The sequence below is a fragment of the Tabrizicola sp. genome (genome assembly GCF_034366665.1).
In the GTDB taxonomy this organism is placed as follows: Bacteria; Pseudomonadota; Alphaproteobacteria; order Rhodobacterales; family Rhodobacteraceae; genus Tabrizicola.
Genome location: NZ_JAXMMF010000038.1, coordinates 1 through 50,779 on the forward strand (window position 1 = coordinate 1; position 50,779 = coordinate 50,779).

The window sequence follows — 50,779 nt, forward strand, 5'->3', positions numbered from 1 at the left end:
GACCCCAGCGCGATGCCGATGGTCAGGAAGACCCAGGCCGCCAGCGTCCAGGGCCGCACCCAGCGGCCCCAGGCGGCATCAACGCGACCCTCGATCAGCGCGGCCACGGCAAAGCTGAAGGCCATGCTCAGGCCGACATAACCAAGATAAAGGAACGGCGGATGAAAGGCCAATCCGGGGTCCTGCAGCAGCGGGTTCAGGTCCTGCCCGTCCAAAGGCGGCATCGCGAGCCGCCAGAACGGGTTCGAGGTCAGAAGCAGGAACAACAGGAACGCCACCCCGATCATTCCCTGCACCGCCAGCACCCGCGCCTTCAGCCGCGACGGCAGGTTGCCGCCGAACCCCGCCACCGCCGCCCCGTAGACCGCCAGGATCAGCACCCACAGCAGCAAGGACCCCTCATGGTTTCCCCAGACCCCCGAAACCTTGTACAGCATCGGCTTCAGCGTGTGCGAGTTGGACACCACCACCGCCAAGGAAAAGTCCGAGACGACGAAGGCCCAGGTCAACGCCGCGAATGACCCCGCAACCAGCCCCATCTGCAGGAGCGCCGCCGGACCCGCCAGCGCCATCAGCCGCGCGTCGCCCCGGTGCGCGCCCCACAAGGGCAGCGTGGACTGCACCAGCGCCACCATCAGCGCCAGGATCAGCGCGAAATGCCCAAGTTCGACGATCATCAGCCTCTCCCGTGGTTGTCTCCAATGATAGGCGCTGCGGCCTCCGGGGGAAAGCCCTGCGCCCTTCCGCCGCGCCAAGGCTTCACTGTACCCGCGCTTCCCCGCCGATCCTGCCGATTTGTCCGTTGCCACCGGCCATCCGGCCCCGCTACACCGGACCAAAGCAAGAGGACCCCCATGCCCAGAACCATCCTGATCGGCGCCCCCATCGACAGCGGCCAGAAGGTCCCCGGCTGCCTGATGGGCCCTGCCGCCTACCGCGTCGCCGGCATCGCCCGCGAAGTCAGCGCCGAGGGTCACGGGGTCGAGGATTGGGGCGATCTCGCGCTGCCTGACCTCAAACCCGTCACCTGCGCAAATCCTGTCGTGCACGATCTGGCCGCGACCGTCGGCTGGGCCGAGATCCTGATGGACCGCGTCGATGACGCCCTTAGCCAGGGCGGCTTTCCGATCATCATGGGGGGCGATCATTCCCTTGCCTTGGGCTCGGCCGCCGGGGCTGCGGCCTTTGCCGCCCGGCAAGACCGCCCCCTGTTCCTGTTGTGGCTTGATGCGCATTCCGACTTTCACACGCCGCTGACCACCACGTCGGGCAACCTGCATGGCACCCCTCTGGCCTACATCGCGGGGCGCGACGGCTTTGACGCCTTCCCGCCCTTCCCCGCGCCCGTGCCCGCCCACCGCATCTGCATGTTCGGCATCCGCTCGGTCGACCCCGCCGAGCAGGCCGCGATGCTGGAGCGGGACATCTTCATCAACGACATGCGGGTGATCGACGAACGCGGCCTGGTCGCCCCCTTGCGCGAGTTCCTTGACCGGGTCCGGTCCGAAGGCGGCATGCTACATGTCAGCCTGGACGTCGATTTCCTCGACCCTTCGATCGCGCCCGCCGTCGGCACCACGGTTCCGGGGGGGGCTACCTTCCGCGAGGCGCATCTGGTGATGGAGCTTTTGCATGAAAGCGGGCTTGTGACCTCGCTGGATCTGGTGGAGCTGAACCCTTTCCTCGACGACCGCGGCATGACGGCCCGTCTCATGGTCGATCTGGTGGGCTCGCTGATGGGCAAGAAGGTTTTCGACCGTCCGACCCGGTCCAAGTAGCAAACGCTTGCGATCTGGAGACCCGCGTATCGCAACATCGGGTGTCGTATATACAAATCGTAGCTACACCGTATCTACTTCATAGACAAATGCCACAAAGATCCTGTGATTGTTTCCAGGCATTTCCCACACAACTGGAAACAACGAACTAGCGCCACTGCGACTGTTTCCGTTCAGTGAATTCGAAACTCACCCACAACGTTCCGCCATTCCCCTGGCGCGATCATCTTGCGGTGGGTAAAGCGCACCGAATGCAGCGGACCCTCGATCTTTTCGTGCCAGAACTCGATGAACTGGAAAAGCTTGGGATAATCGGGGGCCAGATCATACTCTTGCCAGATGAAGCTGTTGAGAACATTACGATAATCCGGCATCCGGTAGTAAAGTTCGGCCGTGGTCAGACCATAGCCCCGCAGCATCAGTTCCGTCTCGCGTCCGACCATTGCAACCGTCCTTTCTGGTGGTCCATGACAGAATCATGACAGGCCTTCGCTAAAAATCAATGAAAACAGTATATTGGCACTCCACCCCAGCGGCTGCCAATCGCGTGCACCCCGCCATTGCACCCCATAGCTAGGATGGTGTATCCTTCCGCCTGCTAAATCTTGATCCCGCAAGGAAGGCGCGCGCCCTCATGGCCGATACCCCGGAAGACACTGATAAAAAAGAAGAAACACCGGAGCGTCCCGTTTGGCACGGCCCCCAGGTCGACATCGCCGCCGAGATGAAGACCGCCTACCTTGACTACGCGATGAGCGTGATCGTGTCGCGCGCGATCCCTGACTTGCGCGACGGGCTGAAACCCGTGCACCGCCGCATCCTGTTTGCGATGCAGGAATCGGGCAACACGCACGACAAGGCCTACCGCAAATCGGCCCGCCCGGTGGGCGACACGATGGGGAAATACCACCCCCACGGCGACAGCGCGATCTATGACGCGCTGGTGCGGATGGCGCAGCCGTTCAGCATGTCGCTGCCGCTTCTGGACGGTCAGGGCAACTTTGGGTCGATGGATGGCGATAACGCGGCGGCCATGCGCTATACCGAAGTGCGGATGGACAAGCCCGCCGCGTTCCTTCTGGCCGACATCGACAAGGAAACCGTCGATTTCCAGGACAACTACGACGGCAAGGACAAGGAACCCACCGTCCTTCCCGCCCGCTTCCCCAACATGCTGGTCAACGGCGCGGGCGGCATCGCCGTGGGCATGGCGACCAATATCCCGCCGCATAACCTTGGCGAAGTGATCGACGGGACGCTCGCCCTGATCGAGAACCCCGACATCAGCATGGAACAGCTGATGGAGATCATCCCGGCCCCCGACTTCCCCACCGGCGGCCAGATCCTTGGCCGCTCGGGCGCGCGGAAGGCCTATCTGGAAGGGCGCGGCAGCGTCATCATCCGCGCCAAGACCCATATCGAGGAACTGCGCAAGGACCGCTGGGCCATCGTCATCGACGAGATTCCCTATCAGGTCAACAAGGCCACGATGATCGAGAAGATCGCCGAACTGGTCCGCGAAAAGCGGGTCGAGGGGATCTCGAACATCGCCGACGAATCCGACCGGATCGGCGTGCGCGTGGTGATCGAGCTGAAGCGCGATGCGACGCCGGACGTGGTCTTGAACCAGCTGTTCCGCTTTTCGGCCATGCAGGTCAGCTTCGGCTGCAACATGCTGGCGTTGAACGGGGGCCGCCCCGAGCAACTGACGCTGCGCGATTTCCTAAGCTATTTCATCACCTTCCGCGAGGAAGTTGTTGCGCGCCGCACCGCTTATGAACTGCGCAAGGCCCGCGAACGGAGCCATGTCCTCTGTGGTCTGGCCGTGGCCGTGTCGAACGTCGACGAGGTGGTCGCGACGATCCGCGCCTCGGCGACCCCGGCGGACGCACGCGAACAGCTGATGACACGGCGTTGGCCCGCCCACGAAATTGCGCCCTATATCCGCCTGATCGACGATCCCTCGCACCCGATCAACGACGATGGGACCTACAACCTTTCGGAAGTGCAGGCCCGCGCGATCCTGGACCTGCAGCTGCAGCGCCTGACCCAGCTTGGCGTGAAAACCATCACCGACGAGTTGGAACAGCTGGCCGCCAAGATCAAGGACTACCTGGATATTCTTGGCTCGCGCGATCGGATCATGGCGATCATCTCCGACGAACTGCGTGAGGTGAAGTCCCTGTTTGCCGTCCCCCGCCGCACCGAGATCACCGACTGGTCCGGTGACATGGAGGACGAGGACCTGATCGAGCGCGAGGATATGGTCGTCACCATCACCTCGGGCGGCTACATCAAGCGCACCAACCTCGCCGAATTCCGCGCCCAGAACCGCGGCGGCAAGGGCCTGTCGTCGATGCAGACCAAGGACGACGATGTCGTGACGACACTTTTCGTCGCGAATACGCATACTTGGCTCTTGTTCTTCACAACCGACGGCATGGTCTACAAGCTGAAGACCTGGCGCCTGCCGCTTGCCGGGCGCACCGCCAAGGGCAAGGCTCTGGTCAACATCCTGCCGATCGACCCCGGCATCTCCATCGCCGCGCTGATGCCCGTCGATGTGCCCGAGGAAGACTGGGGCAACCTGCAGATCGTCTTTGCGACCAGCGACGGCGACGTCCGCCAGAACGACCTTAGCGACTTCACCAACGTCATGCGCAACGGCAAGATCGCGATGAAGCTCCCCGAGGGCATCACTCTGGTCAATGCCGCCATCGCCGACGATCAGGACGACATCATGCTGGTCACCGAAGCAGGCCGCGCCATCCGCTTCTCGACGACCGAAATCCGCGTCTTCAAATCCCGCGGATCGACCGGCGTCCGCGGCATCCGGCTGGCCGACGGCGACCACGTGGTCAGCATGTCGATCATCCGCCACTTCGAGGCCACCCCGGAGGAACGCGAGGCTTACCTGAAACAGCGCCGCCTGATGGCCGGGATCACCGAAGAGGAGACCGACGACGAGGAAGACCACGTTCCCGCCGGTCAGCTGTCCCCGGACCGCTATGCCGAGATGTCCGCCGCTGAAGATCTGATCCTGACGATCACCAAGGGCGGCTCGGGCAAGCTTTCCTCCTCCCACGACTACCCGGTCCGGGGTCGCGGCGGCATGGGCGTCAAGGCAATCTCGCCGGGGCCAAGGGGCGGCCGGATCATCGCCTCGTTCCCGGTCGAAAGCTCGGACCAGATCATGCTTGCCACCTCGACCGGCCAGTCGATCCGGGTGCCGGTTGACCAGGTCAGCTTCCGGTCGCGGTCGGCAGGCGGGGTCAAGGTCTTCTCGGTGGCCGCAGATGAGGAAGTCGTCTCGGTCGCCCGCGTCGCCGACCAGGGTGATGAGGCTTGAAGCCAGGCTCGCAGCCCTTGCGGCTGCGGGCGAAACCCTTCCCTACGGTGCCCTTGCGCGCGACCTTGGCCTGCGCATGGGCGAACTTACGGCAGCACTTGAGGCGTTGATGGAGGAAGACGCCGCACAGGGCCGCCCCTTCCGCGCCGCAGTCCTAAGCCAACGCCTGTCGCCCGACCACCTGCCCGCCTCCGGGTTTTTCCAGAAAGCCGCGGAACTGGGGGCCGACGTCTCTAATCCGGCGGCCTTCACCGCGGACCAGCGCCGCCGTCTTGTGCAGCGCAGCTGACTGCGCATCAGCGCACACGACCCCTGCCCCGGCACGGAATTTGCACAGTTACTCGCCCATGCAAGAACGCCCGGACCCGGCACAAGACCGGACAAAGCGTTCAAGGGATAATCATGGAACAGCTCAAGACCTACGCGCCGCTTATCACGCGCCTCTTCCTCGCCGCCATGTTCATTCCGGCGGGCCTGGGCAAGATGGGCGACGTTGCCGGCTTTGCCGGCTATCTGACCTCGGGCGGCCTGCCCGCGTTTCTTGCCTGGCCCTCGATCATCTTCGAGGTGCTGCTTGGGCTGTCGATGCTGATCGGCTTTCAGGCCCGCTGGATGGCTCTCCTTGGCGCGGGCTTCTGCGTCGTGGCCGGGCTCCTGTATCACTTCGCGCCCGCCGATCAGATGCAGATGATCATGTTCTTCAAGAACCTTGGGGTGGCCGGTGCCTTCCTGATGATCTTCGCCCACGGTCCGGGCAAGCTTTCCGTGGACAAGGTCTGACCAACGACCCGGGGGCGTCAGCAGCCCCCGGCTTTCCTTTTCCGACAATCCGGCCTAAATCCGGGCCATGACCGAACCTCTTCACATCATCGGCGGCGGCATGGCTGGCTCTGAAGCCGCCTGGGCTGCTGCAAATCTTGGCGTTCCTGTCGTGCTGCACGAGATGCGGCCCAAGGTCGCCACCTTCGCGCATCGCACCGGCGACTTCGCCGAGATGGTGTGTTCCAACTCTTTCCGCTCGGACGACCATGAGCAGAACGCCGTCGGGCTGATCCATTGGGAAATGCGCGCCGCAGGCAGTCTGGTGATGGACATGGCCCATAAGCACCGCTTGCCTGCAGGCGGAGCCTTGGCCGTGGACCGCGACCCTTTCGCCGCTGCCGTCACCGCCAAGCTGAAGGATCATCCGCTGATTTCCACATCCTATGAGGAGGTTACTGATCTTCCTTCATCCGGAAACTGGATTATTGCAACCGGCCCCCTGACCAGCCCTTCGCTGGCGCAAAGCATCCGTGCGGCCACCGGGGCCGAGGCGCTTGCCTTCTTCGACGCCATTGCTCCGATTGTATATACAGAGACCATCGACATGTCCGTCGCCTGGCTGCAAAGCCGCTACGACAAAGGCGAGACCGAGGATGAGCAAAAGGCCTACATCAACTGCCCGATGACTCGGGATCAGTACGAGGCGTTCATCGACGCCCTGCTGGCGGCCGAAAAGACCGAGTTTCACGAAGGCGAAACCGCGGGCTATTTCGACGGCTGCCTGCCCATCGAGGTGATGGCAGAGCGCGGGCGTGAGACACTGCGCCACGGCCCGATGAAGCCTGTCGGCCTGACCAACGCACACAAGCCGGATGAAAAGGCCTATGCCGTCGTGCAGCTGCGCCGCGACAACAAGCTGGGGACCCTGCATAACATCGTCGGCTTCCAGACCAAGATGAAATACGGCGCGCAAACCGCTGTTTTCAAAATGATTCCAGGGCTGGAGAACGCCAGTTTCGCCCGTCTTGGCGGCATCCACCGCAACACATTCATCAACTCTCCCACGCTTCTGGATGCGCAGATGCGGCTGAAATCTCATCCGTATATACGCTTCGCGGGCCAGATCACCGGGGTCGAAGGGTACGTCGAATCCGCCGCGATGGGTCTCTTGGCCGGAAGAATGGCCGCGCACGAGATACTCGGGCGCGATCTTTCCTCGCCGCCCCCCGAAACCGCGATGGGCGCACTTGTCACCCACATCACCGGCGGGGCCGAGGCGAAGACCTTCCAGCCCATGAACGTGAACTTCGGCCTTTTCCCGCCCATCGACGCCAAGGGGGGCCGTCGTGGCCGCAAGGACCGCTACAAGGCCTATACCGACCGGGCGAAGCAGGCGTTCACGGAATGGCTTTCGTAACCCGCTTCGCGCCCAGCCCGACCGGTCCCCTGCATCTGGGCCATGCCTATTCCGCGATCCTTGCGCATGACATGGCCCGGGCAAAGAGTGGCCAGTTCCTGCTGCGGATGGAGGATACCGACCTGGAACGGTGTCGGCCCGAGTATGACGCGCTGATCCAGGAGGACCTTGCCTGGCTTGGCCTGTCGTGGGACGGCCCGATCCACCGCCAGGCCGCGCATATCACCAGCTACAACACCCGTCTGGAAGCGCTTGAAGGGAAAGGGCTTCTCTACCCCTGCTCCTGCACCCGCTCGGACATCCGTGCCGCCTTGGCCGCCCCGCAGGAAGGGGTCGGCTTCAACGTCTATCCAGGAACCTGCCGCCAGCGCGGACTGGGAAGCCGAAGACCCGGTGATGCGCTTCGTCTGGATCTGGCCGCTGCTTTTGACTTTCTGGCTGCGACCGATCTCTGCTTCGTTGAAACAGGCCCGGCACATTCGGGTCAGCACCGCATCGACCGCGACCAGGCGGTGACCCAGATCGGCGACGTGGTCCTGTCGCGCAAGGGCGAAGATATCGTGGCCTATTTCCTCGCCTCGGCCTTCGACGACGCCGACCAGGGCGTGACCCGTGTTATCCGGGGCGAGGACCTGTTCGACTTTACGCCGGTCCAGGTGATCCTGCAGCACCTTTTCGGGCTGCCGACGCCGATCTACCATCACCACCGCCTGATCCGGGATGACCAGGGCAAGCGGCTCGCGAAACGGGACGATGCGCGGGCGATTGCGAAGTACCGGGCCGAAGGCGCAACCCCCGCTGACATCCGCCGGATGGTCGGATTGCCCAATCCCTAAGCGCAACCCGCTTGTCGCGACGCAGGTCTCAGCTTTGTCCGCCGTGCACAGGCTGCAGGATCTCCACCTCTTCCCCGTCCCGGACCGCCGTGTAGAAGCAGGACTTCCGGTTGGTGTGACAGGCCGGACCCTCCTGCTGAACCAGCACCAACAGGCAATCCCGGTCGCAGTCCACGCGCAGTTCGACCAGCCGCTGATGGTGGCCCGAGGACTCCCCCTTCACCCAGAGCGCCCCCCGCGAGCGCGACCAGTAGGTGACCTTCCCCGTCTCCAGCGTCGCCGCGACCGAGGCAGCGTTCATCCAGGCGACCATCAGCACGTCCCCCGAGGCCGCATCCTGCGCGACGCAGGGGACCAGCCCCGCGGCATCATACTTTAGTGTGGCCGGGTCGAAGGGCATGGGCTTCTCCTTGGCAGGCGGGCGTGCCGGGTCTACATACGGGGTCAGCCGGGCAATTTCCATGCACGAAGGCAAATCCACGTGAGCGACAGCGACCTCATCAAGCTTTACTCCGCCCGTATCCTGGGTCTGGCCGCCGAGATCCCGCATCTCGGCCGCCTGCCCGCGCCGCAAGGCACGGCGCGCAGACGCTCACCCCTCTGCGGGTCGACAGTCACGGTGGACGTGGTGGTCAAGGACGGCCGCGTCACCGACTTCGCCCAGGATGTGAAGGCCTGCGCCCTCGGTCAGGCCTCGGCCGCCGTGCTGGGCGGGATCGTGATCGGCCGCTCCCTGGCCGAGTTGCAGGCCGCGCGGGGCGCGCTTGTTGCGATGCTGAAAGCGGGCGGGCCGGTTCCGCCAGCCCCCTTCGACGGCTATGAGGTGCTGTTGCCCGCCCGCGACTACAAGAACCGGCACGCCTCGATCCTGCTTGCGCTGGAAGCCGTCTGCGACGCGATCGAGGCCGCACAAGCAGCCGCATGAAAAAACCGCCGCTCATCCGGTTGGATGGCGGCGGCAGTAGCGCGTCTGGAAACGGCGGACGGTGGGCCAGGCGAGGCGAACCGTCATCCTTGGGGGACAGAGCGCGGGGCAGAAACCTTAGTGCAGGCCGGGCACGGACAGCACGGCGAACAGCAGAACGAACAGCGACGCGACGCCAACGAGGTCTTCCATCGCGCCTTTGGGAGTGTGGGACAGCAGGGTCTTCACGGCGTCTTTCATCGCGTTCTCCATGACTTGTTGCTGAATTGTTCTCATATCAGCAACGCCCTGTAAAGAACTTTTTAAGAACATTCGTGATCAGACCGGAACGCACTTCTTAGCCGACGCTCATCAAACGCAGGGCGCGGTCCTGATCCATCAGCCACAGAAGGGCCCGGGCCGCCTGGCCGCGCGGGCCGGAAAGCTGGGGATCGTCCAGCATCAGCTTGCGCGCGTCCGACTGCGCCAGCGCCATCAAACTGGCCTGACGCTCCAGATCCGCGACCCGAAAGCGCGGCAGGCCGGATTGCGCCGTGCCGATCAGATCGCCCGCCCCGCGCATCGCAAGGTCTTCCTCGGCAATGCGAAAGCCGTCCTCGGTGTCGCGGATCGTCGTCAGCCGCCGACGCCCGGTCTCGTTCAAGGGCGGCTGATAGATCAAGAGGCACGTCGAGGCCGCGTCACCCCGCCCGACCCGACCCCGAAGCTGGTGCAGCTGCGCCAGCCCGAAGGTTTCCGCCTGCTCGATCACCATGATCGTCGCGTTGGGTACGTTGACCCCGACCTCGATCACTGTGGTTGCCACCAGAACCGAAGTCTCCCCCGCCACAAAGCGCGCCATCGCGGCGTCCTTTTCGGCGGGCGGCATCTGGCCATGCACAAGACCCACCCGGTCGCCCAGGCTGGCGCGAAGCGTCCGGAACCGTTCCTCGGCGCTGGCATAGTCGACGACCTCGGATTCCTCGACCAGCGGGCAGACCCAATAGGCCTGCCGGCCCTCGGCTACGGCCTTGCGCAAATGGTCCGTCACCTCGTCCAGCCGCTCGGCCGAGACCATCGCGGTGCGAATCGGCTTCCGGCCGGCCGGCTTTTCGTCAAGCACCGAGACATCCATGTCACCATGTGTCGCCAACGCCAGGCTGCGCGGAATGGGGGTTGCGGTCATCACCAGGACATCGACCGCCTCGCCCTTGGCGCCCAGTTCCATCCGCTGTGCGACGCCGAAACGATGCTGTTCGTCCACCACAGCCAGACGCAGATCCTTGAACGCGACGTCTTTCTGGAACACCGCGTGGGTCCCGACCAGGATCGGGATGCGGCCCGTCGCCAGGTCCTCCAGCTTCATCGCGCGGTCAGCGCCCCGGTCGCGGCCGGTCAGCAGTTCCAGCCGCACGCCCGCGGCACGGGCCAGCGGCGCCAGGCCTTCGAAGTGCTGACGCGCAAGAATTTCCGTCGGGGCCATCATGACGCCCTGGCCTCCGGCCTCGACCGCGTTGAGCAGCGCCTGGAAGGCGACGAGGGTCTTGCCGGCCCCCACATCACCCTGCAAAAGCCGGTTCATCCGCAGCGGCTGGGCCATGTCGGCCGCGATCTCGCGGACCGCGCGGATCTGGGCTGTCGTGGGGGCATAGGGAAGGCTTTTCAAGACCTTGTCGCGCAAAGTTCCCGTGCCTTCGGTCGCCAGGCCCTTGGCGCGGCGCAGGCGCGCGCGGGCGATCGAAAGGGTAAGCTGGTGGGCGAAAAGCTCATCATAGGCCAGCCGCTGCCGCGCCGGATTGGTGAAGGTTAACCCCGCCGCGCCTGTCGGCCCGTGCCCGGCCATCAGCGCCGAAGGCCAGTCGGGCCAGCCTTCGCGGGCCATGAGCGCGGGGTCGATCCACTCTGCCAAGGGCGGAATCCGGGTCAACGCCGCCTGAGCCGCCTTGCCGACCACCCGCTGCGTCAACCCGGCGGCCAGCGGATAGACCGGCTCGTAGGCCGGGATCTCACGCGCCTCCTCAGGGCGAAGGACATGGTCGGGGTGGACCATCTGGGCGATGCCGTCGAACAATTCGACCTTGCCCGAGACCAGCCGCCGCTGTCCGGTCGGCAGCAGTTTGGCCAAGGCCTCGGCCCTTGCATGGAAATAGACCAGCAGAAATTCGACCCGCGCATCGCGGACGTGCACCCGGTAAGGGCCGCCCTTCCGGCGCGGGGGGACGTGCTGGCCGATCTCGACTTCGACCGTCAAGGTGGCGGGAGGGACAACCTCGCGGACGGATGTGCGCAGGGCGCGGTCAACACCGGAATGTGGCAGGAAATACAAGAGATCCTTGGGGCGCGTGACACCCAGGCCCTCAAAGGCCTTTGCCGCCTTTGGGCCGACCCCGGGAAGGGTCTCCAGCCCGGCGAAAAGCGGGAATAGCGACTCGGGCCGGCTCATGCAGAGCCGATCAGCTGCAGCCAGGCGTCCTCGTCGATCATGCGAACCCCCAGGCGTTCGGCGTCCTTGGCCTTCGACCCGGCCCCTGGACCGGCGACCAGAAGGTCGGTCTTGGCGCTGACGCTGCCCGCAACTTTTGCCCCCAAAGTCTCGGCCCGCGCCTTGGCCTCGGCGCGGGTCATCTTTTCCAGCGTGCCGGTGAAGACGACCGTCAGGCCTGCCACAGGAGAGTCGACCACCCCGCGCGCCTGCACCGGTTGCACCGTCAACTGGGCGACCAGCGCGTCAATGGCCGCGCGCTCCCCCTGGTTCTGGAAGGCATCGACCAGGCTTTGGGCCATGACCTCACCGACCCCGTTGATCGCATTCAGTTCTGCCCATTCAGGCGTGCCGGGGCTGGCGCGGGTAATCGCGGCCTCGAAGGCGTCCCAGGTCGAGTAGTGGCGTGCGAAGAGGCTGGCCGCGACCTCGCCCACATGACGGATTCCCAGCGAAAAGATCAGCCGGTCCAGCGGGATCGTGCGGCGGGCTTCGATGGCGGCGAAAAGCTTGGCAGCAGAGGTGTCGCCGAAGCCGTCACGATTCTTCAGTTTCTGCAAGGGGTTGGCGGCGTCTCTTGAAGCAAGCGTGAAGATGTCTGCAGGCGCGCGAATCGGAAGGGTCGGGTCCTTGAAGAACATCTCCACCTGCTTGGCACCCAGACCTTCGATGTCGAAGGCCCCGCGCGAGACGAAGTGCTTGAGCCGTTCCACCGCCTGCGCCGGGCAGACCAGCCCCCCCGTACAGCGGCGGACCGAGTCGCCCTCCTCGCGGTGGGCGGGGCTGCCGCATTCAGGACATTCCGTCGGGAAAGCATAGGGTTGCGAGCCGTCCTTGCGGCGCGAAAGGTCGACGTCGGCCACCTTGGGAATCACATCGCCGGCGCGGTAGACCTGAACCCAGTCGCCGACGCGGATGTCCTTGCCGCCGCGGATCGGCTGGCCACGGCTGTCGCGGCCGGCGATGTAATCCTCGTTGTGCAGGGTGGCATTGCTGACCACCACCCCGCCGACCGTCACCGGCCTCAGCCGCGCCACCGGAGAGAGCGCCCCGGTGCGGCCAACCTGGATGTCGATGCCCAGAAGTTCGGTCCAGGCCAGTTCGGCCGGGAACTTGTGCGCGATGGCCCAGCGGGGGGTCGAAGAGCGGAAGCCAAGCCGGGCTTGCAGGGCAAGGTCGTTCACCTTGTAGACGACCCCGTCGATATCATAGCCCAAGGTCGCCCGCTGCGCCTCGATCCGGCGGTAATGCGCCAGCATGGCGTCGGGGCCGGAACACAGGACCGTCAGGGGGTTGGTCTGGAATCCCAAGGCCTTGAGACGCTGGATTGCCTGGAACTGGGTCTCGGCAAGGGGGGCGGAAAGCTCACCCCAGGCGTAGGCGAAGAAGCGCAGCGGACGGGCGGCGGTGATGCGGGCGTCAAGCTGGCGGAGCGATCCGGCAGCCGCGTTGCGGGGGTTGGCGAAGGTCCTGTCGCCGCCGGTGGTCTGGCGCTGGTTCAGCGCGGCAAAGTCGGCGTGGGACATGTAGACTTCGCCACGGACCTCCAGCACCTTTGGGGCGCCGGTCAGGCGCTGGGGGATGTCGGCGATGGTGCGGGCGTTCGCGGTGACGTTCTCACCAACCTCGCCGTCACCGCGGGTCGCGGCCTGGACCAGCATCCCGCCTTCATAGCGCAGCGACAAGGAGAGCCCGTCGATCTTCGGCTCGGCGGTATAGTCCAGTCCGCCGGGGTGGCCCAGAAACTTGCGGACGCGGTCGTCAAAGTCCGTGATGTCCTCGGCAGCGAAGGCGTTCTCCAGCGACAGCATCCGTACCCGGTGCGGCACCTTGCCGAACCCCTCGGCCACCGCGCCGCCCACCTGGTCGGATGGCGAATCGGCACGCTTCAGGCCTGGAAACCGCGCCTCGACCGCCGAATTCCGCCGCTTCAACGCGTCATAGTCGGCATCCGAAATCTCGGGCGCGTCCAGAGTGTGGTAGGCGGTATTCGCGGCGGCAATCGCCTGCGCCAGACGCGCGAGTTCCTCGCGCGCCTCGGCTTCTGTCAGGAGTTCGACCGCCTTCTCCACCTTGCCCGCCCCCCGGATGCTGCCGTGCAGAGGTTAGGCGGCGGGCCCGCCAAGGTAAAGATCAGGCGGTTGCGGCAAGCCGGGCCTGACCACCGACCGGATCACGCAGCACATAGCCGCGACCCCAGACGGTTTCGATATAGTTGTCGCCGCCCGTCGCCTCGGCCAGTTTCTTGCGAAGCTTGCAGATGAAGACGTCGATGATCTTCAATTCCGGTTCGTCCATTCCGCCATAAAGATGGTTCAGGAACATCTCCTTGGTCAGGGTCGTTCCTTTGCGAAGGGACAGAAGTTCCAGCATCTGGTATTCCTTGCCGGTCAGGTGCACCGCCTTGCCGTCGACATCCACAGTCTTGGCATCCAGATTGACCGCCACACGACCGGTCTTGATGACCGATTGGCTGTGTCCCTTGGACCGGCGGATGATCGCATGGATGCGTGCGACCAGTTCTTCGCGGTGGAACGGCTTGGTGAGGTAATCATCAGCACCGAAACCGAAGCCTTTCAGCTTGTTTTCCGTGTCATCCGCGCCCGACAGGATCAGGATCGGCGTTTCCACCCGCGCCTGGCGCACCTGACGCAGGACTTCATGCCCGCTCATGTCGGGCAGGTTCAGGTCCAGAAGGATCAGATCGTAATCATAAAGCTTTGCCAGATCGATCCCGTCTTCGCCCATGTCGGTGCAATAGACGTTCAGGTTGGCATGGGTCAGCATCAGTTCGATGCTGCGCGAGGTGGTGGGGTCGTCCTCAACAAGCAGAATCCGCATTCGTTAAATCTCCGCTCCGGTGGTTCATCGTTAACGACTTTGCCCGTCAATGGTTAACGTAGAGTTACTATGCCAGAGGGAGAGCTGTAATCCATTTAAAGTTGTCGGTATTTCTGGATCGCTGTGACTTTCAGGCCATCATCGCCATGCTTGGCCACAGCCGAGCGCCAAAGACCGAATTCCTCTTCCGACAAGGCATAGCGTTCCAGCGCCTCCTTCTCGGATATCAGGCCGTAGACCACGGCGCGGACCACCACGGCCTTGCGGCTGGCAACCCAGCGCCGGGTGTCCGCAGGCGGCAGATCCGCCCGGGTCAGGATGCTGCCATCCGGCAGGGTGACCTGCCGCGGCCCGTCGACGCGTTTGAGAAACATGACCGTTCCCTCGTTGGTTTGACGCAGGATGCGGGATCAGACTTAATCAATCCTGAAACTGGGGATTGAGAGTGCACAGCATTTTCATATATTCCCCATCATTCCCTGAACCCGGACAATGATCATGCCGCGCGACCTGGCCCTCAACTCGCTTGGGTTTCCCAAGCCCCCGTCCGAAACGCGGGTCGTCGTCGCCATGTCGGGCGGGGTCGACAGTTCGGTCGTGGCCGCGATGCTGGCCGAGGAAGGCTATGACGTCGTCGGCGTCACGCTGCAGCTTTACGACCACGGCGCGGCTCTGGCCAAGAAGGGGGCCTGTTGCGCGGGCCGCGACATCCACGACGCGCGCCGCGTGGCCGAGACGATGGGCTTTCCGCATTACGTGCTGGACTACGAGAACACCTTCCGCGAGGCGGTGATCGAAGACTTCGCCGATGCCTATTTGGCGGGTGCGACACCGGTCCCCTGCATCCGCTGCAACGAAAGGGTCAAGTTCAAGGACCTGCTGGCCACCGCCAAGGACCTGGAGGCCGATTGCATGGCCACCGGGCACTACATCCAGCGCATGGTCGGGGACCACGGGGCCGAGTTGCATCAGGCCGCCGATGCGGCGCGCGATCAGAGCTATTTCCTGTTCTCGACGACTCCCGAGCAGCTGGATTACCTGCGCTTTCCGCTGGGGCATCTGGCCTCGAAGGCGGAAACCAGGGCGCTGGCGGCGAAGTACGGGCTTCCGGTGGCCGACAAGCCCGACAGCCAGGACATCTGCTTTGTCCCGAACGGCGACTATGCGGCGGTGATCGAAAAGCTGCGCCCGGGTGCCGCCGATCCAGGCGAGATCGTGGACATGGATGGCACTGTCCTGGGTCAGCACCGGGGCGTGATCCATTACACCATCGGCCAGCGCAAGGGGCTGGGCATCGGAGGCCTGGAAACGCCGCTTTACGTCGTGAAGCTGGACCCTTTGACCCGCCGTGTGATCGTCGGGCCGAAAGAAGCGCTTTCGACCCGGATCATCCCGGTGCGCGAGATCAACTGGCTGGGAGACGCACCGTTTGACAGCCGTCCCGAGTGGCACCTGAAGGTCAAGGTCCGCTCGACCCGCCCCCCGCGTGAGGCGATCCTGCGCCCGACCGGCCCGACCACCGCCGAGGTCGAGCTTCTGTCGCCCGAAGACGGGGTCAGTGCGGGTCAGGCCTGCGTCTTCTATGCCCCCGAAGGCAGCCGCATCTTCGGCGGCGGCTGGATCTGGAAAGGACCTGCGTCGTGAAGCCCTTCGTTCTGGCAATCATGCTGGCCCTGCCCCTGCCGGCAATGGCCGAAACCCGCGAGGACCGCGTGGCCGCCGCCGCCGAGTATATCGAACTGGCGCTGGATGGCTTCGACATGACCGCGATCATCGAGACGATGTATCAGCCGATCCTGCAACAGGTCGCGGCGGGGGGCCAAAGCCTGACAGACGCGCAGGTGGCGCAGATCCGGCAGCTTTACCTTGATACCTTCACCGAGCCGATGACGACGCTGATGCGCGATCAGGCCGGGATCATGGCCGACATGATGACCCTGGCCGAGATAACCGCCCTGCGCGACTTCTACGCCACCCCCGAAGGCAAGTCGGTGATGGCAAAGCTGCCGCAGCTGACGGCGGCGCAGCAGCCGGGGATGATCGCGCTGATCAACGACACCATGGAAAGCCTGATGCCGCAGGTCCTGGGCATCATCAACGGCGAAGCGCCGCCAGCACCGACCGCGCAGCCCTGAGGCCGGGGGGCTCTCCGCCCTTGCCAAGCCGGTCCATCGTCAGCGCCATTGCGGCCTTCTGGCGCGAGGCGTCCGAGAGAAGCGTCTCCAGCGCCGGGGCGATCTTGTCGGCGCGGCAGTCCGGCCCGATGAACTCGGGCACCACTCGGGTGTCGCTGACAAGGTTGACCAGGGTCACCGTGTCGATCAGCGCCGCGCGCCGCATGAGCCACAGCGTCAAGGGGTGCATATCATAGGCGATGACCATCGGGCAGTCGTTGGCGGCCAGTTCCAGCGAGACCGTGCCCGAGGCGGCAAGCGCCAGATCCGCCGCCGCGAAGGCCCCGCGCTTGGCCGAAGGGTCTTCGATGATCTGCGGTCGGACCGCCCAGCCCTCCGTCAAGTCGCGGACCAGACCCGCCACGCCCTGTACCGTGGGAAGGACCACGCGCAGGTCCGGGTGCCGTGTCTTGAGGCGCGCGACGACGTCCTTGAAAACGGGGGCAAGTCGCGCAACCTCGCCCTGGCGCGACCCCGGCAACGCCAGAAGCAGCGGACCAGGTCCGGCAAAGGCCGCCCGCTCGGCGTCCGAGGCCAGGGGTTCGGCCACCACCGGATGGCCGACGAAATCACAGGTCATCCCGGCGGCGGTCATGTAGGGCGGCTCGAACGGGAGCAGCGCCAGGACGTGGTCCACCACCTTTGCCATCTTGGCCGCCCGACCTGGCCGCCAGGCCCAGACCGAGGGGGCGACGTAGTGGATGGTGCGGAAATCGGGCCGCGCGGCCTTGACCAGCGCCGCCACCCGCAGCCCAAAATCAGGCGAGTCGATGGTCACCAGGGCGTCGGCGCCCGAGGCAAGCGCTGCCGCCGCCGCCTCGCGGATGCGGCGTTTCAGGTGGAAATACTTTGGCAGGACTTCGGCAATGCCCATCACCGACAGCTCGTCCATCGGGAAGAGGCTGGCCATCCCTTCGGCCTGCATCAGGGGACCGGCGACCCCGGCAAAGCTGACATCGGTCAGCGACTTCAGCCCCGCCATAAGCGCCGCCCCCAGCCGGTCGCCCGAGGGTTCGCCCGCAATGAGGAACAGCTTCAACGGACCGCTCATCGGTGGACTGCGTCCCCTCTTCGCTGCGTCAGCTCCCCAAGCGAAGAGCGCCGCGAAGCAAGCGATGAGCTGCCGCGGATCATCCCCGCGCCCAAAGGAACAGGCCCAGTTCCCCGGCCAAGCCCTGCATCTCGTCCAGATCCAGGCAGATCACCGAGCCCGCCTGGAACGCAAGGCCCCCAAGCCCCGCCGCCGCGACGCCGCGCAAGGTGTCGGGGCCGATGGTCGGCAGGTCGATCCGGCGATCCTGGCCGGGCTTGGCCGCCTTGTAGAACACCCCCCGCCCCCGCGCCGGATCGGGACGCAAGCCAACGATACCCGCAACCTGAGCCAGCAGCGCGTCGGTGCCCGGCAAAGCCTCGACGCCGAGGCAAAGCCCCTGGACCACAACGGCCCCCTGCCCCACATCCTCGGCCCCCAGTGCCGCGACGATCCGGGCGGCCCGCGCCGCGTCGGCCTCATCCCGGGGGGTTACGGTCCCGGCCAGGACCCCTGCCCCGGGCAGAAGCGCCGGAGCAAGGTCCTCGACCCCGATGACGGAAAAGCCGAACTCTTCGAAAAGCTCGATCACCACCCGCAGCGTGGCATCGTCCCCGGCCGCCATCGCCTGCATCAGACGTGGCAGCAGGCCCGCTGTGGCTTCGTCCAGGAGCGCCGGGTCCAGCCTTGGCCGTGTCACGCCACCGGCAAAGATCACCTGACGGATTCCATCCCGTTCCAGAGCGCGGAGAAAGGGAACCAGCCGTTCGACCCGGAAGCGCAGGTCGACCGTCAGCCCGTCCGGCGTGAACCCGTCCAGGGCTGCCACCAGCGGCACATCCGTCATCGCGTCCGCAAGCGCCCTGGGCAAGCGGCCCTGCCCGGCAATGATCGCCGTGCGCATGGCCGTCACCGCCCACCCTTCGGGGTCAGGAAACTGCGGTCGGATTTCGACAGGATGAAATCCGCAATCTCGCGGACCAGGGGGTTGTCGCTTTCCTCGGCCAGCTTGCGCGCGCGGTCCAGGAAACTCCCGTCCTCTTGCGCAAGCGTCTGATAGGCGGCCCGAAGCGCGGTGATCCCGGCGCGGTCGACACCGCGGCGTTTGAGACCGACCAGGTTCAGCCCGTCAAGTTCGCCACGGGGCGCCTGCACAAGGCCGTAGGGAATGACGTCGTTCGCCACCATCGTCACCGCCCCGATGATCGCGCCCTGACCGATCCGCACCCACTGATGGACACCAGAGAGCCCCCCGACGATCACGTCGTCGCCCAGCACGCAGTGGCCCGCAATGGCAACGTGATTGACCAGGATCACCCGGTTGCCGATCTGCGCGTCATGGCCGACATGGGCGCCCGTCATGATCAGGCAGTCGTCGCCCACCCGCGTCACCCCGCCGCCGCCTTCGGTCCCGGTGTTCAGCGTTGCGGCTTCGCGGATGCGGCAGCGGCGGCCTACCACCAGCCGCGTCCGTTCCCCGTGATACTTCAGGTCCTGCGGTACCTCGCCCACGGTGGCAAAGGGAAAGATCACGCTGTCCTCGCCAATCTCGGTCCAGCCGGTAACGACGGCATGGGATTTCAGCACCACATTCGCGCCAAGCACGACTTCCGGTCCGACATGGCAGAACGGGCCGATCTGGCAGCCGGCACCGACAACGGCGCCATCCTCGACCACGGCCGAGGGGTGAATACGGGCGTCGGGATGGATGCTCATGCCTTCGGCACGTCGAACATCGCCATGAAGGAGGCCTCGCACGCCAGCTCTCCCTCGACATAGGCGCGGCCTTCGAACTTCCAGACCCGGCCACCGCCGCGCACCGCCTTGACGTGCAGCTCCATCACGTCGCCCGGCACGACCTTGCGGCGGAACTTGACCCCGTCGACGCCCATGAAGAAGACCTTGGCCTGCTTGTCCACCAGGTCCATCGACAGGCCGACCAGCACGCCACTGGTCTGCGCCATCGCCTCAATGATCATCACGCCGGGGAAGATCGGCATCCCGGGGAAATGCCCCTGGAACTGCGGCTCGTTCAGAGTGACGCACTTGATGCCGACGCAAGACTCGTTGACGACGATGTCGCGCACCTTGTCGATCAGCAGAAAGGGATAGCGGTGCGGGATGATCCGCTGGATCAGGTCCAGATCGGCGGTGGTCACTGCGCTTGCATCCATGTCGTCGTTCCTTCGCGTCCCTCTGGCCCAAGGCCTTGGGGTCTGACTACCAATTCGGGCCGCTGCAGACAAGTTGCCGGGTGTCAGGGTGTCGCAGGGGGCGCTTCCGCCGGGTCGGTCGGTGCAACCACAGGCGCATCCGCTGGAAGGTCAGTCGTCGGGTCGGCCAAAGCGGCGTTCAGCTTGGCGATGGCCGCGTCCGTGATGTCGATGGACGACAGCGCGACGATCACCAACCCCTTGTCCAGGATTGCCGTCGCCTGTCGTTCGCCCAGAAGCTCGCCCAGGACGGGTCCGGCCAGCTGCAGGAACTCCTTGCGCTCGGCATCGCGCTTGGCGACCAGCGCCTGCGCCTTGGCATCCTGCTCGGCCCGGATGCGTTCGACCTTGTCGTCAAAGGCTGTGGCTCTGGCAGTGAACTCTTCCGGCGACAACGAGGCGCGCTGGTCGGTCAGAGCCTGCTCTTCCGCGACAAGCTCGGCCTCGATCCGCTTGTTTTCTTTTTCCAGAGCGGCCGTATCGGCGCGCTCGCGGTCGACTGCAGCGCGCCCGAAATCGGATTCAAGGAAGAACCGGTCCTGATCCAGCGTCAGAAGCGGGGCCGGAGCCTCTTGCGCCTGACTGGCGGCGGCAAGGAACACCAGCGCTGCAGCAAACCGCAAAGGTCCGCGGCGCACCGCTTTGCGCCAGCCAGCCATCGTCAGAACCGGGTCGAAACCGTCAGGTCGAAGGACTGTTCCTTGTCGAAGTCTTCCTTCTTCACCGCACGGCTGAAGTTGAAGCGCAACGGACCGATCGGCGTGTTCCAGAACACCGACAGACCGACCGCCGCGCGCGGCGTGAAGCTGTCGTCCACCGCGCCGCCACCATCGTTGTCCAGGCTCCAGACCGAGCCGACGTCGAAGAAGGCACCGCCCGAGATGCCATATTCTTCCGGCAGGCCCAGCGGGAAATCGGCTTCGAACCGGGCCACGGCGAAAAGATTTCCGCCAAGGGCATCGCCAGCATCGCGCGGCCCGATCCCGTTCGGTTCGAACCCGCGGATCTTGCCGTTGCCGAAGAAGCGGTCGGTCACGCGGGACGTGTTGTCGCCCAGCGAGCTGATCGCCCCACCCTCGAAGATCGCCCGCAGGGTCACTTCCTCGTTCATCACGCGGGTTTCGGCCAGAGCCAGGGCCGTGGTCTTGATGTATTCGGTATCGCCGCCAAGGCCCGCAAAGTCCTGCCCGAACCGCAGCAACACGCCGCCCTTGGGGTTCAGGCCGGTGACGCGGTTGTCGTATTCGTAGGTGTAGCCCAGCGAAACGGTGCTGAGCGCGCCAAGCGACTCTTCCGCGGCGATGATCGTCGAAGTGCCGGTATAGTTGCTGAGCCGGTCCTCGGCCACGCCGATCCGCAGGTCCAGTCTGGACTGTTCGCCCAGCGGGAAGCCGATGCCGGTGCTGAAGCCGATGTTGCGGGTGTCGTAAAGCGAGAAGTCCGATTCCGACGTCCGGTAGAACCCGCCGATGGTAAAGCTGAGGTCACGGCCCAGGAGAGCCGGCTCGGTGAAGCTGAAGCTGGAATTCTGGTTCGACGACGCGGTCGAGATCGCCACCGACAGTCGCTGACCCCGGCCCAGGAAGTTGGTCTCCGAGAAGCCAACATTGACCCCGGTGCCTGTGGCGACCGAGTAGCTGAGGCCAAAGCTGAGCGAGCCTGTGGGCTGTTCTTCCACGTCGACGTTGACCACGACCTGATCAGGGGCGGACCCCTGGTCGGCGTTGACCTGCGCGTCGGCAAAGAAGCCAAGCGCCCGGATGCGTTCGGCCGCCTGACGGATCTCGCGCGGGTTGAAGGGGTCGCCTTCAACGGTGCGGAACTGACGCCGGATCACCTGATCCAGGGTCGTGGTGTTGCCCTCGATATCGATGCGTTCCACAAAGATCCGCTCGCCACGGACGATGGCGAATTCGACATCCACGACCTGACCCGCGGGGTTGCGGGTGATCCGCGGCTCGACCCGGACGAAGTTCAGGCCCTTTTTCAGGGCAAGGGTTTCCATCCGGGTGATGTTGTTGTCGATCAGAAGCGGGCTGTAGGTCTGGCCCGCCCGGATCTTCTGCACCGCCTGAAACTCGGCCGCGTCCAGCCCTTCCACTTCGGAAACCGTGGTCACGGCGCCGATGTCATAGGCCACACCCTCGCGCACGGTGAAGGTGACGAAGGTGGCGTCACGTTCGCGGGAAAGTTCGGCGCTGGCGTCCAGCACCTGAAAGTCGATGAAGCCGCGCGACAGGTAAAAGTCGGTCAGGACCTTCTTGTCCAGTTCCAGCCGCTCGGCGACATAGGTGTCGCGCTGGATCAGGTTGCGCAGGAAACCGGCCTGCTTGGTCTCCAGCACCTGGCGCAGGCGGCGGTCGGTGAAGGCCTTGTTGCCGGTGAACGAGATCCGTTCGTTCTCGACAACCCGGCCTTCGGTGATCTCGAACACCAGATCGACGCGGTTGTCGCTGCGGCGGATGATCTTCGGCGTGACCGATGCAGCCAGACGCCCCGAAACGCGGTAGGCCTCGGCGATGGCGGCGGCGTCGGCCTCGGCCTGGCTTGGTGAATAGATCCGGCGCGGCTGCGACTGGATCAGTTCGACCAGACGTTCATCCTTGAGCCGCTTGTTGCCTTCGATGCTGATGACGTTGACGATCGGGTATTCCACGACCCGGATCACCAGCGTCGAGCCCTGCGGCACCAGTTCAACGGTTTCGAAGAGGCCCGAGTTCAGGATGCGCTGGTAGGCGTCGTTCAGGCCCCCGGCGGACACCTCGTCCCCGCGGCTGATTCCGGCGTAGTTCAGGATGGTTGCGGCATCGACCCGTTCGTTGCCCTCGATCGTCACGTTCGAAAACGAAAAGACCTGCGCAAAGGCCGGGGTGAGGAAGGGAGCCGAAGCCGTTGCCGCACCGAGGAAAATCGCCGTTGCAAGCAGACGCGCCCTTGACGTGGCCCGGAACGACCGCCCTGTGGCCGTGCTTTGGGTCATCCGCATTTTGCATCCTCGCCGAAATTTTCTGTTTCCGGATAGCTACCGACAAAGCCAAGCTTTGTCAAAAGCCTGCGGTCATTGTGGATAACTTTGCAAGATGTTGTGGCTTCAGGCAATCACGGGACGGGTAAGGTTTACCTTTCCCCGTGCCCGTCGACCTGTTCAGGCCCCTTTCCGACCGGTCAGACGCAAAGAAGATCGCGGCTCAGACCGAAAAGCATGATGGTCAGCACCAGGCCAAGCCCGACGGTGGTCAGAATCCGCAGCGCGCGGTCCGAGGGCGACTTGCCGGTCACCGCCTCATAGGCGTGGAAGACCAGGTGGCCCCCGTCCAGCACGGGAATCGGAAAGAGGTTCAAAAGGCCGACGCCGAAGGACAGGATCGCCAGCATCCCGATGAAGCTTTCCAGCCCGTTGCGCGCCGCATCGCCCGCCGTTTCGGCCATGCCGATGGCCCCCGACAGGTTGCAGCTGGAAATCGCGCCCTGGATCATGTGCGACAGGCCCGAGAAGGTGGTCGTCGTCATCAGCCACATGCTGCTGACCGCACCCGTTGCCGCCTCCCACGGGCCGACGCTGCGCACGGCGGGTTCGAAGAACATGCCCGAGTAGAGGCCCAGGAGGTAACGTTCGGTAAAGCCGCCACTGCCGTCATCGACGGTGCGGATGCGCGGGGCAAGCGCGACGTCGAAGCTTTGGCCGTCACGCCAGACGGTCAGTGTCACGGGCTCGCCTTTGCTGGCAGCGACGATTTCGGGAAGCTGGTCGAAATAGCGCACATCCTGGCCGCCCGCCTTCAGGATGATGTCGCCTTCCTGGATACCTGCGTCCATCGCGGCCGAGCGGATCTGCACTTCGCCCACCACGGCGGCCAGTGGATGCGGCCCGTTGACGGTCAGCTCCTGATCTCCGCGCCGCACGGTATAGGACAAAGTGGCCTGGCCCTTCAGCCCCTCGGTGACCGAACGGAACGTTTCCCAGTCCGCCGTTGCCTGCCCCTCGACCGCCAGAATCACGTCATCGGGTTGCAGCGTCGGCCCCTCGAACGGAAAGGCGCGCAGGCTGCCCACCGCAGGCTCGTCCCGCGGGGCACCCAGGGCCAGCGCCAGACCGACCAGCAGGAAGAAGGTCAGGATGAAGTTGAAGACGGGCCCCGCAGCCACTGTCGCCGACCGCGCCCACAGCGGCGCCCCGGCCATCGTGTGCCGCCGTTCCGCCGCGCTCATGCCCGAGACGTCGCCTGCCCGGACCGAGCTGGCATCGGCGTCGCCCAGAAACTTCACGTAGCCGCCAAAGGGGATCGCCGCGAACTGCCAACGGGTGCCGCGCTTGTCGGTGCGGCTGAACAGGACCGGGCCGAAACCGACCGAAAAGACCTCGGAATGGATGCCCGACCAGCGACCGACGATATAATGGCCGTATTCGTGGACGAAGACGATCACCGACAGCGCGATCACGAAGAACACCACCGTCCAGGCCGTGCCGCCAAGCGCCGCCACAATCGCTTCCATCACCGCTCTCCTGCCTGTCTGCGGGCGATTGCGTCCGCCCGTTCGTTTGCCCGTATCCGTGCCAGATGGTCCACGGCCTGCACATCCTCAAGGGTCATGGCGTCATTTTCGTGGCCAAGATCGGGATCAAGCTGCGACAGTGTGTCTTCGACAAGGCCCGCCATGTCCATGAAGCCGATGCCTCCGGCCAGGAAATGGTCCAGCGCCACCTCTTTGGCCGCGTTGAAGGCCGCGCCCGCCAACCCGCGCCGCGCCATCACCTCACGCGCCAGCCGCAGTGCGGGATAGCGCGCAAGGTCGGGGGCCCGGAAGGTCAGAGTGGCGACCTGCGCCAGATCCAGCCGCGCCACCGGCAGGTGCGACCGGTCCGGCCAGTTCAGCGCATAGCCGATGGAATGGCGCATGTCGGGCGCACCCATATGCGCCATGATCGCCCCGTCACGGTAGCCGACCATCGAGTGGATCAGGGATTCGGGGTGGATGATGACTTCGATCTGCTCGGGCGAGACCGCGAAATATTCACGCGTTTCAATGACTTCCAGCGCCTTGTTGAACATCGACGCCGAATCGATGGTGATCCGCTGCCCCATCGCCCAGTTCGGATGCGCCAAAGCTTCCTTGACCGTTGCGCGTGCCAGCTGGTCCAGCGGCCAGTCGCGCAAGGCGCCGCCGCTGGCCGTCAGGATGATCCTTTCGACCGCGGCGATATCCTCGCCCACCAGCGCCTGGAAGATCGCCGAATGTTCGCTGTCCACCGGCAGGATGCGGGCCTGATGCCGCGCGGCTTCGGCCATGAGAAGCGGCCCCGCCGTCACCAGGCTTTCCTTGTTTGCCAGCGCCAGCGTCGCCCCGTGCCGCAGCGCCCGGAAGCCCGGCTCCAGCCCCGCCGCGCCGACGATCGCGCTCATCACCCAGTCGGCGGGACGCTCGGCCGCCTCGACGATGGCCGAGGTTCCGGCCGCCGCCTCGACGCCCGATCCGGCCAGCCGGTCGCGCAGCTCGGCCAGGCCCGAGGCTTCGGCGCAGACTGCCACTTCGGCCCGCAACTCGCGCGCCATTTCGGCCAGGCGAGCGATGTTCCGGCCCCCGGTCAGGGCGATGACGCGATAGGTCTCGGCCCCGCCCGCCCGCACCAGAAGATCGACGGTCTGCTCGCCAATGGACCCGGTCGCCCCGAAGATCGACAGGCTGCGCAAAACCTCAGCCCCCGAAAAGTCCGTGGACCGGGGCCAAAAGCCCCAGCGCCAGCACGGCCACCACTGCGCCGATCAGCGCATCAAAGCGGTCCAGGACCCCGCCATGCCCGGGGATCAGGGTCGAGGCATCCTTGACCCCTGCCCGCCGCTTGACCCAGCTTTCGGCGATGTCGCCCAACTGCCCGGCAAAGGCCACCAGCGCCGACAAAGGCACCAGAAGCCAGCTTGCCCCCGCGGCCAGCACCATCACCAAGCCGACCAGCGCCGCGCCGATCCAGCCCGCGATGGTGCCGGACCAGGTCTTCTTCGGACTGACCCGTTCCCAGAACTTCGGGCCTCCCAGCATCCGCCCCGCGAAGTATCCCAGCACGTCCGAGGCGACGACCACGGCCACCAGCCACAGGATCAAGGTTCCCCCGCCGCTTTGCCGCAGGTCGATCAGGCCATAGCCGGCCAGCATGATCGCCAAAGCATAGGCGCTGGCCAGACGCCGGTCCCGACGGGGGGTCAGCAGCAGCGCCACAGATGGCCCCGCCAGGAACAGCGCCGCGACATCCGTCTTCAGGACCAGCGCCGCGACCAGCGCCGCCGAGGCCGCAACCGCCAGCAGCACCGGCGACCGCTGCCGGTGCGGCGCCGTCATCGTCGCCAGCTCCCAGATCATCACGCCCGTCAGCGCCACGACCAACGCCGCAAAGGCCGCCCCGCCCAGCCAGATTTCCACCGCGCCGACGGCCACCATCACGATGGCCGACAGGATGCGGGTGCGCAGGTCGGCCCATCTGCCCGACGGGGCGGGTGCGGGGTCCATCACCGCAGCACCCCGCCAAAGCGCCGTTCCCGGTTGGAAAAGCGCTGGACGATGGACGCGAGTTCATCGGGACCGAAGTCGGGCCACAGCGTCTCGGTGAATTCATATTCGGAATAGGCCGCCTGCCAGGGCAGGAAGTTCGAGGTCCGCGTCTCGCCGCTGGTGCGGATCACCAGGTCGGGGTCGGGCAGCCCGCCGGTATCCAGCCGCTCGGCAAAAGCGGCTTCGGTCACGTGCTTTGGGTCAAGAATCCCGGACGCCGCCGCTTCGGCGATCTTGCGGACGGCGCGCAAGATCTCGTCCCGCCCGCCGTAGTTGATCGCCACGGTCAGGTTCAGCCGGTCAAGGCCCGCCGTCCGCGCCTCGATCCCGGCCATCATGCGCTGCAGCTTGGGGTCCAGACGGCTGCGGTCGCCGATAAAGCGCATCCGCACCCCGGCCTTGGCCAGGCGGTCGGCCTCCCGCTCGATATAGCGGGCGAAGATCGCCATGAGGCCCAGAACCTCTTCCGTGGACCGCTTCCAGTTTTCGGTCGAGAAGGCGTACAGCGTCAGCCAGCTGATCCCCAGGTCCGGGGCGACCTTCACGATCTCGCGCACCCGTTCGGCGCCCTTGCGGTGACCCACCAGCCGCGCCCAGCCCCGGTTGGTTGCCCATCGTCCGTTGCCGTCCATGATGATCGCCAGGTGGTTCACGGGTCGCATCGCGACGCCCACCTGCAAGTCCTTCGACAATCGCCGCCCCTCCGCCTGCAGGTCAGACCTGCATGATCTCTGCCTGTTTGGCTTCCAGCGCCCGGTCGACGGCCGCAATTGCCGCGTCGGTCAGGTCCTGAACTGCGTCCGACCAGAACTTCTGGTCGTCTTCGCCCATGCCCTGCGCCTTCGCCTTCTTGATCTGGTCCATGCCATCGCGCCGCACGTTGCGAATCGCGACTTTGGCGCTTTCGGCATATTGGGCCGCAACTTTGGTCAATTCGCGGCGACGCTCTTCGTTCAGTTCCGGGATCGGCAGGCGGATCAGGGGGCCGTCGGCGATCGGGTTGATGCCGATGCCGCTTTCGCGGATCGCCTTCTCCACCTTCGAGATCATCGCCTTGTCCCAGACGTTGATCACCACCATCCGCGGCTCGGGGACGTTCACGGTGCCAAGCTGGTTGATCGGGGTCATCTGTCCGTAGGCTTCGACCTGGATCGGTTCGACCAGGGCCGCCGAGGCGCGGCCCGTGCGCAGGGACGAGAATTCCGTCTTCAGGGCCGCCATCGCGCCGTCCATCCGGCGCTGGATTGCATCGGTGTCGATCTCAAGGTCTTCTTGTGCCATCGGACAGGTCCTTCACTTCGAGTGCGGGCCTTACCCCGCGATTTCGCGCTCTATAGCAGAGCGTCACACACCCGGTATAGGCCAAAGCTCCTGCCCTTAAGGACAGGGCCGGACACCAAGACGGTGCACAGCGGGCTAATCCTGGACCCGGGTATAGGTCCCCTCACCCGCCAGAATGCCCCGGAACCCGCCGGGTTCGTCCAGGCTGAAGACGATGATCGGCAGGTTGTTGTCCCGGGCCAGGGCGATGGCGGTCGCATCCATCACGCCCAGGTGCTTCTCCAGCACCTCGTCATAGGTCACGTTGTCATAGCGCTTGGCATGGGCGTGTTTCTTGGGGTCCATGTCATAGACCCCGTCGACCTTGGTGCCTTTGAAGATCGCCTGACAGGCCATTTCACTTGCCCGCAGCGTGGCCGCAGTGTCCGTCGTGAAATACGGGTTGCCGGTCCCGGCCGCGAAGATGCAGACCCGCTTCTTTTCCAGGTGCCGCACCGCGCGGCGGCGGATGTAGGGCTCGCAGACCTGGTCCATCGGGATGGCACTGATGACGCGGGTGAAGACGCCAACCGCTTCCAATGCGGACTGCATCGCCAGCGCGTTCATCACTGTCGCCAGCATCCCCATGTAGTCGGCTGTCGTCCGCTCCATCCCCTGGGCGCTGCCTTGCAACCCCCTGAAGATGTTGCCACCGCCGATCACCATGCAGATCTCGACCCCCATGTCGCGGACCGACTTCACCTCTTGCGCAATGCGCGCCACGGTCGGGGGATGCAGGCCATAGCCCTGGTCGCCCATCAGCGCCTCGCCCGAGATCTTCAGCATCACTCGGCTGTATTTGGTGGCCGGTTCGGACATGGGACCCCTGCATATCGTTTTGTGTTTGGACTGCGCCGCAAAATGTCGCAAAACCGCGGCGGGTTCAACTGCCGATCGGGTGGGGTTCGGATGCGGATCGACAGCATATCGCGCGACGCACCGGTGCTGCTGGCGGGCCCCACGGCCAGCGGCAAGTCCGCCCTTGCGATGGAGCTGGCGGCGCGGGACGGGCGCCTGATCGTCAACGCCGACGCGCTGCAAGTCTATGAAAACTGGCGTCTTCTGACTGCCCGGCCCTCGGCCACGGACGAAGCCGCCCTGCCCCATGCGCTTTACGGTCACGTTGCCCGCGAGACCGGCTATTCCGTCGGTCACTGGCTGCGCGAGGTGACGCACCTGCTGGACCGGCCCGTGCTGATCGTCGGGGGAACCGGCCTTTATTTCAACGCCTTGACCAAGGGACTGGCCGACGTGCCAGAGGTCCCGCCCTCGGTCCGGTCCGAGGCGGACGCGCGGCTGGCCGTCGAAGGTCCGGCGGGGCTTCTGGCGGACCTCGACCCCGCCACCGCTACCCGGATCGACAGGCTGAACCCGGTTCGCATCCAGCGCGCCTGGGAGGTCTGGCGGGCGACCGGGCGGGGTCTTGCGGCGTGGCAGGACGACACGCCGCCCCCCCTTCTGCCGCTGGCGGGGGCCGAGGCGCTGGTCCTGGTCCCCGAGGTCGCCTGGCTGAACGACCGGATCGACCGCCGCTTCACCCGGATGCTGGCCGAGGGGGCTTTGGAGGAAGCGCAGCGAAACCTGATCGGCTGGGACCCCAGGCGGCCGTCCTCGAAGGCCATCGGCGGCCCGGAACTGATCGCGCATCTGATGGGCGAGATGACCCTGGCCGACGCGACCGAGGCGGCCACTCTGGCCAGTCGGCAATATGCCAAGCGGCAGCGGACCTGGTTCAGATCGAACATGAAGGCCTGGCGCCAGGTTTTGCTTCCCTGACAGAGGGTTGCACGCCGCAGTTGCAGCGGTTTTCCGCTTATCCACAGGCTTTTACACAAGATAATGGAACATCGGTGGACAACTCTGCCGCCAAATCGTGAAAATCGCTTGGGTTGCCCCCGCGCGCCTGCTTTACTGGTTCGGCCAGCGCCTCTGCCACAGGACCTGCCCCAGAATGTTGAAGTCCGCCCCTGCCTCGCAGCTTCGTCTCGTTGCGATCCCGCGCCTTGCCGCTGGTGGTCGCTGGCGTGTCGAAGCCATGCGCTCGCTGTCCGAACCCTGCCTCCTTTGGTTCACCAAGGGCCAGGGCCGCATCACGATCTCGGGGGTGACGCGCGGCTACACGGCACATAATGCGGTCTACATCCCCGCAGGCGTCATGCACGGGTTCGAGGCCGGACCCCAGGTCTTCGGCACGGCGGTCTTCTTCGGGCGCGATCCGAAGGTGGTCCTGCCAAAGTCGCCGCTGCATCTGCGCATCCGCGAGGTCCATGCCCAGCAGGAGGTGAACGTCCTGCTTGATTCGATCCTGCGCGAGCTGGAAAGTGACACGCCAGCCCACGAACGCGCGACCGAGGCCTATGTCGGCCTCCTTGGCGTCTGGCTGGAGCGGCAGGCCAAGAAGGCCGACCCGCTGGAGGCACCGCGTCAGGACGCGACCCGCCGCCTCGTCGCGCGCTACACCGCCCTGCTGGAGCGCAACTTCCGCACCGGGATGAACGTGGCGGATTTCGCGGCAGCACTTGGTGTCACGCCGACCCATCTGACGCGGTGCTGCAAATCCGCCTGCGGTCGTCCGGCCAGCGCGCTTCTGCAGGACCGCCGGATCTTCGAGGCCCGCAAGCTTCTGTCCGAGACCAAGGTTCCCGTCGGCAAGATCGCCGAACAGCTTGGTTTCAATTCGCCCGCCTATTTCACCCGCGCTTTCCAGCATCTGACCGGAAAATCGCCCTCGGCCTTCCGCCGCGCGGGCTGACGGGTTTTTGTCCAGCGGGTAAAGAAATCGACAGGATGATGTCGCTTAAGGGACACCAACCGTCGAAAGCAGTCGTTGACGCAAGCTGGAAAAAAATGCGCAATAGACATGGGGGTGCGCGGGTCGTGCAAGCTGTCTGGAACGGTGTCACCGCTCTGTCGGCTAGGGTTGTCGCGTCACCACAACCAATGAAAAAGAACCTGACCAGGGAGACAAGAATGAAAGACATGATCCACGAGGCCGAGGTCCACTCGGCCGCGAAGATGTACGTTGCTGAATTCGCTGAAGGCAAACTCAGCCGTCGCGAATTCCTGACCCGCACCACCGCGCTTGGGGTTTCGGCCGCAGCCGCCTATGGCCTGATCGGCCTGCCTGCCCCGGCACAGGCCCAGGAAGCCAAGGTCGGCGGCGCGATCCGCGTCGCGATGGAGGTCAAGGGCACCAAGGACCCGCGCCTGGCCGACTGGCCGCAGATCGCCAACATCTACCGCGGCTGGCTGGAATACCTCGTCCAGTACAACAATGACGGCACCTTCGAAGGCCGCCTGCTGGAAAGCTGGGAAGCCAACGCCGACGCGACCCAGTACACGTTGAAGGTCCGCCAGGGCGTGACCTGGAACAACGGCGAGCCGTTCACCGCCGACGACGTGGTGCGCAACTTCGCCCGCTGGACCGATGGCAACGTCGAGGGCAATGCGATGGCGTCGCGGTTCACCGGCCTCGTCGATGAAGCGACCAAGACCCTGCGCGAAGGTGCCGTGGTCAAGGTCGACGAGTCGACCGTTCAGTTGAACCTGACCGCGTCCGACATCGCCATCGTGGCGAACCTGTCGGACTATCCGGCGGCCGTGGTGCATGCCTCGTTCCAGGACGGTCAGGACCCGGCGTCGAACCCGATCGGCACCGGCCCCTACATCCCGCAGGAAGTCGCAGTCGGCCAGAAGGCTGTGCTGGTCCGCGCGCCGAACCACACCTGGTGGGGCGGCACTGCACCCTTGGACGAGATCACCTATGTCGACTTCGGGACCGACCCCGCGGCGATGGTCGCGCTGTTCTCCTCGGACGAGGTGGACGCGAACTATGAATCCGTGGGCGAGTTCATCGACATCCTGGATGGCATGGGTCTGGTGAAAGAGGAACTCGTCACCGCTTCCACCATCGTGGTGCGGATGAACTCGGCCTCGGACCTTTACAAGGACAAGGCCGTGCGCTCGGCGGTCCAGCTGGCGGTCGACCCGAAAGTCGTGCTGGAGCTTGGGTACAACAACCTTGGCAAGACCGGCGAGAACCACCACATGTTCCCGATCCACCCGGAATATCCCGAGCTGCCGGCGCAGACGATCAATCCGGCCGGCCTGATGCCCGCGCTGGAAGCAGCCGGTCTGAAGGATGCCGAGTTCGAGGTGATCTCGCTGGACGACGGCTGGGAAGCTGCGACCACGGCTGCGGTTCAGGCCCAGCTGAAAGACGCTGGCATGAACATCAAGCACACCGTCATGCCGGGCTCGACCTTCTGGAACGACTGGCAGAAGTATCCCTTCTCTTCCACCACCTGGAACCACCGCCCGCTTGCCGTGCAGAACATGAGCCTTGCCTACACCTCGACCGGCTCGTGGAACGAAACCGCGATGGCCAACCCCGAGTTCGACGCGCTGATGACCGAGGCGCTGTCGATTGCCGATGCGGACAAGCGGCGCGAACTGGCGGCGAAGATGGGCACGATCCTTCAGGAAGAGGGTTACATCATCAACCCGTTCTCGCGGTCGCTGTTCAGCCACCACAAGGACAGCTTCGCAGGTCTGGCCCACCACCCGGCTTTCGAACACCACCACTACAAGTGGTCGATGGTCTGATCGCCTAGACCGGCCAAGAACTAGGAAGGGGCGCGCCCGCCGCGCCCCCTCCCGGGGGAATTCACCGAAATCGAGGGGACCGGCATGGGAGTGTTCGTGCTGCGGCGGCTTGGGGTCATGTTGTTGACCGCCATCGCCCTGACCTTTGTGGTCTTCTATCTGACGAACTTGCAGCCCAACCTGGAAAAGCTGGCGCGGACCGAAGGCTCAGTCCGCATGACCGAAGAGGCGGTGCAGGACTGGATCGCCCAGAACGGCCACTCGGGTTCGGTGTTCCTGCGTTACGGTCAGTGGCTGGGCGTCGTGCCCGGCTGGACCTATACCGACGAAAAGGGACAGACACGCGGTCGCTGCTTCGAGATCGGCCAGGACGCCGCCGCGGCCCCCAGCTACTGCGGACTTCTGCAGGGCAACTGGGGCTTTTCGACCTTTTTCAAGACGCCGGTGATGGAGTCGCTGGGCGAGAAGCTGGCCGCGACCGGCTGGCTGATGCTGGCGGTGATGCTGGTCATGGTCCCGTCCTCGCTGATCCTGGGCGTGCTGTCGGGGATGCGCGAAGGCTCGGCGACTGACAGGACTCTGTCGACCTTCTCCATCGCCTCGACCGCGACGCCGGAATATGTGTCGGGTGTCGTGCTGGTCGCGCTGTTCGCCACGGCCGCCACCGGCATCTCGCCGATCCTGGCGGAATACGGGCTGATCGAGCCGAAGAAGACGCTGTTCCTTGCCTCGGCCACTTCGGCGATGGACGACATCACCTTCTGGAACTTTACGCTGCCGGTGATGACCATCGCGCTTTACGGCATCGGCTACATCGCCCGGATGACCCGCGCCTCGATGACCGAGGTGATGACCCAGCAATACATCCGCACCGCCCGTCTGAAGGGCGTCCCCTTCCGCACCGTGGTCATGCGCCACGCGCTGCGCAACGCGCTGATCGCGCCCTTCACCGTCATCATGCTGCAGTTTCCCTGGCTGCTGAACGGCGTGGTGATCGTGGAAAGCCTTTTCAACTACAAGGGCTTCGGCTGGACGCTGGTGCAGGCGGCGTCGAACAACGACATCCCGCTTCTTCTGGCCTGTTCGGTCGTGGCCGTGGTGGTCGTCCTTCTGACGCAGCTGATTTCGGACATCGGCTATGTCTTCCTGAACCCCCGCATCCGGCTGGCCTGAGGGAGGGCGCGTCATGGACCAACTGACCTGGACGGGATCGGCCGGCACGGTGCTGCTGCCCGTGATGCAGATCGCGGTGCTGGTGCTTATGCTGGCCTTGGTGGCCAAGCTGCTCTTCGTTCTTGCGGGCCTTGACGGCCCCCGCCTGCCGGGCCCCGACGGCACAATCGCGATGCGGTCGCCCGGCCTCTTTGCCAGCCTGGCCATCCGCTACAGTTTTCTTGCCGCGATGGGCGCCTTTGTCCTGACGCTTGCCGCAGGCGCGGTGATGCCCTCGCCCGTCGAGGCGGGGATCCTGGGGTCGATGGCGGTGCGGTTCTGGCCAGTCTGGCTGGCCCTTGCGGCAACCTTCGTGCTCTCGCTACGCTTTCGCCGCAGGCTTGGGCTTTACGGCAAGCTATTCGATTCCACCGTGGGGATGATCGGCTTTGCCATCGTCATGTTCTGGGTCTTCACCGCGATCTTCGCTGACGTGATCATCACTCAGGACCCGTTCATCCAGCTGTCGGGCCTGAAGAACAAGGTCCCCGGCGTCATCGCCCCGGAAAGCCCCTATGGTTGGTACCTGCTGGGCGGAGACCACCTGGCCCGCGACGTCTTCAGCCGCATGGTGATGGGCGCACGCGAGGTCCTGAAGATCGCCCCCGCCGCGACGCTGTTCGCCTTCATGGTCGGCATCACGCTGGGTCTTCCGGCCGGGTACTTCGGCGGCAAGCTGGACACCTTCATCTCGTTCCTGGCGAACCTGGTGCTGGCCTTCCCGGTGATCCTGCTGTTCTACCTGCTGGTCACGCCCGAAATCCGCGACACCGGCATCCCGATCGTGCTGGCCGGCTTGCTGTTCCTGTTCCCGATCATCTTCCTGTGCACCTTGTGGAACAGCCGCTACTATACCAATCCGCCGCAGCGGAACCTCTACGTCGGGATCACGCTGGTCCTCGGCCTGTGGGCCTATTCCGGGCTGGCGTTCAACATGGACCCGCTCGGCGTCTGGTCGATGGAGCCGAACATGCTGAACGTGTTCGTCTCGGTCGTCTTCGTGAACTCGCCTGGCGTGTTCCGGATTGTCCGGGGCCTCGTGATGGACATCAAGGCGCGCGACTATGTGGCGGCGGGGCAGACCCGTGGCGAAGGCCCCTGGTACATCATGCTGTGGGAGATCCTGCCCAACGCCCGCGGCCCCCTGATCGTCGATTTCTGCCTGCGGATCGGCTACACCACGATCCTTCTCGGCACGCTGGGCTTCTTCGGCCTTGGCGTGTCACCCGACAGCGCGGACTGGGGGTCGACCATTGACGACGGGCGGAAGCTTCTGAACCTTTTCCCCCATCCCGCGCTTGCGCCAGCCCTTGCCCTCATGAGCCTTGTCCTCGGCCTGAACCTTCTTGCCGACGGGTTGCGCGAAGAAAGCCTGAAGGATTGATGCCATGATCTCGTCTGACACCTGGGACCCGTCGCAGCCGATCCTGGAGATCGAGCATCTCTCGATCTCGTTCTTCACCCGGATGCGCGAGATTCCCGCCGTGATGGACTTCTCCTGCACGGTCATGCCGGGCGAGGCGATGGGGCTGGTCGGCGAATCCGGCTGTGGCAAGTCGACCGTAGCACTTGGGGTCATGCGCGAGCTGGGCAAGAACGGGCGGATCGTCTCGGGTTCGATCAAGTTCAAGGGCCGCGACCTGGCAAGGATGAGCGATGAAGAGCTGCGCCACATCCGCGGCTCGGAGATCGCGATGATCTACCAGGAACCGATGGCGTCCCTGAACCCGGCGATGAAGGTCGGCGCGCAGCTCGCGGAAGTGCCGATGCTGCACTCCGGGATGAACAAGGCCGAGGCTTGGGCCCTGGCCCGCCAGATCGTCGCCGACGTGCGCCTGCCCGACCCCGACCGCATCATCAACGCCTATCCGCATCAGCTTTCGGGCGGCCAGCAGCAGCGCATCGTCATCGCGATGGCGCTGATGGCCAAGCCCGCCCTTCTGATCCTGGACGAACCCACCACCGCGCTGGACGTGACGGTCGAGGCGGGGATCGTCGACCTGGTCAAGGAGCTGGGTCAGAAATACGGCACCTCAATGCTGTTCATCAGCCACAACCTGGGCCTGGTGATGGATGTCTGCGACCGGATCTGCGTCATGTATTCCGGCGAGGCGGTCGAGACGGGGAACGTCGTCGAGGTCTTCGACGAGATGCGCCACCCCTATACCCAGGCGCTGTTCCGGTCGATCCCGCTGCCCGGCGCGGACAAGAACGCGCGGCCCCTGATCAGCATCCCCGGCAACTTCCCCCTGCCCCACGAACGCCCGCCCGGCTGCAACTTCGGCCCGCGCTGCGACTATTTCCAGAAGGGCCGCTGCGACGCCTCGGACGTGCCGATGTTCCCCGTCCCGGACAGCGACCGGCATGAGACCCGCTGCCTGCGGTGGAGCGAGATCGACTGGACCGCGCCCCCCGCGAAACGCGAGGTGAAGCAAAAGGCCGAGATCGGCAAGGTCGTCCTGAAGATGGAGGACCTGCGCAAGTATTACTCCGTCTCTGGCGGGGCCTTCGGCGGGGGGGCCAAGAAGGTGGTAAAGGCCAACGAGACCCTGTCCTTCGAGGCCCGCGAAGGCGAGACGCTGGCCATCGTCGGCGAATCCGGCTGCGGCAAGTCGACCTTCGCCAAGGTGCTGATGGGGCTGGAGACGGCGACCTCGGGTTCGATCATGCTGTTTGACGAAAACGTGCAGTCGACCCCGATCCAGAAGCGCAACACCGATACCGTCAGCCAGGTGCAGATGGTGTTCCAGAACCCCTTCGACACGCTGAACCCGTCGATGAACGTGGGCCGCCAGATCATCCGGGCGTTGGAGATCTTCAAGTTCGGCAAGTCCGACGCCGAACGTCACGACCGGATGCTGGAGCTTCTGGACCTCGTGAAACTCCCCCGCGCCTTCGCCGAGCGGATGCCCCGGCAGCTGTCGGGCGGGCAGAAACAGCGTGTCGGCATCGCGCGGGCCTTTGCCGGGGGCGCGAAGGTGGTGGTGGCGGACGAACCTGTGTCGGCGCTTGACGTGTCGGTCCAGGCCGCTGTCACCGACCTTCTGATGGACATCCAGCGTGAAAACCGGACGACGCTTCTCTTCATCAGCCACGACCTTTCCATCGTGCGCTACCTCAGCGACCGGGTGATGGTCATGTATCTGGGACACGTCGTGGAAATGGGCACGACCGACCAGGTCTTTGCCCCGCCCTACCACCCCTATACCGAGGCGCTGCTCTCTGCCGTGCCCATCGCCGACACCAAGATCATCCGCAAGCGCATCGTGCTGGAGGGCGACATTCCTTCGGCAATGAACCCGCCACCGGGTTGCCCGTTCCAGACCCGCTGCCGCTGGAAGTCGCAGGTCCCCGGCAACCTGTGCGAGACCGAGGTTCCGCCGGTTCAGGTGCTGGAGGGCGGGCATCAGGTCAAGTGCCACCTCAGCCGCGAAGTGCTGGCCCAGATGGAACCGGTGATCAAGGTCGCCGCCGAATAAGGGATGCGCAGGCGTAGGGTGGGCGATCCGCCCACCTTCCGTTACCCGAGAATTGCTTTCACGTAATTCTCGGTTTCGGCATAGGGCGGGATACCGTTGTAGGCCTCGACCGCGCCGGGGCCGGCGTTATACGCCGCCAGGGCCAGTTCCCAGGTGCCGAACTTATCGAACATCATCCGCAAGTAGCGCGCGCCACCTTCCAGATTTGCCTCGGGGTCAGATATGTCAACACCCAGGATCTCGGCCGTGCCGGGCATCAGCTGGGCCAGCCCCGTCGCGCCCTTGGACGACACCGCCACGACATTCCAGCCGCTTTCCTGCTGCACAAGCCGCAGGAACAGGTCTTCGGGCACGCCATGCTTGCGCGCCGCAGCCTTCGCGACCTCAAGATACGCGCCCTTGTAGCTGCCGCGATAGGCCGGAATGCCCTCGGCTGCCGCCGTCTCCTCGCCCTTCTTGTACTTTGGCGTGTGCTTGACCGAACCCGAGTATTGCTTCTTCAGCTTCCGGTCGATCAGATCCGCCTGCGATTCAAAGATCGCCGAGCGTGACTTGGTCGAGCCGCTGAGGTTCAACCCTTCGGCGCCCACAGGCATGGCGCCGCAGACGATCAGCGCCGACACCGTCAGCTGTCTTGCGATCCTCATGCCGACCTTACCTGTCCCACGCACCCTGATGCATCGGCGGTGACTATAGCCTCTCGGCCCAGATTTTCCAGACCGCAATTTGGCGGCAATCCAGACCTTGCCACCAGACCTTGCCGCCAGACCTTGCCGCCGACCGCTGCCGACGCTCTGGTTGCAGCCGCAGGCAAGGACGGTATAGGTTTGTTAACCATCCGCGGCGAACCTGCCCGGGACATCTGCAAGGGAGATTCGCATGGCGGGGTCGGTCAACAAGGTCATCATCATCGGCAACCTCGGCCGCGATCCCGAGGTGCGCAGTTTCCAGAACGGCGGCAAGGTGGTGAACCTGCGCATCGCCACCTCGGAAACCTGGCGCGACAAGCAGTCGGGCGAACGCAAGGAGCGGACCGAATGGCATTCGGTCGCGATCTTCAACGAAGGGCTGGCCAAGATCGCCGAGCAGTACCTGAAGAAGGGCAGCACGGTCTATATCGAGGGATCGCTGGAAACCCGCAAATGGCAGGACCAGTCCGGCCAGGACAAGTACACCACGGAAATCGTGCTTCGCCCCTACAACGGCAACCTGACCCTGCTTGGTGGCCGGGGTGACGGCGGGGGCGCTGGTGGCGGCGGCTACGATGACCGCGGCGGCTATGATGATGGCGGCCAGGGGGGCGGCCAGGGGGGCGGCTACGGCGGTGGCTCTTCGTCCGGCGGCGGGCGCGGCGGTGCGTCCTCGGGCGGCGGTGGCGGCCGGTCGGACATGGACGACGAGATCCCCTTCTGATCGCGGACCCGATCCTTCCGGCGGCACTGGACCTTGACCCGGGCATTCCCTATATAATCGGTCAACAACCTTTGCCGCCGAGTGGAAAACATGCAGGACCAGACCGTGGGCCAGACCGAGGGCGCGCCGCTTATCAAGCCCTCGACCACCGACCATCCGCTCTATCCGCAGATCGTCGAGGCGTGCCGGACGGTCTACGACCCCGAAATCCCGGTGAACATCTTCGACCTCGGCCTCGTCTACACGATCGAGATCGGGAAGGAGAACGAGGTCGAGATCACCATGACCCTGACCGCCCCCGGCTGCCCGGTCGCCGGTGAGATGCCGGGCTGGGTCGCCAATGCCGTGGAACCCCTGGCCGGGGTGAAGCATGTCGATGTCCAGATGACCTTCGACCCGCCCTGGGGCATGGACATGATGTCCGATGAAGCCCGACTGGAATTGGGCTTCATGTAGCATCAAGTTCCGGGACTTGATTTCGCAAATTTAAAGCTCTATGACTTGATTGATCGCATTTCAAGTCGCAGGGCCTTATGATCCCACCCCAGATCGCAGTCCTGACCGGTGACCTTGTCGCATCCACGCGCCACTCTGCGGACCAGGTCGACGCGGCGATGCAGGCCCTGCGCCACGCGGCCGGGCAGATCGCTGCCTGGCACTCTCCGCCCGGCAACACCCGCTTCACCCGCTTTCGCGGCGATGGCTGGCAGCTGGCCCTGACGGCCCCCGGCCTTGCCCTGCGTGCCGCTGTCGTCCTGCAGGCGACCCTGGGGGCGATGGGCCTGGAAAGCCGCATCTCCATCGGCATCGGGCCCGCCGAAAGCCTGGGCACCACGGACCTTGCCGATGCCGCGGGCAAGGCGTTCGAGCTTTCGGGGCAGGGTCTCGACAAGATGGCCGACGCCTCTCGCATCGCCATCGCGGGTCCCTCGGTGACCGACGCCGACGCGATGATCGCCGATCTTCTGGGCGAACGGATGGGCCGCTGGACCGCCGCGCAGGCCGAGGCCGCGGCATTGCAGCTTGCCTCGCCCGACCGGACACTTACCCTTGCCGAAGTCGGCAAGGCCCTTGGGATCAGCCCGCAGGCGGTGAACGACCGGGTGCGGGGCGCCGGTTGTGGCACCATTGCCTCGGTGCTGCGTCGGTGGGAAGCTTTGAAGCGCCGTGACAGCCGGGACCCCGCGCCATGACCGAAACCTTCATCGCCCTTCTCTTCGCGCATACCCTTGCCGATTTCGTCCTGCAGACCGACTGGATCGTCCGGAACAAGCGCAATCCGCTGGCCCTGGGCCTGCACGGCCTGATCGTCGGGCTGACCGCCGTGGCCGCCACCGGAACGCTGCACCCGGCACTTCTGGCACTTGCGCTGATCCACATCGGCATCGACGTCGGCAAACTGGCCCTGACCAGCCTGTGGAAAGCCGCGGGAGGCCTTGGCCCCTTTCTGATCGACCAGGTCCTGCACCTGGCCAGTCTGGTCGCCCTGACGCTGGTGCTGCCCGACCTTTGGGCACAGGGGCTTTGGGCGCCCGGGGCCATCACCACCGGCAGCACCGGCGGCATCCTTGGCACCGGGCTCTGGTCCGACACCACGTCCCTGCCCCTCAGCCACCTGCCCGCACTCATGGCCCTGCTGACCGGCCTGATCCTTGCCACCCGTGCCGGGGGCTTTGCGGTCGGCCTCTTGATGGAGCCCTTCGCGCCGCATCTTGGCAAGGGTGACGCCAGCAAAAGCCTCCCCGGCGCGGGCCGGGTCATCGGCTATCTTGAGCGTGGGCTCATCTTTGCCCTTGTCCTTTTCGGCCAGGCGCAAGGCGTGGGCCTCTTGATCGCCGCCAAATCCATCCTGCGCTTCGGGGCCGTCAAGGACGACCGCAGGCTTTCGGAATACGTCATCATCGGCACGCTTGCCTCGTTCGGCTGGGCGCTGATCATAGCCTTTGCCACGCTTCACGCGCTTGCGCTGACAGCACCGCTTGGAATTTTGCCCGTTGCACCTTAGATTGACGTCAAAGGAGACCATCCCATGTTTGGCATCCCCGGCAAAGCCGCTGTCACCCTGACCCCCTCCGCCACCCGGCAGATCGCGCGGCTGATGGCGCGTGAGGGCAGCCAGGGCCTGCGCATCGGCGTCAAGAAGGGTGGCTGCGCGGGGATGGAATACACGATGGACTATGTCACCTCGGTCAATCCGCTGGACGAAGTTGTCGAACAGGACGGCGCCCGGGTGATGATCGCGCCGATGGCCCAGATGTTCCTGATCGGCACCGAGATCGACTACGAGATCGGCCTTGTCGAAAGCGGCTTCAAGTTCCGCAACCCCAATGTGGTCGAGGCCTGTGGCTGCGGCGAATCGATCAAGTTCCGCGACGCCCCTGCCGCTTGATCGGCCGTTCGGACACAGTGTTCTCGATCTGCCGTCTTTTCCTTTGCGCCCCGACACGCTAGGCGTGTGTTGGCCGAAGAAGGAATTGCCGACATGAAGAAACTCGCCGCCGGAAACTGGAAGATGAATGGCACCAAGGCCGCGCTGGCCGAGGTGTCGGCGTTGCTTGCGGCCCATCCCGCCCCGGCCTGCGAGATGCTTCTTTGCCCGCCCGCCACGCTGATCGACCGGATGGCCGAAGCCGCGACAGGATCGGCCCTGATGGTCGGCGCGCAGGACTGCCATCCTAAGCCCCAGGGCGCGCATACCGGGGACCTCTCGGTCGCCATGCTGAAGGACGCCGGTGCGACGCATGTGATCCTGGGCCACTCCGAGCGCCGCACCGACCACGCCGAGACCGACGCTTTGGTCCGGGCCAAGGCGCAGGCCGTGGTGGACGCAGGCCTGATCGCCATCGTCTGCATCGGCGAGACCGAGGCCGAGAGGGATGCAGGCAAGACCCTGGCGGTGATCGGGACGCAGATCGACGGCTCGGTCCCGCTGGGCGCTACGGCAGCGAACCTCGTTGTGGCCTACGAGCCGGTCTGGGCCATCGGCACCGGCCGCACCCCCACCCTGGCCGAAATCGCCGAAGTCCACAGCTTCCTGCGCGGCCGTCTGCGCGGGCTGATCGGGGAAGAGGCGAATGGCGTCCGTCTTCTTTATGGCGGTTCGGTCAAGCCCTCGAACGCGACGGACATCTTCGCCGTGCCGCACGTCGATGGCGCACTGGTCGGGGGGGCAAGCCTCAAGGCTGCGGACTTCGGGGCCATCGTGGCCGCGCTTTCCGCCGCCTGACGACCTTGCCCTGTCGCGGACAGGCCAGCCCTGCCCGCGACCGCCCCATAGGCTGTGCGAATGACCACACTTGATCCCACGGCGCGGCGCTCGCTTGTCGTCTCGAACCTGATCTGCCTCGCCTCGATGGTGATCTGGTCCGCCGGGCTGCCGGCGGCCGACCTGATCATCCCCCACATGCCGCCCATCGCCCTGACCGCCTGTCGGGCGCTTCTGGCGGCGGCGGTCCTGCTGCCGATCTGGTGGATGATCGAGGGCGGCAAGGTCGTGCTAGGCGCAAACTGGCTGCGCGGGGCCTGGGTCGGCTTCGTGACGCTGGGGCTTGCCTCGTTCTTCGTGATCATCGCGCTGCAGTACAATGACCCCGTCACTGTCGCCATCGTCAGCGCGATCATGCCGGTGATCGGCATCCTTCTGGAGTGTCTTGCAGACCACCGCCCCTTCACCCGCGCTCTCGCCGTGGGTCTTGTCCTGTCGGTCGCAGGCGGTCTTATCGCAGTCAGCGGGGCCGACGGCGAGGTCAGCTTCGGGATCGGCGTCCTTGCCGCACTCGCCTCGGTCACCTTCTACACCTGGGGCTCGCGTGAGACGGTGAAGGCCTTCCCCGACCTCACCCCGCTGGGCCGAAGCACGATCACCATCGCGGGCGGAGCCATCGTCGCCACCCTCGCCGCGCTGGCCGACGGGACCTTGCGCGGTCATTGGCCGGACTGGGCCGCGATCGGCTGGGTCGAGTTCGGGGGGCTTGCCGCCTTTTCCATCGGCTCGATGGCCATCGCGCAACTTCTCTGGATCGTCTCGGTCGGCCGGATCGGCATCGGGGCCGCTTCGATGCACATGAACGCGGTGCCGTTCTACGTCATGCTGATGGTCTTCCTGATGGGCGGCCCCTGGAACTGGGCGCAAACCGTCGGAGCCGCCATTGTGGTGACGGGTGCGGCCATCGCCCAAGGCCTGATCGGGGGCAAGCGCGCATGATCGAACTGCAGCAGTCTCCGACCGACCCCGCTTTCGTGCAGAACCCCTACCCGTTCTACGACCGCGCCCGTGCCGCTGGCCCCTTCTTCCGGTGGACCGACTACAACCTTATCTGCACCGGCAGCGCCGCCGCCGTGAACGCGATCTTCCGCGACCGCCGCTTCGGACGTGAGCCGGTTGACCCCCTGCCGATCCCACCCCACCTCGCGCCCTTCTACGCCGTCGAGGCGCATTCCATGCTGGAGCTGGAGCCGCCCCGCCACACCCGCCTGCGCAACCTCGTCCTGCGCGCCTTCACCTCGCGCCGGATCTCGGGCCTGGCCCCCGACGTCACCGCGCTGGCCACCGAACTGGCCCAGGCCTGTCCGAAAGGCGAGTTCGACCTTCTGACTGCCTTCGCCCAACCCCTGCCCGTCCGCATTATCGCCCGCCTTCTGGGCGTCCCCGAAGACATGGCACCAGACCTGCTGCGCTGGTCGAACGCGATGGTCGGCATGTACATGGCGGGCCGCACCCGCGACATGGAAGACAAGGCCGTCGCCGCGACCGAAGCCTTCGTCGCCTTCCTGCGCGCCTATATCGACGACCGCCGCGCCCGCCCCGCCGATGACCTGATCACCCAGCTCATCGCCGCCGAGATGGAGGGCGACAAGCTGACCACCGACGAGCTGATCTCGACCTGCATCCTGCTCTTGAACGCGGGCCACGAAGCCACGGTCCACACCATCGGCAACGGCGTGAAGACGCTGCTGGAAACCCGCACGCCCCTTTCCGCCCTGGACCCGGACAACGTGGACTCCACGGTCGAGGAAATCCTGCGCTACGACCCCGCGCTGCACATGTTCACCCGCTGGGCCTATGAGGACATCGAGGTCATGGGCCACCGTTTCCAGCGCGGCGACCAGGTGGCACTTCTCCTTGCCGCCGCCAACCGCGACCCCGGTGCCTGGGAAGACCCTGCCCGCTTCAAGCCCTCGCGCCCGGTGAAGCCCCATGCCAGCTTCGGCGCAGGTCTCCACTTCTGCGTCGGCGCGCCCCTGGCCCGGCTGGAGCTGCAGATCGCCCTGCCGATCCTCTTTCAGCACCACCCCCGGCTCGCCCTTGCGGCCAAGCCACAGTACGGCGACGTCTACCACTTCCACGGACTGCGCGAATTGCGCGTCACCGGATAAGCCTTTCACCTGGCAGAAAATATCCCCGCCGGAGGCCCCCGAGGAGGAGGGCGAAAGCCCCGACGACGAGACAAAAGACTTGCGCGTCAGCGCTCCGTTTCGAAACCGCTTGTCACAGGGGAAGGACGGTCGTCGACTTGATCTCTTCCATGCTGAGAAGTGCGGTCACGTTATAGATCCGCACTTCGGAAATCAGCGCCTGATAGAAGGTGTCATAAGCCCGCGCGTTCTTGACCCGCACTTTCAGGATATAGTCGATGTCCCCCGCAAGCCGGTGCGCCTCCAGCACCTCGGGGCGTTCGCGCAGGGCCTTCAGGAACTTCCGCTGCCACTCCGCCTCATGCTCGGACGTGCGGATCAGCACGAAGAAACAGGCCTCCAGCCCCAGGGCCTCGGGGTCCAGGATCGCCGTCGTCCGGGTGATCACCCCCTGCTCGCGCATCCGCCGGATCCGGTTCCAGACCGGCGTCTTCGAGGACCCCACCTTGCGGGCGATTTCATCCAGCGACTGCTCGGCGTCCCCTTGCAGTTCGGACAGGATTTTCCGGTCCAGATCGTCCAGCGCGGCACTCATTCCTGAATATCCCTCTTTCCCGGAACAGCAGTTTGCATCGCCAATAGTATCGGAACAAGCGTCCTTATCTGCAAGGGTCACTGGTCTCGAACCGGGAAAATATTCTATATTCCAAAGGTAATTTCCTGAACCCGAGGGCATCATGAGCCGCCGCTTCACTCCGAAGATCGTGACCGCGAACCGCCTGCGGGAAGGCGATGTCGTCTACCTGACCGCAGACGACCAGTGGTCCGCCCATCACCACGAGGCCGAGCTGATCGAGGACGAGGCCCACGCCCAGATGCGCCTGCTTCACGCCGCAGCGCAGAAACTGCTTGTGGTCGGCGCCTATCTGGCCGATGCCAAGCCCGGTGCCCAGGGACCGGAACCGACCCATTTCCGCGAAGAGTTCCGCACCCGCGGCCCGTCGAACTATCACCACGGCAAGCAAGCCGATCTGGCGCACTGAGGCAGGCATGTATTCCTATTCCGACTTCGACGAAGCCTTCGTCCGCACCCGCGTCGCGCAGTTCACCAATCAGGTCGAACGCCGCCTTGACGGCAGCCTGACCGAGGATGAATTCCGCCCGCTGCGCCTGATGAACGGGCTTTACTTGCAGCTGCACGCCTACATGCTGCGCGTGGCGATCCCTTACGGCACGGTCAGCCCGCGCCAGATGCGCCAGCTGGCCTACATCGCAGACACCTGGGACAAGGGCTACGGCCACTTCACCACCCGGCAGAACATCCAGTTCAACTGGCCTAAACTCCCTGACGTGCCCGCGATCCTTGGCGCCTTGGCCGATGTGGAAATGCACGCCATCCAGACCTCGGGCAACTGTGTTCGCAACGTAACCGCCGACCATTTCGCCGGGGCCGCCGCAGATGAAATCGCCGACCCCCGCCCCTACGCGGAACTTCTCCGCCAGTGGTCAACCGACCACCCGGAATTCCAATTCCTGCCCCGCAAGTTCAAGATCGCCATCACCGGCAGCCCGAACGACCGCGCCGTGACCCGCGCCCACGACATCGGCTTGCGCATGGTCCGCAACGCGGCCGGAGAGCCGGGATTTGAGGTCATCGTCGGTGGCGGCCTTGGTCGGACACCCATGATCGGCGTCACCGTCCGCGACTTCCTGCCGGAGGCCGACCTTTTGCCGTATGTCGAGGCCGTGCTCAGCGTCTACAACACGCTTGGCCGCCGCGACAACAAGTACAAGGCGCGGATCAAGATCACCGTGCACGAGACCGGGGCCGAGGAAATCACCCGGATGATCGAGGCACGGTTCGCCGAGCTTCGCCCCCTCTTCGCTGGCCACGACCAGAAACTTCTGGCGGAAATCCGCGACGCCTTCGCGCCCCCAGCCTTCCGCAACGCGCCCGTGGATGCCTATGACGCCTTCTACAGCGCCGACCCGGTGTTCCGCGCCTGGGCTGACACCAATCTGACCGCCCATCGCAACGCCCAGTACGCCATCGTCACGATCAGCCTCAAGGCCCACGGCCAGACCCCGGGCGACGCCTCGTCCGACCAGATGCGCCTGATGGCGGACCTGGCCGTGACGTACGGCCACGGCGACCTGCGCATCAGCCACGAGCAGAACGTGATCCTGCCGCATGTCCACAAGTCGGACCTGCCGACCCTGCACGCGGCCCTGACCCATGCGGGCCTCGGCACTGCCAACGTCGGGCTTCTGTCAGACATCATCGCTTGCCCCGGCATGGACTACTGCGCCCTTGCCACGGCCCGCTCGATCCCCGTCGCGCAGGAACTGGCGACGCATTTTGAGGCGCTGAAGCTGGAGCATGAGATCGGCCCGCTGAAGATCAAGATCTCCGGCTGCATCAACGCTTGCGGCCACCACCACGTCGGCCATATCGGCATCCTCGGCCTCGACCGTGCGGGGGTGGAGAACTACCAGATCACGCTTGGCGGCGACGGCACCGAAGACGCAGTGATCGGCGAAAAGACCGGCCCGGGCTTTGCATATACCGAGATCGTCCCCGCCATCGAACGCATCCTGCGCGCCTATCTGGACCTGCGGGTCGAGCCGTCCGAGACCTTCCTGCAAGCCTTCAAGCGGGTCGGGATGGAGCCGTTCAAGGCCGCGCTTTATGACACGGAAGCCGCGCAAGATGCCGCGTGACTCTGGTCAGATCGGGCGCCACGAAGGCCCCGTCGCCGAGCGGGTCGCCACGCTGAACGCGCGCTACAAGCACCACTCGGCCACGGCTGTGCTGGAACATGCGCTGAAGGACGACGACCTGGGCCGCGTGGCGCTGGTCTCGTCCTTTGGGGCGGAATCGGTGGTGCTACTTCACCTTGTCTCGGTGATCGCGCCGGAAACGCCGGTGCTCTTCGTCGACACGAAGATGCTCTTTCAGGAGACGTTGGATTACCAGCGCGAGCTGGCCGAGAAGCTGAACCTCTGCGATGTCCGCACAATCCGCGCCAACCCGGCCCGCATCAGCTTTGAAGACCCCGACGGCACCTTGCACCAGTTCAGCACAGACAGCTGCTGCAACGTCCGCAAGGTCGAGCCGCTGGAACGCGCCCTGGCCCCCTTCGACGGCTGGATCACCGGGCGCAAGCGCTTCCAGAACCAGGACCGGGGCACCATCGACTTCTTCGAGAACGAAGGCGACCACCGGATCAAGGTCAACCCGCTGGCCCATTGGGGCCGCGAGGACCTTGAGGAATACATGGTCGAAAACCGCCTGCCCCGGCACCCTCTGGTGGCCAGGGGCTATCCCTCCATCGGCTGCGCGCCCTGCACCAGCCCGGTCAAGCCCGGCGAAGACCCGCGCGCAGGCCGGTGGCGCGGTCAGGCCAAGACCGAATGCGGCATCCATTTCATCGACGGCAAGGCCGTGAAAGCCCCAAAGGAGAATGCGGCATGACCGTCATCGTCACCGACGCAGGCTTTGCGCCCGGCACGCAGGCCGAGGTTGTCTCATTGGCGGACCTGACCGACCAGACCGAGGTGGACCTGACCAACACCGACGACCCGGCGGCGCTGGCCGGGCATCTGGACCGCCTGCGCCTGATCCGCGTGGCCTTCCCGGCCTTCAACGACGGTCGCGCCTTCACCATCGCGCGCCGCCTGCGCGAGATGGGGTACAAGGGCCAGCTTCTGGCCAAGGGGCCGGTGATCGCCGACCAGTATGCGATGCTGCGCCGCGTGGGCTTTGACGGGGCCGAGATCCCCGAGGATCTCGCCGCCCGCCAGCCCGCCGACCAGTGGCAGTTCCGCGCCGACTGGCAGGCGCATCATTATCAGGCCCGGCTGCGCGCCTGACTTTCGCCTGATCTGAATCAACGCTATTGCAAGAAAGCCGGTCTAGGCCGGGATGACCCTCATGACCGAAGCGACCGCAATGACCGACGCACGCCCGATCCAGGCCAAACCGCACCTGCCCGACGCCCAGACCGTGACCCAGGTCACCCACTGGACCGACCGGCTGTTTTCGTTCCGCGTCACCCGCCCCCAGACCTTGCGGTTCCGCTCGGGGGAGTTCGTGATGATCGGGCTGATGGCGGACAACGGAAAACCCCTGCTGCGGGCCTATTCCATCGCCTCGCCCAGCTGGGATGAAGAGCTGGAGTTCTACTCGATCAAGGTGCCGGATGGCCCGCTGACCTCTCGCCTCCAGCACATCCAGCCGGGGGACGAAATCATCCTGCGGCCAAAGCCGGTGGGGACGCTGGTGGTCGACGCGCTTCTTCCGGGCAAGCGGCTGTGGTTCCTGGCGACCGGGACCGGCTTGGCCCCCTTCGCGTCCCTGATGCGGGACCCCGAGGTCTATGAGAAATTCGATCAGGTCATCATGATGCACACCTGCCGCGAGGTGGCAGAGCTGGAGTATGGTCGGCAACTGGTCGAAGGGCTGGAAGCAGATCCGCTGATCGGCGAGATGGTGCAGGGCAAGCTGCGCTACTATCCGACGACCACGCGCGAGGCGTTCCATCACATGGGGCGGGTCACGGACAACCTCGCCTCGGGCAAGGTCTTCACGGACCTTGATCTGCCGAAGATGAACCCGCTGGAAGACCGGGCGATGGTCTGCGGCAGCCTCGCCTTCAACGTCGATGTGAAGGCGATCCTGGAAGGCTTCGGCCTGCGCGAAGGGGCCAATTCCGACCCGAAGGAATTCGTCGTGGAAAAGGCCTTTGTCGGGGACGGGATCTGAAGCTGCCCGCGCGGGGCGGCTTTCTGCGTCCAAATGATTTCAACAGGGGAAAAGGCCGCGTCCGTCGCGGCCTTTTCTTTTGGACAAAGGCCAGAGGCAGTCCAAAGAAAAAGGCCGCAGGAACCCCTGCGGCCTTCGAATTCGGCGGGTGCCGAAGATTACATGCCAAGCGCGGTCTTGACCTGGGCGATCGTGTCCGCAACCAGTGCCGGGTTGGCGCGGGCAGCTTCGACAGCGGTCTTCAGCGTGGTCTTGGTCGCGTCGTCAAGGGTCGAGCCGTCGATCAGCGCCACGACAGAGTCGGCGTTGAAGTTGGCCGGGTCCAGAGCGGCAGCCGCGTCGGTGACAGCAGCGGCAGCGTCGGTCGCGGCTTCGGTCGTGGCGGCAGCGGCGTCGGTCGCAGCTTCGGTGGTGGCCGCAGCAGCGTCGGTCGCAGCTTCGGTGGTTGCAGCCGCGGCATCGGTCGCAGCTTCGGTGGTGGCGGCAGCAGCTTCGTCAGCGGCTTGCTGCGCAGCGGCGGCAGCCTCTTCCGCGGCTTTGGCAGCGGCTTCTTCGGCAGCCTTGGCGTCGGCCTCGGCCTGAGCAGCGGCGGCAGCGGCCTGTTCGGCAGCTTCCTGAGCCGGCTTGTAGCTGAACTGATAGTAGCCGCCAGCGGCCAGAAGGACGACGATAGCGCCGATGATAACGGTTCTGTTCATGTTTGATACTCCCATGACCGGAGCTAGCGCCCGGATGGCGGTCATATGGCACCTTGACCGGGAAATGAAAAGAGTGCCGCAGTGCAGCACGGGGAAAAACGCCGGAATTCCGGGGAAATCTGGAACTCTGGCGGGCCAGCCGGGTTGCAGATGTGGCCGCCGGGGTCTAGATTGCGCGCGGACAAACAACCATCAAAGGACGACTACCATAGCCCGCAGACCGCACAATGCCCCGCCGCAACGCGAAACCGGTCCCCGCATCAACGACCGCATCCGCGCTCCGGAGATCCGCCTGATTGGCGCGGATGGCGAAAACGTCGGGGTGGTGACCCCCGCCCGCGCGATGCAGATGGCCGAGGAAGCCGGACTGGACCTGGTTGAAATCTCGCCGACCGCGGTTCCGCCGGTCTGCAAGATCATGGACTTCGGCAAGTTCAAGTACGAGACGCAGAAGCGCGAGGCCGAGGCCCGCAAGAAGCAGAAGATCATCGAGATCAAGGAAATCAAGTTCCGCCCGGGCACCGACATCCATGACTATGAAGTCAAGATGCGGTCCGTCTTCAAGTTCCTGGACGAGGGCGACAAGGTGAAGATCACCCTGCGGTTCCGCGGCCGCGAAATGGCGCACCAGGACCTGGGGCTTGAACTTCTGAAGCGGGTCGAGGCGGATGTTGCCGAGGTCGGCAAGATCGAAAGCTTCCCGCGGCTGGAAGGCCGGCAGATGGTGATGATGATCGGCCCCAAGTAGGGCAGACCGCTTTAATCCGGACCATGTGCGGGGGCAATCTGCCCCCGCTTTTTCATTCGGCCTTCGCCTCGCGCAACCGGCCGCGCGTCGGGATTTCCTTCAGCAGCCCGCCAACCCCCATCGCGGCAATATCGGCGGCGGTGACGGGCACGCCGCAGATCAGCCGCTCCATCACCCAGTCCGCCCCGTTCAGCGCGGGGCTGCGGGCGCATCCCGGCAGGCCGATGACCGGAGTTCCGTGCAGGTTGCCCAGAAACAGCAGATTGCCGGGATCAACCGGCATTCCGAAGCGGTCAACGGCACCCCCTGCCCTGCGCACTGCCGCCGGGGCGACGTCGTGGGGGTCCGAAGTGGCCGAGGCGGTCAGGATCAGGATCAGGTCCGCCCCGGAGACCGCCGCCAGTGTTGCGGCCAGGTCGGCCTCACGGTGCGGACTGTGCAGGTGGGTGGTCAGGCTGGCCCCAAGGACGGCAAGCCGCTGGGTGATCGCATCGACGCCAAGCACCTTGGCGGTGGGGTCGGTATGGGTCTCGACCAAAGCGATGCGCCGCAGCTGCACCGGACACAGGCGCAGCGCCTCTGCCCCGGCCCTGCAGGCCGAGGCAACTGCGGCCGCCGCGACCCCGTAGGCAATGATCTTCACGGTGGCGACCATCTCGCCCGCAGCCACCCGCTGCCAGCGCGGGACTGTGGCAAGGGTGATCATCGGGTCAATGGCGTTCAGGCCGTCCACCCGGTCGGCCTGGACCAAGACCACTCCGGCAAAGCGGGCGTGCAGGTTGACGCGCCCGGTGCCGACCGGGCGCAAGTCAAGGCCGGTTGCCTGCGTGTCGGGCACAAGGGCTTGGGCGATGG

General features: G+C 65.2%; 53 protein-coding genes. 29 read left to right on the forward strand and 24 right to left on the reverse strand.

Annotated features, from left to right (window positions below; genetic code table 11):
- The coding region (gene ccsA, locus U1E69_RS04820; protein WP_322243223.1) for a cytochrome c biogenesis protein CcsA at positions 1 to 677 on the reverse strand (677 nt) is incomplete at its 3' end.
- 177 nt (positions 678 to 854) lie between these two features.
- On the opposite strand from ccsA, the gene rocF reads away from it, so the two are divergent.
- Entirely contained in the window at positions 855 to 1,778 is a 924-nt protein-coding gene (gene rocF / locus U1E69_RS04825; protein ID WP_322243225.1) for an arginase, read from the forward strand.
- Positions 1,779 to 1,951: 173 nt separating this feature from the next.
- On the opposite strand, the gene U1E69_RS04830 is transcribed toward rocF, so the two are convergent.
- The gene (locus tag U1E69_RS04830; RefSeq protein ID WP_322243226.1) at positions 1,952 to 2,221 is read right to left on the reverse strand and encodes an usg protein; all 270 of its coding nucleotides are present in this window, start codon (positions 2,219 to 2,221) and stop codon (positions 1,952 to 1,954) included.
- Positions 2,222 to 2,412: 191 nt separating this feature from the next.
- On the opposite strand from U1E69_RS04830, the gene gyrA reads away from it, so the two are divergent.
- From gyrA to gluQRS, 5 genes are all read left to right on the forward strand, one after another.
- Positions 2,413 to 5,127, forward strand: a complete 2,715-nt coding sequence (gyrA, locus tag U1E69_RS04835) for a DNA gyrase subunit A (RefSeq protein ID WP_322243228.1) — start codon at positions 2,413 to 2,415, stop codon at positions 5,125 to 5,127.
- Positions 5,117 to 5,416 (forward strand): hypothetical protein, encoded by a 300-nt coding sequence (locus tag U1E69_RS04840; protein ID WP_322243229.1) that lies wholly within the window; start codon positions 5,117 to 5,119, stop codon positions 5,414 to 5,416. The genes gyrA and U1E69_RS04840 overlap by 11 nt, the downstream gene beginning before the upstream one ends.
- Positions 5,417 to 5,529: 113 nt before the next feature.
- Positions 5,530 to 5,907 carry a DoxX family protein gene (locus U1E69_RS04845; protein WP_322243230.1) on the forward strand — a complete coding sequence of 126 codons (378 nt, stop codon included), beginning with the start codon at positions 5,530 to 5,532 and terminating at the stop codon, positions 5,905 to 5,907.
- 67 nt (positions 5,908 to 5,974) lie between these two features.
- The gene (gene trmFO, locus U1E69_RS04850; protein WP_322243231.1) at positions 5,975 to 7,306 is read left to right on the forward strand and encodes a methylenetetrahydrofolate--tRNA-(uracil(54)-C(5))-methyltransferase (FADH(2)-oxidizing) TrmFO; all 1,332 of its coding nucleotides are present in this window, start codon (positions 5,975 to 5,977) and stop codon (positions 7,304 to 7,306) included.
- Complete coding sequence (gene gluQRS / locus U1E69_RS04855; RefSeq protein WP_322243233.1) at positions 7,294 to 8,142, forward strand: tRNA glutamyl-Q(34) synthetase GluQRS; 849 nt, start codon at positions 7,294 to 7,296, stop codon at positions 8,140 to 8,142. The genes trmFO and gluQRS overlap by 13 nt, the downstream gene beginning before the upstream one ends.
- Before the next feature lie 28 nt (positions 8,143 to 8,170).
- On the opposite strand, the gene hisI is transcribed toward gluQRS, so the two are convergent.
- Positions 8,171 to 8,542: a phosphoribosyl-AMP cyclohydrolase gene (hisI, locus tag U1E69_RS04860; protein WP_322243234.1), complete on the reverse strand. Its 372-nt coding sequence runs from the start codon at positions 8,540 to 8,542 to the stop codon at positions 8,171 to 8,173.
- Between the two features lie 81 nt (positions 8,543 to 8,623).
- Between hisI and U1E69_RS04865 the strand changes: the two genes are divergently transcribed.
- The gene (locus U1E69_RS04865; RefSeq protein ID WP_322243235.1) at positions 8,624 to 9,067 is read left to right on the forward strand and encodes an iron-sulfur cluster assembly scaffold protein; all 444 of its coding nucleotides are present in this window, start codon (positions 8,624 to 8,626) and stop codon (positions 9,065 to 9,067) included.
- A gap of 117 nt (positions 9,068 to 9,184) precedes the next feature.
- Here the strand turns inward: U1E69_RS04865 and U1E69_RS04870 are convergent, their stop codons facing one another.
- From U1E69_RS04870 to U1E69_RS04890, 5 genes are all read right to left on the reverse strand, one after another.
- Complete coding sequence (locus U1E69_RS04870; protein ID WP_322243236.1) at positions 9,185 to 9,307, reverse strand: hypothetical protein; 123 nt, start codon at positions 9,305 to 9,307, stop codon at positions 9,185 to 9,187.
- A gap of 97 nt (positions 9,308 to 9,404) precedes the next feature.
- The gene (gene recG / locus U1E69_RS04875) at positions 9,405 to 11,489 is read right to left on the reverse strand and encodes an ATP-dependent DNA helicase RecG (RefSeq protein WP_322243237.1); all 2,085 of its coding nucleotides are present in this window, start codon (positions 11,487 to 11,489) and stop codon (positions 9,405 to 9,407) included.
- Positions 11,486 to 13,600, reverse strand: a complete 2,115-nt coding sequence (gene ligA, locus U1E69_RS04880) for an NAD-dependent DNA ligase LigA (RefSeq protein ID WP_416200256.1) — start codon at positions 13,598 to 13,600, stop codon at positions 11,486 to 11,488. Before ligA ends, recG begins: the two co-directional genes overlap by 4 nt.
- A gap of 61 nt (positions 13,601 to 13,661) precedes the next feature.
- Complete coding sequence (ctrA, locus tag U1E69_RS04885; RefSeq protein ID WP_305545835.1) at positions 13,662 to 14,369, reverse strand: response regulator transcription factor CtrA; 708 nt, start codon at positions 14,367 to 14,369, stop codon at positions 13,662 to 13,664.
- 95 nt (positions 14,370 to 14,464) lie between these two features.
- Complete coding sequence (locus U1E69_RS04890; protein ID WP_322243238.1) at positions 14,465 to 14,743, reverse strand: DUF1153 domain-containing protein; 279 nt, start codon at positions 14,741 to 14,743, stop codon at positions 14,465 to 14,467.
- Between the two features lie 124 nt (positions 14,744 to 14,867).
- Here U1E69_RS04890 and mnmA point away from each other — a divergent pair, with 124 nt between their 5' ends.
- The gene (mnmA, locus tag U1E69_RS04895) at positions 14,868 to 16,013 is read left to right on the forward strand and encodes a tRNA 2-thiouridine(34) synthase MnmA (RefSeq protein WP_322243278.1); all 1,146 of its coding nucleotides are present in this window, start codon (positions 14,868 to 14,870) and stop codon (positions 16,011 to 16,013) included.
- Entirely contained in the window at positions 16,010 to 16,504 is a 495-nt protein-coding gene (locus tag U1E69_RS04900) for a DUF2059 domain-containing protein (protein ID WP_322243240.1), read from the forward strand. Before mnmA ends, U1E69_RS04900 begins: the two co-directional genes overlap by 4 nt.
- Here the strand turns inward: U1E69_RS04900 and lpxB are convergent.
- From lpxB to pyrH, 12 genes are all read right to left on the reverse strand, one after another.
- Entirely contained in the window at positions 16,464 to 17,582 is a 1,119-nt protein-coding gene (gene lpxB / locus U1E69_RS04905; protein ID WP_322243279.1) for a lipid-A-disaccharide synthase, read from the reverse strand. The genes U1E69_RS04900 and lpxB overlap by 41 nt on opposite strands.
- Positions 17,583 to 17,673: 91 nt before the next feature.
- On the reverse strand, positions 17,674 to 18,486 hold the full coding sequence (locus tag U1E69_RS04910) for an LpxI family protein (protein ID WP_322243242.1): 813 nt from the start codon (positions 18,484 to 18,486) through the stop codon (positions 17,674 to 17,676).
- On the reverse strand, positions 18,483 to 19,289 hold the full coding sequence (gene lpxA / locus U1E69_RS04915) for an acyl-ACP--UDP-N-acetylglucosamine O-acyltransferase (protein ID WP_322243243.1): 807 nt from the start codon (positions 19,287 to 19,289) through the stop codon (positions 18,483 to 18,485). Before lpxA ends, U1E69_RS04910 begins: the two co-directional genes overlap by 4 nt.
- The gene (fabZ, locus tag U1E69_RS04920; protein WP_322243245.1) at positions 19,286 to 19,747 is read right to left on the reverse strand and encodes a 3-hydroxyacyl-ACP dehydratase FabZ; all 462 of its coding nucleotides are present in this window, start codon (positions 19,745 to 19,747) and stop codon (positions 19,286 to 19,288) included. The genes lpxA and fabZ overlap by 4 nt, the downstream gene beginning before the upstream one ends.
- A gap of 83 nt (positions 19,748 to 19,830) precedes the next feature.
- On the reverse strand, positions 19,831 to 20,445 hold the full coding sequence (locus U1E69_RS04925; RefSeq protein ID WP_322243247.1) for an OmpH family outer membrane protein: 615 nt from the start codon (positions 20,443 to 20,445) through the stop codon (positions 19,831 to 19,833).
- Between the two features lie 2 nt (positions 20,446 to 20,447).
- A complete protein-coding gene (bamA, locus tag U1E69_RS04930; protein ID WP_322243249.1) occupies positions 20,448 to 22,766 on the reverse strand; it encodes an outer membrane protein assembly factor BamA in 2,319 nt (772 codons plus the stop codon).
- A gap of 185 nt (positions 22,767 to 22,951) precedes the next feature.
- Entirely contained in the window at positions 22,952 to 24,280 is a 1,329-nt protein-coding gene (gene rseP / locus U1E69_RS04935; protein ID WP_322243251.1) for an RIP metalloprotease RseP, read from the reverse strand.
- Positions 24,280 to 25,476: a 1-deoxy-D-xylulose-5-phosphate reductoisomerase gene (gene dxr, locus U1E69_RS04940; RefSeq protein WP_322243253.1), complete on the reverse strand. Its 1,197-nt coding sequence runs from the start codon at positions 25,474 to 25,476 to the stop codon at positions 24,280 to 24,282. The genes rseP and dxr overlap by 1 nt, the downstream gene beginning before the upstream one ends.
- A gap of 4 nt (positions 25,477 to 25,480) precedes the next feature.
- On the reverse strand, positions 25,481 to 26,287 hold the full coding sequence (locus tag U1E69_RS04945) for a phosphatidate cytidylyltransferase (RefSeq protein WP_322243254.1): 807 nt from the start codon (positions 26,285 to 26,287) through the stop codon (positions 25,481 to 25,483).
- Positions 26,287 to 26,991, reverse strand: a complete 705-nt coding sequence (gene uppS, locus U1E69_RS04950; RefSeq protein ID WP_322243280.1) for a polyprenyl diphosphate synthase — start codon at positions 26,989 to 26,991, stop codon at positions 26,287 to 26,289. The genes U1E69_RS04945 and uppS overlap by 1 nt, the downstream gene beginning before the upstream one ends.
- Positions 26,992 to 27,043: 52 nt before the next feature.
- On the reverse strand, positions 27,044 to 27,610 hold the full coding sequence (frr, locus tag U1E69_RS04955; protein WP_322243255.1) for a ribosome recycling factor: 567 nt from the start codon (positions 27,608 to 27,610) through the stop codon (positions 27,044 to 27,046).
- 135 nt (positions 27,611 to 27,745) lie between these two features.
- Entirely contained in the window at positions 27,746 to 28,468 is a 723-nt protein-coding gene (gene pyrH, locus U1E69_RS04960; RefSeq protein WP_322243256.1) for a UMP kinase, read from the reverse strand.
- A 42-nt stretch (positions 28,469 to 28,510) separates the two neighbouring features.
- Between pyrH and miaA the strand changes: the two genes are divergently transcribed.
- From miaA to U1E69_RS04990, 6 genes are all read left to right on the forward strand, one after another.
- Complete coding sequence (gene miaA / locus U1E69_RS04965) at positions 28,511 to 29,425, forward strand: tRNA (adenosine(37)-N6)-dimethylallyltransferase MiaA (RefSeq protein ID WP_416200257.1); 915 nt, start codon at positions 28,511 to 28,513, stop codon at positions 29,423 to 29,425.
- Between the two features lie 175 nt (positions 29,426 to 29,600).
- The gene (locus tag U1E69_RS04970) at positions 29,601 to 30,401 is read left to right on the forward strand and encodes an AraC family transcriptional regulator (RefSeq protein WP_322243257.1); all 801 of its coding nucleotides are present in this window, start codon (positions 29,601 to 29,603) and stop codon (positions 30,399 to 30,401) included.
- Between the two features lie 218 nt (positions 30,402 to 30,619).
- Entirely contained in the window at positions 30,620 to 32,254 is a 1,635-nt protein-coding gene (locus U1E69_RS04975) for an ABC transporter substrate-binding protein (protein ID WP_322243258.1), read from the forward strand.
- A gap of 84 nt (positions 32,255 to 32,338) precedes the next feature.
- A complete protein-coding gene (locus tag U1E69_RS04980) occupies positions 32,339 to 33,427 on the forward strand; it encodes an ABC transporter permease (RefSeq protein WP_322243259.1) in 1,089 nt (362 codons plus the stop codon).
- Positions 33,428 to 33,440: 13 nt separating this feature from the next.
- On the forward strand, positions 33,441 to 34,850 hold the full coding sequence (locus U1E69_RS04985; protein ID WP_322243260.1) for an ABC transporter permease: 1,410 nt from the start codon (positions 33,441 to 33,443) through the stop codon (positions 34,848 to 34,850).
- A 4-nt stretch (positions 34,851 to 34,854) separates the two neighbouring features.
- A complete protein-coding gene (locus U1E69_RS04990; RefSeq protein ID WP_322243261.1) occupies positions 34,855 to 36,945 on the forward strand; it encodes an ABC transporter ATP-binding protein in 2,091 nt (696 codons plus the stop codon).
- Between the two features lie 41 nt (positions 36,946 to 36,986).
- On the opposite strand, the gene U1E69_RS04995 is transcribed toward U1E69_RS04990, so the two are convergent.
- A complete protein-coding gene (locus U1E69_RS04995) occupies positions 36,987 to 37,592 on the reverse strand; it encodes a lytic transglycosylase domain-containing protein (RefSeq protein WP_416200258.1) in 606 nt (201 codons plus the stop codon).
- A gap of 232 nt (positions 37,593 to 37,824) precedes the next feature.
- Here U1E69_RS04995 and ssb point away from each other — a divergent pair, with 232 nt between their 5' ends.
- The 8 genes from ssb (at position 37,825) to U1E69_RS05035 (ending at position 43,734) form a co-directional block, all read left to right on the forward strand.
- The gene (gene ssb, locus U1E69_RS05000) at positions 37,825 to 38,358 is read left to right on the forward strand and encodes a single-stranded DNA-binding protein (protein WP_322243262.1); all 534 of its coding nucleotides are present in this window, start codon (positions 37,825 to 37,827) and stop codon (positions 38,356 to 38,358) included.
- A gap of 90 nt (positions 38,359 to 38,448) precedes the next feature.
- A complete protein-coding gene (locus tag U1E69_RS05005; RefSeq protein ID WP_322243283.1) occupies positions 38,449 to 38,814 on the forward strand; it encodes an SUF system Fe-S cluster assembly protein in 366 nt (121 codons plus the stop codon).
- Positions 38,815 to 38,891: 77 nt separating this feature from the next.
- Positions 38,892 to 39,551 carry a hypothetical protein gene (locus tag U1E69_RS05010; RefSeq protein WP_322243263.1) on the forward strand — a complete coding sequence of 220 codons (660 nt, stop codon included), beginning with the start codon at positions 38,892 to 38,894 and terminating at the stop codon, positions 39,549 to 39,551.
- Positions 39,548 to 40,363, forward strand: coding sequence for a DUF3307 domain-containing protein (locus U1E69_RS05015; protein ID WP_322243264.1), 816 nt, complete (start codon positions 39,548 to 39,550; stop codon positions 40,361 to 40,363). The genes U1E69_RS05010 and U1E69_RS05015 overlap by 4 nt, the downstream gene beginning before the upstream one ends.
- Positions 40,364 to 40,387: 24 nt before the next feature.
- Positions 40,388 to 40,747 (forward strand): iron-sulfur cluster assembly accessory protein, encoded by a 360-nt coding sequence (locus U1E69_RS05020; RefSeq protein ID WP_322243265.1) that lies wholly within the window; start codon positions 40,388 to 40,390, stop codon positions 40,745 to 40,747.
- 93 nt (positions 40,748 to 40,840) lie between these two features.
- Positions 40,841 to 41,584, forward strand: coding sequence for a triose-phosphate isomerase (gene tpiA / locus U1E69_RS05025; RefSeq protein ID WP_322243266.1), 744 nt, complete (start codon positions 40,841 to 40,843; stop codon positions 41,582 to 41,584).
- Positions 41,585 to 41,644: 60 nt separating this feature from the next.
- Positions 41,645 to 42,562, forward strand: coding sequence for a DMT family transporter (locus U1E69_RS05030; protein ID WP_322243267.1), 918 nt, complete (start codon positions 41,645 to 41,647; stop codon positions 42,560 to 42,562).
- Positions 42,559 to 43,734, forward strand: coding sequence for a cytochrome P450 (locus tag U1E69_RS05035; RefSeq protein ID WP_322243268.1), 1,176 nt, complete (start codon positions 42,559 to 42,561; stop codon positions 43,732 to 43,734). The genes U1E69_RS05030 and U1E69_RS05035 overlap by 4 nt, the downstream gene beginning before the upstream one ends.
- Positions 43,735 to 43,846: 112 nt before the next feature.
- Here the strand turns inward: U1E69_RS05035 and U1E69_RS05040 are convergent, their stop codons facing one another.
- Positions 43,847 to 44,308, reverse strand: coding sequence for an Lrp/AsnC family transcriptional regulator (locus U1E69_RS05040; RefSeq protein WP_322243269.1), 462 nt, complete (start codon positions 44,306 to 44,308; stop codon positions 43,847 to 43,849).
- A 142-nt stretch (positions 44,309 to 44,450) separates the two neighbouring features.
- On the opposite strand from U1E69_RS05040, the gene U1E69_RS05045 reads away from it, so the two are divergent.
- The 5 genes from U1E69_RS05045 to U1E69_RS05065 all read left to right on the forward strand — a co-directional run bounded on the left by U1E69_RS05045 (position 44,451) and on the right by U1E69_RS05065 (position 48,478).
- Positions 44,451 to 44,756, forward strand: a complete 306-nt coding sequence (locus U1E69_RS05045) for a DUF2849 domain-containing protein (RefSeq protein WP_322243270.1) — start codon at positions 44,451 to 44,453, stop codon at positions 44,754 to 44,756.
- A gap of 7 nt (positions 44,757 to 44,763) precedes the next feature.
- The gene (locus tag U1E69_RS05050; protein WP_322243271.1) at positions 44,764 to 46,434 is read left to right on the forward strand and encodes a nitrite/sulfite reductase; all 1,671 of its coding nucleotides are present in this window, start codon (positions 44,764 to 44,766) and stop codon (positions 46,432 to 46,434) included.
- A complete protein-coding gene (locus U1E69_RS05055; protein ID WP_322243272.1) occupies positions 46,424 to 47,188 on the forward strand; it encodes a phosphoadenylyl-sulfate reductase in 765 nt (254 codons plus the stop codon). The genes U1E69_RS05050 and U1E69_RS05055 overlap by 11 nt, the downstream gene beginning before the upstream one ends.
- Entirely contained in the window at positions 47,185 to 47,586 is a 402-nt protein-coding gene (locus tag U1E69_RS05060; RefSeq protein WP_322243273.1) for a DUF934 domain-containing protein, read from the forward strand. The genes U1E69_RS05055 and U1E69_RS05060 overlap by 4 nt, the downstream gene beginning before the upstream one ends.
- Before the next feature lie 61 nt (positions 47,587 to 47,647).
- Complete coding sequence (locus U1E69_RS05065; RefSeq protein ID WP_322243274.1) at positions 47,648 to 48,478, forward strand: ferredoxin--NADP reductase; 831 nt, start codon at positions 47,648 to 47,650, stop codon at positions 48,476 to 48,478.
- Between the two features lie 158 nt (positions 48,479 to 48,636).
- Here the strand turns inward: U1E69_RS05065 and U1E69_RS05070 are convergent, their stop codons facing one another.
- The gene (locus tag U1E69_RS05070) at positions 48,637 to 49,176 is read right to left on the reverse strand and encodes a hypothetical protein (protein ID WP_322243275.1); all 540 of its coding nucleotides are present in this window, start codon (positions 49,174 to 49,176) and stop codon (positions 48,637 to 48,639) included.
- Positions 49,177 to 49,384: 208 nt separating this feature from the next.
- On the opposite strand from U1E69_RS05070, the gene infC reads away from it, so the two are divergent.
- Complete coding sequence (infC, locus tag U1E69_RS05075; RefSeq protein WP_367115736.1) at positions 49,385 to 49,924, forward strand: translation initiation factor IF-3; 540 nt, start codon at positions 49,385 to 49,387, stop codon at positions 49,922 to 49,924.
- Between the two features lie 52 nt (positions 49,925 to 49,976).
- On the opposite strand, the gene U1E69_RS05080 is transcribed toward infC, so the two are convergent.
- A partial coding sequence (locus U1E69_RS05080; RefSeq protein WP_322243276.1) for a molybdopterin biosynthesis protein occupies positions 49,977 to 50,779 on the reverse strand: 803 nt, incomplete at its 5' end.

Coding starts and splice junctions, on each gene's coding strand:
- U1E69_RS05060 (WP_322243273.1), top strand. CDS start 47,185: ATGACCGTCATCGTCACCGACGCAGGCTTTGCGCCCGGCACGCAGGCC.
- U1E69_RS04890 (WP_322243238.1), bottom strand. CDS start 14,743: ATGTTTCTCAAACGCGTCGACGGGCCGCGGCAGGTCACCCTGCCGGAT.
- U1E69_RS05045 (WP_322243270.1), top strand. CDS start 44,451: ATGAGCCGCCGCTTCACTCCGAAGATCGTGACCGCGAACCGCCTGCGG.
- U1E69_RS05040 (WP_322243269.1), bottom strand. CDS start 44,308: ATGAGTGCCGCGCTGGACGATCTGGACCGGAAAATCCTGTCCGAACTG.
- U1E69_RS05065 (WP_322243274.1), top strand. CDS start 47,648: ATGACCGAAGCGACCGCAATGACCGACGCACGCCCGATCCAGGCCAAA.
- rocF (WP_322243225.1), top strand. CDS start 855: ATGCCCAGAACCATCCTGATCGGCGCCCCCATCGACAGCGGCCAGAAG.
- U1E69_RS04840 (WP_322243229.1), top strand. CDS start 5,117: ATGAGGCTTGAAGCCAGGCTCGCAGCCCTTGCGGCTGCGGGCGAAACC.
- U1E69_RS05030 (WP_322243267.1), top strand. CDS start 41,645: ATGACCACACTTGATCCCACGGCGCGGCGCTCGCTTGTCGTCTCGAAC.
- tpiA (WP_322243266.1), top strand. CDS start 40,841: ATGAAGAAACTCGCCGCCGGAAACTGGAAGATGAATGGCACCAAGGCC.
- U1E69_RS05015 (WP_322243264.1), top strand. CDS start 39,548: ATGACCGAAACCTTCATCGCCCTTCTCTTCGCGCATACCCTTGCCGAT.
- rseP (WP_322243251.1), bottom strand. CDS start 24,280: ATGGAAGCGATTGTGGCGGCGCTTGGCGGCACGGCCTGGACGGTGGTG.
- U1E69_RS05035 (WP_322243268.1), top strand. CDS start 42,559: ATGATCGAACTGCAGCAGTCTCCGACCGACCCCGCTTTCGTGCAGAAC.
- U1E69_RS04995 (WP_416200258.1), bottom strand. CDS start 37,592: ATGAGGATCGCAAGACAGCTGACGGTGTCGGCGCTGATCGTCTGCGGC.
- hisI (WP_322243234.1), bottom strand. CDS start 8,542: ATGCCCTTCGACCCGGCCACACTAAAGTATGATGCCGCGGGGCTGGTC.
- U1E69_RS05010 (WP_322243263.1), top strand. CDS start 38,892: ATGATCCCACCCCAGATCGCAGTCCTGACCGGTGACCTTGTCGCATCC.
- U1E69_RS05055 (WP_322243272.1), top strand. CDS start 46,424: ATGCCGCGTGACTCTGGTCAGATCGGGCGCCACGAAGGCCCCGTCGCC.
- frr (WP_322243255.1), bottom strand. CDS start 27,610: ATGGCACAAGAAGACCTTGAGATCGACACCGATGCAATCCAGCGCCGG.
- U1E69_RS04830 (WP_322243226.1), bottom strand. CDS start 2,221: ATGGTCGGACGCGAGACGGAACTGATGCTGCGGGGCTATGGTCTGACC.
- U1E69_RS04845 (WP_322243230.1), top strand. CDS start 5,530: ATGGAACAGCTCAAGACCTACGCGCCGCTTATCACGCGCCTCTTCCTC.
- trmFO (WP_322243231.1), top strand. CDS start 5,975: ATGACCGAACCTCTTCACATCATCGGCGGCGGCATGGCTGGCTCTGAA.
- U1E69_RS04925 (WP_322243247.1), bottom strand. CDS start 20,445: ATGGCTGGCTGGCGCAAAGCGGTGCGCCGCGGACCTTTGCGGTTTGCT.
- U1E69_RS05070 (WP_322243275.1), bottom strand. CDS start 49,176: ATGAACAGAACCGTTATCATCGGCGCTATCGTCGTCCTTCTGGCCGCT.
- U1E69_RS05050 (WP_322243271.1), top strand. CDS start 44,764: ATGTATTCCTATTCCGACTTCGACGAAGCCTTCGTCCGCACCCGCGTC.
- U1E69_RS04870 (WP_322243236.1), bottom strand. CDS start 9,307: ATGAAAGACGCCGTGAAGACCCTGCTGTCCCACACTCCCAAAGGCGCG.
- U1E69_RS04980 (WP_322243259.1), top strand. CDS start 32,339: ATGGGAGTGTTCGTGCTGCGGCGGCTTGGGGTCATGTTGTTGACCGCC.
- ssb (WP_322243262.1), top strand. CDS start 37,825: ATGGCGGGGTCGGTCAACAAGGTCATCATCATCGGCAACCTCGGCCGC.
- lpxA (WP_322243243.1), bottom strand. CDS start 19,289: ATGAGCATCCATCCCGACGCCCGTATTCACCCCTCGGCCGTGGTCGAG.
- U1E69_RS04985 (WP_322243260.1), top strand. CDS start 33,441: ATGGACCAACTGACCTGGACGGGATCGGCCGGCACGGTGCTGCTGCCC.
- U1E69_RS04990 (WP_322243261.1), top strand. CDS start 34,855: ATGATCTCGTCTGACACCTGGGACCCGTCGCAGCCGATCCTGGAGATC.
- U1E69_RS04975 (WP_322243258.1), top strand. CDS start 30,620: ATGAAAGACATGATCCACGAGGCCGAGGTCCACTCGGCCGCGAAGATG.
- miaA (WP_416200257.1), top strand. CDS start 28,511: ATGTCGCAAAACCGCGGCGGGTTCAACTGCCGATCGGGTGGGGTTCGG.
- bamA (WP_322243249.1), bottom strand. CDS start 22,766: ATGACCCAAAGCACGGCCACAGGGCGGTCGTTCCGGGCCACGTCAAGG.
- U1E69_RS05005 (WP_322243283.1), top strand. CDS start 38,449: ATGCAGGACCAGACCGTGGGCCAGACCGAGGGCGCGCCGCTTATCAAG.
- U1E69_RS04945 (WP_322243254.1), bottom strand. CDS start 26,287: ATGGACCCCGCACCCGCCCCGTCGGGCAGATGGGCCGACCTGCGCACC.
- mnmA (WP_322243278.1), top strand. CDS start 14,868: ATGCCGCGCGACCTGGCCCTCAACTCGCTTGGGTTTCCCAAGCCCCCG.
- pyrH (WP_322243256.1), bottom strand. CDS start 28,468: ATGTCCGAACCGGCCACCAAATACAGCCGAGTGATGCTGAAGATCTCG.
- ctrA (WP_305545835.1), bottom strand. CDS start 14,369: ATGCGGATTCTGCTTGTTGAGGACGACCCCACCACCTCGCGCAGCATC.
- U1E69_RS05020 (WP_322243265.1), top strand. CDS start 40,388: ATGTTTGGCATCCCCGGCAAAGCCGCTGTCACCCTGACCCCCTCCGCC.
- recG (WP_322243237.1), bottom strand. CDS start 11,489: ATGAGCCGGCCCGAGTCGCTATTCCCGCTTTTCGCCGGGCTGGAGACC.
- uppS (WP_322243280.1), bottom strand. CDS start 26,991: ATGCGACCCGTGAACCACCTGGCGATCATCATGGACGGCAACGGACGA.
- fabZ (WP_322243245.1), bottom strand. CDS start 19,747: ATGGATGCAAGCGCAGTGACCACCGCCGATCTGGACCTGATCCAGCGG.
- U1E69_RS04970 (WP_322243257.1), top strand. CDS start 29,601: ATGTTGAAGTCCGCCCCTGCCTCGCAGCTTCGTCTCGTTGCGATCCCG.
- gluQRS (WP_322243233.1), top strand. CDS start 7,294: ATGGCTTTCGTAACCCGCTTCGCGCCCAGCCCGACCGGTCCCCTGCAT.
- gyrA (WP_322243228.1), top strand. CDS start 2,413: ATGGCCGATACCCCGGAAGACACTGATAAAAAAGAAGAAACACCGGAG.